Origin of the sequence: Aquibium carbonis, assembly GCF_003970795.1 — a bacterium.
GTDB lineage: Bacteria > Pseudomonadota > Alphaproteobacteria > Rhizobiales > Rhizobiaceae > Aquibium > Aquibium carbonis.
Genome location: NZ_RWKW01000051.1, coordinates 1 through 57,671 on the forward strand (window position 1 = coordinate 1; position 57,671 = coordinate 57,671).

48 protein-coding genes, 2 tRNA genes and 1 pseudogene (1 of these 51 running past the window's edge) are annotated in these 57,671 nt (G+C 67.4%); 31 read left to right on the forward strand and 20 right to left on the reverse strand.

The features are described 5' to 3' along the window. Positions 1–216, forward strand: a pseudogene (locus tag EJC49_RS25685) (DEAD/DEAH box helicase); the annotation flags it as partial. Positions 217–222: 6 nt separating this feature from the next. On the opposite strand, the gene EJC49_RS14065 reads toward EJC49_RS25685, so the two are convergent. Together EJC49_RS14065 and EJC49_RS14070 are read right to left on the reverse strand one after the other, a co-directional pair. Continuing rightward, positions 223–930, reverse strand: a complete 708-nt coding sequence (locus EJC49_RS14065; protein WP_126700574.1) for a BTB/POZ domain-containing protein — start codon at positions 928–930, stop codon at positions 223–225. A 1-nt stretch (position 931) separates the two neighbouring features. Then, complete coding sequence (locus EJC49_RS14070; protein ID WP_126700575.1) at positions 932–1,399, reverse strand: hypothetical protein; 468 nt, start codon at positions 1,397–1,399, stop codon at positions 932–934. Between the two features lie 174 nt (positions 1,400–1,573). Between EJC49_RS14070 and EJC49_RS14075 the strand changes: the two genes are divergently transcribed. After that, a complete protein-coding gene (locus tag EJC49_RS14075) occupies positions 1,574–2,809 on the forward strand; it encodes an MFS transporter (protein ID WP_425358817.1) in 1,236 nt (411 codons plus the stop codon). 289 nt (positions 2,810–3,098) lie between these two features. Here the strand turns inward: EJC49_RS14075 and EJC49_RS14080 are convergent, their stop codons facing one another. Both EJC49_RS14080 and EJC49_RS14085 read right to left on the reverse strand, forming a co-directional pair. Next, entirely contained in the window at positions 3,099–3,335 is a 237-nt protein-coding gene (locus EJC49_RS14080) for an Lrp/AsnC ligand binding domain-containing protein (RefSeq protein WP_126700576.1), read from the reverse strand. Positions 3,336–3,403: 68 nt separating this feature from the next. Then, positions 3,404–4,234, reverse strand: a complete 831-nt coding sequence (locus EJC49_RS14085) for an alpha/beta hydrolase (protein WP_126700577.1) — start codon at positions 4,232–4,234, stop codon at positions 3,404–3,406. Positions 4,235–4,675: 441 nt separating this feature from the next. Between EJC49_RS14085 and EJC49_RS14090 the strand changes: the two genes are divergently transcribed. From EJC49_RS14090 to EJC49_RS14180, 19 genes are all read left to right on the forward strand, one after another. After that, complete coding sequence (locus EJC49_RS14090; RefSeq protein ID WP_126700578.1) at positions 4,676–6,967, forward strand: bifunctional salicylyl-CoA 5-hydroxylase/oxidoreductase; 2,292 nt, start codon at positions 4,676–4,678, stop codon at positions 6,965–6,967. Between the two features lie 82 nt (positions 6,968–7,049). Next, on the forward strand, positions 7,050–7,802 hold the full coding sequence (locus EJC49_RS14095) for an SDR family NAD(P)-dependent oxidoreductase (protein WP_126700579.1): 753 nt from the start codon (positions 7,050–7,052) through the stop codon (positions 7,800–7,802). Positions 7,803–7,804: 2 nt separating this feature from the next. After that, positions 7,805–8,281, forward strand: a complete 477-nt coding sequence (locus EJC49_RS14100; RefSeq protein WP_126700580.1) for a MarR family winged helix-turn-helix transcriptional regulator — start codon at positions 7,805–7,807, stop codon at positions 8,279–8,281. Continuing rightward, positions 8,278–9,090 (forward strand): enoyl-CoA hydratase family protein, encoded by an 813-nt coding sequence (locus tag EJC49_RS14105; RefSeq protein WP_126700581.1) that lies wholly within the window; start codon positions 8,278–8,280, stop codon positions 9,088–9,090. Before EJC49_RS14100 ends, EJC49_RS14105 begins: the two co-directional genes overlap by 4 nt. A gap of 154 nt (positions 9,091–9,244) precedes the next feature. Continuing rightward, positions 9,245–10,399, forward strand: a complete 1,155-nt coding sequence (locus tag EJC49_RS14110; protein ID WP_126700582.1) for an acyl-CoA dehydrogenase family protein — start codon at positions 9,245–9,247, stop codon at positions 10,397–10,399. A 187-nt stretch (positions 10,400–10,586) separates the two neighbouring features. Continuing rightward, the gene (locus tag EJC49_RS14115) at positions 10,587–12,203 is read left to right on the forward strand and encodes an AMP-binding protein (protein ID WP_126700650.1); all 1,617 of its coding nucleotides are present in this window, start codon (positions 10,587–10,589) and stop codon (positions 12,201–12,203) included. A 382-nt stretch (positions 12,204–12,585) separates the two neighbouring features. Further along, positions 12,586–13,779, forward strand: a complete 1,194-nt coding sequence (kynU, locus tag EJC49_RS14120) for a kynureninase (RefSeq protein WP_126700583.1) — start codon at positions 12,586–12,588, stop codon at positions 13,777–13,779. After that, positions 13,776–14,612: a tryptophan 2,3-dioxygenase gene (kynA, locus tag EJC49_RS14125; protein ID WP_126700584.1), complete on the forward strand. Its 837-nt coding sequence runs from the start codon at positions 13,776–13,778 to the stop codon at positions 14,610–14,612. The genes kynU and kynA overlap by 4 nt, the downstream gene beginning before the upstream one ends. 95 nt (positions 14,613–14,707) lie before the next feature. Beyond that, on the forward strand, positions 14,708–15,844 hold the full coding sequence (locus EJC49_RS14130; RefSeq protein WP_126700585.1) for an ABC transporter substrate-binding protein: 1,137 nt from the start codon (positions 14,708–14,710) through the stop codon (positions 15,842–15,844). A 199-nt stretch (positions 15,845–16,043) separates the two neighbouring features. Next, the gene (locus EJC49_RS14135) at positions 16,044–16,964 is read left to right on the forward strand and encodes a branched-chain amino acid ABC transporter permease (RefSeq protein WP_126700586.1); all 921 of its coding nucleotides are present in this window, start codon (positions 16,044–16,046) and stop codon (positions 16,962–16,964) included. Positions 16,965–16,974: 10 nt separating this feature from the next. Then, positions 16,975–17,946 (forward strand): branched-chain amino acid ABC transporter permease, encoded by a 972-nt coding sequence (locus EJC49_RS14140; protein ID WP_126700587.1) that lies wholly within the window; start codon positions 16,975–16,977, stop codon positions 17,944–17,946. Next, complete coding sequence (locus EJC49_RS14145) at positions 17,939–18,688, forward strand: ABC transporter ATP-binding protein (RefSeq protein ID WP_126700588.1); 750 nt, start codon at positions 17,939–17,941, stop codon at positions 18,686–18,688. Before EJC49_RS14140 ends, EJC49_RS14145 begins: the two co-directional genes overlap by 8 nt. 2 nt (positions 18,689–18,690) lie before the next feature. Then, a complete protein-coding gene (locus EJC49_RS14150) occupies positions 18,691–19,374 on the forward strand; it encodes an ABC transporter ATP-binding protein (RefSeq protein ID WP_425358818.1) in 684 nt (227 codons plus the stop codon). 15 nt (positions 19,375–19,389) lie between these two features. Then, on the forward strand, positions 19,390–19,800 hold the full coding sequence (locus tag EJC49_RS14155) for a RidA family protein (RefSeq protein ID WP_126700590.1): 411 nt from the start codon (positions 19,390–19,392) through the stop codon (positions 19,798–19,800). Between the two features lie 242 nt (positions 19,801–20,042). Next, positions 20,043–20,945 carry a DMT family transporter gene (locus EJC49_RS14160; RefSeq protein WP_126700591.1) on the forward strand — a complete coding sequence of 301 codons (903 nt, stop codon included), beginning with the start codon at positions 20,043–20,045 and terminating at the stop codon, positions 20,943–20,945. A 129-nt stretch (positions 20,946–21,074) separates the two neighbouring features. Next, positions 21,075–21,857: an ABC transporter ATP-binding protein gene (locus EJC49_RS14165; RefSeq protein WP_126700592.1), complete on the forward strand. Its 783-nt coding sequence runs from the start codon at positions 21,075–21,077 to the stop codon at positions 21,855–21,857. After that, complete coding sequence (locus EJC49_RS14170; protein ID WP_126700593.1) at positions 21,857–22,576, forward strand: ABC transporter ATP-binding protein; 720 nt, start codon at positions 21,857–21,859, stop codon at positions 22,574–22,576. The genes EJC49_RS14165 and EJC49_RS14170 overlap by 1 nt, the downstream gene beginning before the upstream one ends. Further along, positions 22,569–23,600 (forward strand): branched-chain amino acid ABC transporter permease, encoded by a 1,032-nt coding sequence (locus EJC49_RS14175; RefSeq protein WP_245453400.1) that lies wholly within the window; start codon positions 22,569–22,571, stop codon positions 23,598–23,600. The genes EJC49_RS14170 and EJC49_RS14175 overlap by 8 nt, the downstream gene beginning before the upstream one ends. Next, positions 23,597–24,862: a branched-chain amino acid ABC transporter permease gene (locus EJC49_RS14180; RefSeq protein WP_245453401.1), complete on the forward strand. Its 1,266-nt coding sequence runs from the start codon at positions 23,597–23,599 to the stop codon at positions 24,860–24,862. Before EJC49_RS14175 ends, EJC49_RS14180 begins: the two co-directional genes overlap by 4 nt. 27 nt (positions 24,863–24,889) lie before the next feature. On the opposite strand, the gene EJC49_RS14185 is transcribed toward EJC49_RS14180, so the two are convergent. Further along, complete coding sequence (locus EJC49_RS14185) at positions 24,890–25,258, reverse strand: iron chaperone (protein ID WP_126700594.1); 369 nt, start codon at positions 25,256–25,258, stop codon at positions 24,890–24,892. Positions 25,259–25,415: 157 nt separating this feature from the next. Then, positions 25,416–26,627 (reverse strand): ABC transporter substrate-binding protein, encoded by a 1,212-nt coding sequence (locus tag EJC49_RS14190; RefSeq protein ID WP_126700595.1) that lies wholly within the window; start codon positions 26,625–26,627, stop codon positions 25,416–25,418. A gap of 272 nt (positions 26,628–26,899) precedes the next feature. On the opposite strand from EJC49_RS14190, the gene aztC reads away from it, so the two are divergent. After that, positions 26,900–27,931 (forward strand): zinc ABC transporter substrate-binding protein AztC, encoded by a 1,032-nt coding sequence (aztC, locus tag EJC49_RS14195; RefSeq protein ID WP_425358819.1) that lies wholly within the window; start codon positions 26,900–26,902, stop codon positions 27,929–27,931. 86 nt (positions 27,932–28,017) lie between these two features. Here aztC and EJC49_RS14200 read toward each other — a convergent pair whose 3' ends face one another. Continuing rightward, positions 28,018–28,479, reverse strand: a complete 462-nt coding sequence (locus EJC49_RS14200) for an Lrp/AsnC family transcriptional regulator (RefSeq protein WP_245453403.1) — start codon at positions 28,477–28,479, stop codon at positions 28,018–28,020. A 145-nt stretch (positions 28,480–28,624) separates the two neighbouring features. On the opposite strand from EJC49_RS14200, the gene EJC49_RS14205 reads away from it, so the two are divergent. From EJC49_RS14205 to EJC49_RS14230, 6 genes are all read left to right on the forward strand, one after another. After that, complete coding sequence (locus EJC49_RS14205; protein WP_126700597.1) at positions 28,625–32,050, forward strand: indolepyruvate ferredoxin oxidoreductase family protein; 3,426 nt, start codon at positions 28,625–28,627, stop codon at positions 32,048–32,050. Positions 32,051–32,420: 370 nt separating this feature from the next. Then, positions 32,421–33,398: a TRAP transporter substrate-binding protein gene (locus EJC49_RS14210; RefSeq protein WP_342635357.1), complete on the forward strand. Its 978-nt coding sequence runs from the start codon at positions 32,421–32,423 to the stop codon at positions 33,396–33,398. Positions 33,399–33,478: 80 nt separating this feature from the next. After that, positions 33,479–34,000 carry a TRAP transporter small permease gene (locus EJC49_RS14215; protein WP_126700598.1) on the forward strand — a complete coding sequence of 174 codons (522 nt, stop codon included), beginning with the start codon at positions 33,479–33,481 and terminating at the stop codon, positions 33,998–34,000. 5 nt (positions 34,001–34,005) lie between these two features. Continuing rightward, the gene (locus tag EJC49_RS14220; protein ID WP_126700599.1) at positions 34,006–35,319 is read left to right on the forward strand and encodes a TRAP transporter large permease; all 1,314 of its coding nucleotides are present in this window, start codon (positions 34,006–34,008) and stop codon (positions 35,317–35,319) included. A 14-nt stretch (positions 35,320–35,333) separates the two neighbouring features. Further along, entirely contained in the window at positions 35,334–36,074 is a 741-nt protein-coding gene (locus tag EJC49_RS14225) for a sulfite exporter TauE/SafE family protein (RefSeq protein ID WP_126700600.1), read from the forward strand. Continuing rightward, positions 36,071–37,009 carry a hypothetical protein gene (locus tag EJC49_RS14230; RefSeq protein ID WP_126700601.1) on the forward strand — a complete coding sequence of 313 codons (939 nt, stop codon included), beginning with the start codon at positions 36,071–36,073 and terminating at the stop codon, positions 37,007–37,009. Before EJC49_RS14225 ends, EJC49_RS14230 begins: the two co-directional genes overlap by 4 nt. Positions 37,010–37,019: 10 nt before the next feature. On the opposite strand, the gene EJC49_RS14235 is transcribed toward EJC49_RS14230, so the two are convergent. Then, entirely contained in the window at positions 37,020–38,597 is a 1,578-nt protein-coding gene (locus EJC49_RS14235; protein ID WP_126700602.1) for a CYTH and CHAD domain-containing protein, read from the reverse strand. A 290-nt stretch (positions 38,598–38,887) separates the two neighbouring features. Continuing rightward, a tRNA-Asp gene (locus tag EJC49_RS14240) sits at positions 38,888–38,964 on the reverse strand. A gap of 290 nt (positions 38,965–39,254) precedes the next feature. On the opposite strand from EJC49_RS14240, the gene EJC49_RS14245 reads away from it, so the two are divergent. Beyond that, positions 39,255–39,330: transfer RNA gene (locus EJC49_RS14245), tRNA-Val, on the forward strand. A 545-nt stretch (positions 39,331–39,875) separates the two neighbouring features. On the opposite strand, the gene EJC49_RS14250 is transcribed toward EJC49_RS14245, so the two are convergent. The 7 genes from EJC49_RS14250 to EJC49_RS14280 form a co-directional block, all read right to left on the reverse strand. Then, positions 39,876–41,156 (reverse strand): TRAP transporter large permease, encoded by a 1,281-nt coding sequence (locus tag EJC49_RS14250; protein ID WP_126700603.1) that lies wholly within the window; start codon positions 41,154–41,156, stop codon positions 39,876–39,878. After that, entirely contained in the window at positions 41,153–41,665 is a 513-nt protein-coding gene (locus EJC49_RS14255; protein ID WP_126700604.1) for a TRAP transporter small permease, read from the reverse strand. The genes EJC49_RS14250 and EJC49_RS14255 overlap by 4 nt, the downstream gene beginning before the upstream one ends. Before the next feature lie 68 nt (positions 41,666–41,733). Further along, positions 41,734–42,699: a TRAP transporter substrate-binding protein gene (locus tag EJC49_RS14260; protein WP_126700605.1), complete on the reverse strand. Its 966-nt coding sequence runs from the start codon at positions 42,697–42,699 to the stop codon at positions 41,734–41,736. A 545-nt stretch (positions 42,700–43,244) separates the two neighbouring features. After that, positions 43,245–44,420: a hypothetical protein gene (locus tag EJC49_RS14265; RefSeq protein ID WP_126700606.1), complete on the reverse strand. Its 1,176-nt coding sequence runs from the start codon at positions 44,418–44,420 to the stop codon at positions 43,245–43,247. After that, positions 44,420–47,164, reverse strand: coding sequence for a vWA domain-containing protein (locus tag EJC49_RS14270; RefSeq protein WP_126700607.1), 2,745 nt, complete (start codon positions 47,162–47,164; stop codon positions 44,420–44,422). Before EJC49_RS14270 ends, EJC49_RS14265 begins: the two co-directional genes overlap by 1 nt. Beyond that, a complete protein-coding gene (locus EJC49_RS14275) occupies positions 47,161–47,694 on the reverse strand; it encodes a hypothetical protein (protein ID WP_126700608.1) in 534 nt (177 codons plus the stop codon). Before EJC49_RS14275 ends, EJC49_RS14270 begins: the two co-directional genes overlap by 4 nt. Positions 47,695–47,955: 261 nt before the next feature. After that, positions 47,956–52,644, reverse strand: a complete 4,689-nt coding sequence (locus EJC49_RS14280) for a hypothetical protein (protein ID WP_126700609.1) — start codon at positions 52,642–52,644, stop codon at positions 47,956–47,958. Positions 52,645–52,800: 156 nt separating this feature from the next. Between EJC49_RS14280 and EJC49_RS14285 the strand changes: the two genes are divergently transcribed. After that, on the forward strand, positions 52,801–53,265 hold the full coding sequence (locus EJC49_RS14285) for a hypothetical protein (protein WP_126700610.1): 465 nt from the start codon (positions 52,801–52,803) through the stop codon (positions 53,263–53,265). Positions 53,266–53,284: 19 nt separating this feature from the next. On the opposite strand, the gene EJC49_RS14290 is transcribed toward EJC49_RS14285, so the two are convergent. From EJC49_RS14290 to EJC49_RS14305, 4 genes are all read right to left on the reverse strand, one after another. Further along, positions 53,285–53,854, reverse strand: coding sequence for a LemA family protein (locus EJC49_RS14290; RefSeq protein ID WP_126700611.1), 570 nt, complete (start codon positions 53,852–53,854; stop codon positions 53,285–53,287). A gap of 9 nt (positions 53,855–53,863) precedes the next feature. Further along, positions 53,864–54,835: a hypothetical protein gene (locus tag EJC49_RS14295; RefSeq protein ID WP_126700612.1), complete on the reverse strand. Its 972-nt coding sequence runs from the start codon at positions 54,833–54,835 to the stop codon at positions 53,864–53,866. Between the two features lie 2 nt (positions 54,836–54,837). Further along, complete coding sequence (locus tag EJC49_RS14300; RefSeq protein WP_126700613.1) at positions 54,838–55,275, reverse strand: hypothetical protein; 438 nt, start codon at positions 55,273–55,275, stop codon at positions 54,838–54,840. Positions 55,276–55,362: 87 nt separating this feature from the next. Further along, positions 55,363–55,986 (reverse strand): hypothetical protein, encoded by a 624-nt coding sequence (locus EJC49_RS14305; protein ID WP_126700614.1) that lies wholly within the window; start codon positions 55,984–55,986, stop codon positions 55,363–55,365. 193 nt (positions 55,987–56,179) lie between these two features. Between EJC49_RS14305 and EJC49_RS14310 the strand changes: the two genes are divergently transcribed. Continuing rightward, on the forward strand, positions 56,180–57,671 hold the 5' portion of the coding sequence (locus EJC49_RS14310; protein WP_126700615.1) for a serine aminopeptidase domain-containing protein. Its footprint extends 329 nt past the window's final position; 1,492 of the gene's 1,821 nt are visible here — the first part of the coding sequence; its start codon is at positions 56,180–56,182; the stop codon falls past the right edge of the window.

Sequence of the window (57,671 nt, forward strand, 5' to 3'; positions counted from 1 at the left end):
GAGGCGGACGCCGCACCGGTGGTGCGTCGCGAGCGCAAGGATGCGATCCGCTCCGACAATGCCGCGCGCCGCCCGGCCCCGCCGCGCCCCGTGCCGGCGCCCAGCCGCGCGCCCGCCAATTCGAACCGGCACCGGCGCAACGACGACATGAACGACGGTATCGTCGGCTTCGGCGACGACCTGCCGGACTTCATGAAGGTGGTGGTGAAGGTTTAGCGGCGCCTATCTGGGCGCCGACGCTGCCAGGTCCTGCACGGCGTCCGTCACAAACTTCACGTCGGAATAGACATTCCATTCCGGCGAGCCGGAAGCGATGACCTTCTCGCCCGCGGGCAGTCCCGGAACCATCGCCGACACCGCGAGCAGCAGGCGACCGTCGTCGGTCAGCGCGCCGGATTCGCTGTAGCCCCTGGAGATGCCCCAGGAGATCGCATCATATGCGATCCGGTTAGCCTGATCGAGGTTCTGCTCGCCCGGCAGATCGAAGTCGGGCAGCAGCACGACAGGCGCTCCCATCAGGTTCTCGTCCGTTCGGTTTCTCGCAAGAACATAGACGACATATGGCCGGTCCTGGTCCGACGCGGCGCCGAGCAGCGTCGACAGCTCCTCTTCGCTGGAAATGTCGTACAGGAACAGAATTCGCGAGTTCTCCGCCTGCGCCCCGCCGACGAGCGACCCGGTAAGCTGGCCGAGCGTGTTGCGGATGGTCGCCGGGCGCGCCGAGACGGAGGTGGACAGGGAGTAGCCGATCGGGTTGTTCCGTTCGTCAAGGAGAGGCAGAGCCGGCAGTACGCCATGCGTCACCGGAATCGACTTGAAATCGGCGCGATCGGGAGGGGCGATCGCAGCCGTCGACACCGGCCCTCCCTGCTGTGCGAGGGCCGAGGCCGACATGACCATGAAGATGGCGCCGACGAATGCCAGTTTCATCTCATCCTCCGAATCCGAGGGTTAGCAACAGAAGCTTCAAGATGGTGAAAACGAGAAACAGGATGGTGATCAGCGCATAGAGCGTGATGAACAGGAACGGTGGCAGCAGGAAGCCTCGCATGAAGTGCTCGGAGAAGGCCCCCGCCTTCTGCAGCGAGGCGCAGACATGCGAATAGATACCCAGCAGGCCGAGGATCGGAGCCCCAGTGACCACCGGCGACTTGCCGACGACGTCGGCAAAGGCAAGCATCGAGTTGGGCGAATAGGCCCAGGTCGGCAGGACGACCATCAATGTCAGGATGACGAGGCCGGCTCCCGATGCGGTGCATCGCTCCCAATACGGCAGCCGGGTCTCCCGTTCGACCGCCATCATGATGCGGTTCAGGGCGTTCCTGGCCCATTTGAAGACGAGCAGGAGAAACTTGAAGCGGCCTTCGGGCCCGTTCGCACCTCCGTCCCCCTGTGCCATGCATGACCCCCGCCGCATTCGCAAAGAATGCTACTTATACGCACATAATCATACACTGTCTATTATTAGTTGTATTCTTCCCTGGCCCAGCACCCTTGCGCCACTGGCGGGTAGAACGCGGGCTGCTCCTCCGCCATCGTCGATCCGGGGCGTTCAACGCTCCGGGAGGACTTCGTGACAAAAGCCGCTGCCCCCTCGCCCGGCCGCGCCTACGCGCCGGACGGGCCGTATTCCTGGTTCCGGCTCGGCATCGCCATGCTGCTCGGCACGATCGGCAGCGTCGGCATGTGGGCGATCGTGGTCATGCTGCCGGCCGCGCAGGCCGAGTTCGGCGTCGGCCGCGGCGAGGCATCGCTGCCCTACACGCTGACGATGGTGGGCTTTGCGGTCGGCAACGTCGTCATCGGCCGCTTCGTCGACCGGATGGGCGTGGCCGTGCCGGTGGCGGTCGCCGCCGTCATCTCGGCGGTGGGCTTTGCGGCGGCGGCCTATGCACCGAGCATCTGGATGCTGGCGGCGGCGCAACTCCTGATCGGCATCGGCACGGCGGCGACCTTCGGGCCGCTGATGGCCGACGTCTCGCGCTGGTTCGAGAAGCAGCGCGGCATCGCGGTGGCCGCCTCGGCGACGGGCAACTACCTCGCCGGCGCGATCTGGCCCTTCGTGGTGCAATACGGACTGGAGAACGGCGGCTGGCGGGTGACATCGCTGGGGATCGGCATCTTCTGCGTCGTCACGATCGTGCCGCTGTCGATGCTGCTGCGCGGCCAGGCGCCGGAACCCGCCGGCGGCGCGGGCTTCGTTCCCAAGCCGAAATTCACCATCGACCTGTCGAACCGCGCCCTGCTGACGCTCCTGATCATCGCCGGCTTCGGCTGCTGCATGGCGATGGCGATGCCGCAGGTGCACATCGTCGCCTATTGCGCGGATCTCGGCTTCGGCGTGGCGCGCGGCGCCGAGATGCTGTCGCTGATGCTGGCCGCCGGCATCGTCAGCCGGTTGCTGTCGGGCTATGTCGCCGACCGGATCGGCGGGGTGAAGACGCTGCTCATCGGCTCGGTGCTGCAAGGGCTGTCGCTGCTGCTCTACATCCCGTTCGACGGGCTGGCCTCGCTCTACGTCGTGTCCTTCGTCTTCGGCCTGTCGCAGGGCGGCATCGTGCCGTGCTACGCCATCATCGTGCGCGAATACCTGCCGCCGCGCGAGGCCGGCGAGCGGATCGGCATCGTCATCATGGCGACGATCGCCGGCATGGCCGTCGGCGGCTGGGCGTCGGGCGCGATCTACGACATGACCGGCTCCTATGCGGCGGCCTTCCTCAACGGCATCGCCTGGAACATGCTCAACGTCGCGGTGATGGTGGCGATCCTGATGCGCACGCGGACGCGGCGGGACTTGGCGCTGGCGTGAGCGGGGGTGGAGCGACGCTAAGCCCTTGAGGGGGAGATGGCCGGTAGGCCAGAGGGGGGCGCCGTAGATTGCACGCGGTGGTGGGTGACCCTGCAACGATCATCGAGCGGACATCAACGTCCCGTCAGCCAGTCGGAGAAGCCGCGCCCCTTCGCGCCCCCCTCTGCCTGCCGGCATCTCCCCCACGAGGGGGGAGATCATGCTCTCCGGCAGCTTCGCAAGGAGCGCGCCCCCTCCACCATGCTTCGCATGGTCCCCCTCCCCCGTGAACGGGGGAGGATCAAGAGCCTCAGAATGCCTTGAAGGTGAGCGTGGTCAAGGTGCGGAAGATGCCCGGCACGTTGGCGACGTTCTCGTCGATGAACTTGCCGATGTCGACGTCCTCGGGGATGTAGAGCTTCATCAGGAGATCGTAGTCGCCGCTGGTCGAATAGAGCTCGGAGGCGATCTCGCGCTCGAACAGCGCGTCGGCGACCTCGTAGGTCTTGCCCGGGATACACTGGACCTGGACGAATACGGCTCGCATGGGCACTCCATCTGATGCACGCGACGACCGCCCGGCCGTCGCGCTGGTTCGACCTTCGGCGGATCGCGTCAGCCTGTCAACAGCGTGCGGGTCAGCACGTGCGATGCATCCGCCAACCCGTCGATGACGTTGAAATGGTGGCGGTCGGGCTCCTCTACGCAGCATGTCTCGGCGCCGAGCCCGGTCCAGACATTGGCGAGCAGCGCGTTCTGGCGGATGAATTCGGCGCGTTCGCCCGCTCCGACCCAGCAGCAGATGCGCGTGCCCGGCGCCGGCGCGAGCAATGCCGGGCTCTCGGCCGCCGCTTCGGCGGCGTCGAGCCGCAGCGTCTCGTTCATGGCGGTGCGCATCAGCGGCCGAAGGTCGTGCACGCCCGAGATCGAGACCACGTTGCGGATGCGCTCGCGCAGGGCCGCCGGCAAGGGCGAGTTCTCGCAGACCATGCGCGAGGCGAGGTGCCCGCCGGCGGAATGGCCGGCCAGGAACATCGGTCCTCCGACGCCGGCCGCCGCGTGTTCGATCGCCTGGCCGACCTCGGCCGTGATGTCGCGGATGCGCACCTGCGGGCACAGCGTGTAGGACGGCATGGCGACCGCGAAACCGCTGTCGACCGCGCCGCGCGCCAGATGCGACCACAGCGCGCGCTCGAGGCGCATCCAGTAGCCGCCATGGACGAAGACGACGAGGCCGGTCGGCTCGACCTCCGGGAGAAAGAGATCGTAGGCGTTGCGCTCGCCCGGCCCATAGGCGACCCCCAGACGCGCGCGGCCGGCCGCCTCCAGTTCCTCGCGATAGGCGCGCGCCGGCTCCATCCACGCCGCCGGCCAGCGGTCGCCGCCCGGAATGTTGGGGCCATTGGCATAGGCGTCGTCCCAATCGGCGATGCGGCGGCTGATCATGATGCTCTCTCCCTGACGGCGGCGAACCGCCCTGTCCTTTGGCGCGATTGTAGCGGCTTGGCGAGCGCGGGGAACCGGCCCCGCGGATTTTTCGCGCGCCACGTTTCGACCGATCGCGTCGCTCCTTCCTTCGCTCACCCGACGGGCGAGAACGGCGGCGCAGCGGCACGGGCCGTCATCCTCGGCCTTGTACCGAGGATCCGCCCCGACCTCGGGTTTCACGCATATCCTGCCACGCGGCGGAGTGCCGGAACGCGCCGGACCCTCGACGGTCGGCAGATCCTCGGGACAAGCCCGAGGATGTCGGCGTCGAAGCCGCCGCAACTGTCGATGATCGGAGCCGCCACACTAATTCCTTCAATCTTGAAATTTCAAGCTTGAAATAAAAAACGACCGCTGTCATGCTGCCGTCACGTCACAGGCAATGGAGACGAAGGCGAGATGAAGATCGCGGTCCTCGGCGGCGGCCCAGCCGGTCTCTATTTCGCCATCTCGATGAAGCTGCGGGATGCCGCGCATGACGTCACCGTCATCGAGCGCAACAAGCCCGACGACACGTTCGGCTGGGGCGTGGTGCTCTCGGACGAGACGCTGGACAATCTGGCGAAGAACGATCCCGTCAGCGCCGAACGCATCCGCGCCCATTTCGCCTACTGGGACGACATCGCCGTGCTCTACCGGCGCACGCGGACGGTGTCCTCCGGCCATGGTTTCTGCGGCATCGGCCGCAAGCAGCTGCTCGTGCTTCTGCAGGAGCGCGCCCGCGAGCTCGGCGTCGATCTCGCCTTCGAGACCGAGGCGCGCGAACCGCAGCACTACATGGAGCGCTACGACCTGGTGGTGGCCTCGGACGGGCTGAACTCGAAGACCCGCACGGCCTTCGCCGACGTGTTCAAGCCCGACATCGAGATGCGGGCCTGCAAGTTCGTCTGGCTGGGCACGCACCAGAAATTCGACGACGCCTTCACCTTCATCTTCGAGGAGACGGACAAGGGCTGGGTGTGGGCGCATGCCTACCAGTTCGATCCCGACACCGCGACCTTCATCGTCGAGTGCAGCCAGGAGACCTGGGACCGTTTCGGCTTCGGCGCGATGTCGAAGGAGGAGTCCATCGCGACCTGCGAGGCGATCTTCAGGGACCATCTCGGCGGCCATGCGCTGATGTCCAACGCCAACCATGTGCGCGGCTCGGCCTGGATCAATTTCCCGCGCGTCTTGTGCGAGCGCTGGTCGCACGCAAACCTGGCGCTGATGGGCGACGCGGCGGCGAGCGCGCATTTCTCGATCGGCTCGGGCACCAAGCTGGCCGTCGAGAGCGCCATCGCGCTCGCCGACTACGTGACCTCGGAGGCAACGCTCGCCGCCGCCTTCGAGAAGTACGAGGCGGCGCGGCGCACCGAGGTGCTGAAGCTGCAATCGGCGGCGCGCAACTCGCTGGAATGGTTCGAGGACATCGAGCGCTACCTCAATCTCGATCCGGTGCAGTTCAACTATTCGCTGCTGACCCGCTCGCAGCGCATCAGCCACGAGAACCTCAGGCTGCGCGACAAGGACTGGCTGGGCGGCGCCGAGCGCTGGTTCCAGGTGCAGGCCGGAAGCCCGGCCAACACGGCGCGGGCGCCGATGTTTGCGCCGTTCAGGCTGCGCGACATGACGCTGGCGAATCGCGTCGTCGTCTCGCCGATGGCGCAGTACAAGGCCGTCGACGGCTGCCCGACCGACTGGCACTTCGCCCATTATGCCGAGCGCGCCAAGGGCGGCGCGGCGATGCTGACGATCGAGATGACCTGCGTGTCGCCGGACGGCCGCATCACGCCCGGCTGCCCCGGCTTCTACGCGCCGGAGCACGAGACGGCATGGAAGCGGCTGGTGGATTTCGTCCATGCCGAAACCGAGGCGAAGATCTGCGCCCAGATCGGCCATGCCGGCGCCAAGGGCTCGACGCAGGTGGGCTGGGAGGACGCCGACTGCCCGCTGCCCGAAGGCAACTGGCCGCTGCTGTCGGCCTCCGCCATCGCCTGGTCGGAGATCAACGCCGTGCCGAAGGCGATGGACCGCGCCGACATGGACATGGTGCGCGACCAGTTCGTGGCGTCGGCTGAGATGGCGCAGCGCTGCGGCTTCGACATGATCGAGCTGCACATGGCGCATGGCTATCTGCTGTCCTCCTTCATCACGCCGGTGACCAACCGCCGAACCGACGAATATGGCGGCAGCCTCGCAAACCGCATGCGCTATCCGCTGGAGGTGTTCCGCGCCGTGCGGGCCGCATGGCCGGACGAGAAGCCGATCTCGGTGCGCATCTCGGCTAATGACTGGGTCGGCGAGGACGGCGTCACGCCGCAGGAGGCGGTCGCCATCGCGCGGATGCTGAAGGATGCGGGCGTCGACATCTGCGACGTGTCGGCCGGGCAGACGTCGAAGCAGGCAAAGCCCGTCTATGGCCGCATGTTCCAGACGCCGTTTTCCGACCGCATCCGCAACGAGACCGGCATGGCGACCATGGCGGTGGGCAACATCTACGAGCCCGACCACGTCAACTCGATCCTGATGGCCGGCCGCGCCGATCTCGTCTGCCTCGCACGGCCGCATCTGGCCGACCCCTACTGGACGCTGCACGCGGCAGCGTCCCTCGGCGATCGCGGCGTGGCGTGGCCCAAGCCCTATCTGGCCGGCCGCGACCAGCTCTACCGGCTGGCGGAGCGGCAAGAGCAGATGACGGGGAAGGTGTGATGGTGGCGGTTCAAATGGGTAGCGCCCGGAGCATTTCCGGAAATTCTGGAACTCTGGCGCGCCCCCTCGAGAGGTCTCGCCCATGACCATCTCCCTCTCCCACGCACTCGTCACCGGGGGCGCGACCGGCATCGGCAAGGCAACCGCGCTGGCGCTGGCGGAAGCGGGCGTCGAGGTGACGATCTGCGGCCGCCGGGCGGAGCCGCTGGAAGCCGTGGCGGCGCTGAACCCGCGCATCCATGCCATGACGGCCGACGTGACCGACGAGGCCTCCGTGGAGGCGCTCTACACGCAAGCGCAGGCCGCGCGCGGGCCGATCGAGATCGTGGTGGCCAATGCCGGGATCGCGTCGAGCGCGCCGGCGCACAAGACGACGCTCGCCGACTGGAACCGGATCCTCGACGTCAACCTGACCGGCGCGTTCCTGACCGTGCGCCCGGCGCTGGCCGGCATGGCGGAGCGCAAGCGCGGGCGGCTGATCTTCATCGCTTCGGTGGCGGGTCTGCGCGGCTCGGCCTATGTGGCGCCCTATGTCGCGTCCAAGCATGGCGTGGTGGGCCTGATGCGGGCACTGGCGGCGGAACTGCTGAAGACCGGCGTGACCGTCAATGCGATCTGCCCCGGCTATGTCGAGACCGAGATGCTGGAGGAGTCGATCGCCCGGGTGATGGAGAAGACCGGGCGGAGCGAAGAGCAGGCGCGTGAGGGTTTCGCCGCCTTCAACCCGAACCACCGGCTGATCAAGCCCGAGGAGGTGGCGGGCGCGGTGCTGTGGCTGGCGAGCGACGCGGCGATCTCCGTCACCGGACAGCCGGTCGCGATCACGGGAGGCTGACGATGGCGGACGCACCCCTCGCTGCGCTCGACGCACCGCCGGCCTCCAAGGAGCGGCTGAGGCTGTGGATCCGGCTGCTGCGCGCCTCGCGCATCGTCGAGAACGAGCTGCAGGGACGGCTGAAGCGCGAATTCGAGACCACCCTGCCCCGCTTCGACGTGATGGCGGCGCTGAACCGCACGCCGGACGGCATGCTGATGAGCGACCTGTCGCGCACCCTGCTGGTGTCCAACGGCAACGTGACGGGCATCGTGGACCGTCTCGTCAATGACGGCTTCGTGGCGCGCACGCGTCGCGACGGCGACCGCCGCACCTCGATCGTGACGCTGACCGAGCAAGGCGCCGAAGCGTTTCGCAGCATGGCGGCCGCGCATGAAGGCTGGATCGACGAGCTTCTGGGCGGTGTCGGCGAACAGGACGCGCGACGCCTGTCGACGATGCTGAAGACGTTTCGCAGCAACTGGGAGGATGAACATTGACCGCGATGGCCGGGCTGACCCCGCAGCACTTCCTCTGGGAGGCGAAGGACGGCGTGGCGCAGGTGCGCCTCAACCGTCCCGACCGCAAGAACCCGCTGACCTTCGAGAGCTATGCCGAGTTGCGCGACACGTTCCGGGCGCTGGTCTATGCCGACGACATCGACGTGGTGGTGTTCCTGCCCAATGGCGGCAACTTCTCGTCGGGCGGCGACGTGCACGAGATCATCGGCCCGCTGACGAAGATGGACATGAAGGGCCTCATCGCCTTCACGCGCATGACGGGCGATTTCGTCAAGGCGATGATCCATTGCGGCAAGCCGATCATCTCGGCGGTGGACGGCGTGGCGGTGGGCGCCGGCGCCATCATCACCATGGCCTCGGACATCCGGCTCGCGACGCCCGAGGCCAAGACCGCCTTCCTGTTCACCCGCGTCGGGCTGGCCGGCTGCGACATGGGCGCCTGCGCGATCCTGCCGAGGCTGATCGGCCAGGGCCGGGCGGCCGAACTGCTCTACACCGGCCGCTCGATGACGGCCGCCGAGGGCGAGCGCTGGGGCTATTACAACCGCATCGTCTCGGCCGAGGCGCTGGAAGCCGAGGCGCTGTCGCTCGCAGCGTCGATCGCCGCCGGCCCCACCTTCGCGCACGGGATCACCAAGACGCAGCTGAACCAGGAATGGTCGATGGGGCTCGACCAGGCGATCGAGGCCGAAGCGCAGGCGCAGGCGATCTGCATGCAGACCGGCGACTTCCGCCGCGCCTACGAAGCCTTCGTGGCGAAGGCGAAGCCGGTGTTTCAGGGGGATTGAGAGATGGGAGGCTTTGGATTTCTACCTACTCGCGGACCTCGCGTTCCTTCGCGCCCCCCTCTGTCCTGCCGGGCGAGACGAGTGGCTCGCCCCGTCAGGCAGGACAAAGGGGGGCGCCGTAGAACGCCGACGTCAAACCCGGGAGCGACGCAGCATGCCTGACCGCTCCTTCCTGTCCTGGCCCTTCTTCGAGGCGCGCCACCGCGCCCATGCCGAACGGCTGGAGGCGTGGTGCGCGGAAAACCTGCCCGTCGATCACCACGACGTCGACGCCGCCTGCCGCCGTCTGGTGGCGGCGCTCGGCCGCGACGGCTGGCTGATGCCGACCGCCATCGATCCGGAGACGCCCGCGCCGCTCGACGTGCGCATGCTCTGCCTCACCCGCGAGACGCTGGCGCGCCATGACGGGCTCGCCGACTTCGCCTTCGCCATGCAGGGGCTCGGCACCGGCGCGATCAGCCTGTTCGGCACGGCGGAGCAGCAGCGCTGGCTGGAGAGGACCCGGCGCGGCGAGGCGATCTCGGCGTTTGCGCTGTCGGAGCCGCGGTCGGGCTCGGACGTCGCCAACATGGACATGACGGCGGCGCGCGACGGCGGCGACTACGTGCTGTCGGGCGAGAAGACCTGGATCTCCAATGGCGGGATCGCCGACGTCTACACCGTGTTTGCCCGCACCGGCGAGGCGCCGGGCGCGCGCGGCCTGTCCTGCTTCCTCGTGCCGGCCGAGACGCCGGGGCTCACCGTCGCCGAACGGCTGGAAGTGATCGCGCCGCATCCGCTGGCCAGGCTCTCCTTCGACGGCGTCCGCGTGCCGGCCTCGGCCCTGATCGGCAAGCCGGGCGACGGCTTCCGCATCGCCATGTCGGTGCTCGACGTGTTCCGCTCGACGGTCGGCGCGGCCGCACTCGGCTTCGCACGGCGTGCACTCGATGAATCGCTTTTGCGCGCCAACAGCCGGGAACTGTTTGGAAAACCGCTGTTCGACCTGCAGATGGTGCAAGGCCATCTGGCCGAGATGGCGCTCGACGTCGATGCCTCGGCGCTGCTGGTCTACCGCGCCGCCTGGACCAAGGATTCGGGCGCGCCGCGCGTGACGCGGGAGGCGGCGATGGCGAAGCTTCATGCCACCGACAGCGCGCAGTCGGTGATCGACAAGGCGGTGCAGATCCATGGCGGCGACGGCGTGCGCAAGGGGCACATCGTCGAAAGCCTCTACCGCGAGATCCGCGCGCTGCGGATCTACGAGGGGGCGTCCGACGTGCAGAAGGTGGTGATCGCAAGACAGGTGATGGGGAGCCAGGGCGCATGACGGCTTGTTCGAGAGACGGCGAGGCGAAGCATACCCCCACCCCTAACCCCTCCCCACAAGGGGGAGGGGGACATGGTCGCGTCCTTGGCAATGAGATGCTTCGCAGGCGAGAGGCGGGACGAGCGGGTTCCCCTCCCCCTTGTGGGGAGGGGTTAGGGGTGGGGGTATGCGCGGGAGCCCAGCCATGATCCTCGGACCCTCCGGCCACGCCGACACGTTTGCCCGCGACAATCTTCCGCCTGCCGACCAGTGGCCGGAGCTTCCCCAGGCCGGCTTTGGCTACCCCGAATGGCTGAACGCGGGCGTCGAACTGACCGACCGGATGGTGGAACGCGGCTTCGGCGACCACACCGCGCTGATCGGCAACGGGCGGCGGCGCACCTACAAGGAACTCTCGGACTGGACCAACCGGCTGGCGCACGCGCTGGTGGAGGATTACGGCGTCAGGCCCGGCAACCGGATCCTGATCCGCGGGCCGAACAACCCGGCGGTGGTGGCCTGCTGGCTGGCCGCCACCAAGGCCGGGGCGGTGGTGGTCAACACCATGCCGATGCTGCGGGCGGGCGAACTGGGCAAGATCGTCGACAAGGCCGAGATCGCGCTGGCGCTCTGCGACACGCGGGCGCTCGACGAGATGGTGGCCTGCGCCAAGCAGAGCCGATTCCTGAAGCAGGTGATCGGCTTCGACGGGACGGCCAACCATGATGCCGAACTCGACCGTGCGGCGCTGGACAAGCCGGTGCGGTTCGAGGCGGTGAAGACCGGCCGGGACGACGTCGCGCTGCTCGGCTTCACCTCCGGCACGACCGGCGTGCCGAAGGCGACGATGCATTTCCACCGCGACCTTCTGATCATCGCCGACGGCTACGCGAAAGAGGTGCTCGGCGTGACGCCGGACGACGTGTTCGTCGGCTCGCCGCCGCTCGCCTTCACCTTCGGGCTGGGCGGGCTCGCGATCTTCCCGCTGCGCTTCGGCGCGGCGGCCGCACTTCTGGAGAATGCCTCGCCGCCCAACATGGTCGAGATCATCGAGAAGTACCGCGCCACGATCAGCTTCACCGCGCCGACCGCCTATCGCGCCATGCTGGCGGCCATGGACGACGGCGCCGACCTCTCGTCGCTCAGGATCGCGGTGTCGGCCGGCGAGACGCTGCCCGGCCCGGTGTTCGAGGACTGGACGCGGAAGACCGGCAAGCCGATCCTCGACGGCATCGGCGCGACCGAGATGCTGCACATCTTCATCTCCAACCGGCTCGACGACCGGCATCCGGCGACGACCGGTCGGCCGGTGACGGGCTACGAGGCGAAGATCGTCGACAAGGACATGAACGAGGTGCCGCGCGGCACGATCGGCAAGCTTGCGGTGCGCGGGCCGACCGGCTGCCGCTACCTCGCCGACGATCGCCAGGGCGATTATGTGCGGGAGGGCTGGAACATCACCGGCGACGCCTTCTGCCAAGACGAGGACGGCCGGTTCCATTTCGCCGCGCGCGCCGACGACCTGATCGTCTCGGCCGGCTACAACATCGCCGGGCCGGAGGTGGAGGCGGCGCTGCTGTCGCATCCCGACGTCCTTGAATGCGCGGTGATCGGCGTCGCCGACGAGGCGCGCGGCCAGATCGTGCAGGCGCATGTGGTGCTCATCCAGGGCTGCGCGCCAGACGAGGGGACGGCCAAGCGGCTGCAGGACCACGTCAAGGCCACCATCGCCCCGTTCAAATATCCCCGCTCGGTGATCTTCACCACCGCTCTGCCGAAGACGCAGACCGGCAAGATCCAGCGCTTCAGGCTGCGGGAAGGATGACGGGCATGGCGGTGGAGCAGCAGACGAACGGCAGTTTCGAACCGGCACCGTCGAGAGCATCAGCGGGCGCTGGGTTGTTCCTGCAAGGCCGCGTACCCCCACCCCTCACCCCTCCCCACAAGGGGGAGGGGGACGTCGGCGTGGGCGCCCCATCGACATCACGGCTGGCAAGCGGCGACGGCGGCAAATCCCCCTCCCCCTTGTGGGGAGGGGTGAGGGGTGGGGGTACCGCCCTGCGCGAAGACATCCAGCGCCGCAGAGGCAATCTCCCGGGCACCGGCACCCACCCCCGACAAGGCGACCACCCATGGCGGGAGAACCCCCGCGCTCCCCTCCCCCGCCGCCCGGCCCATCCCCGAACGCGAACGGCGGCAGTGTACCCATGACCGATTTCACCGCGACCCGCGCCGCCTTCGACCTTCCCGACGGGATCGTCTATCTCGACGGCAACTCGCTCGGCCCCTTGCCGCGGGCCGCCCGCGAACGCGTGGCGCGCGAGGTCGAGGTCTCGTGGGGCCGGATGCTGATCCGCGGCTGGAACGAGGCCGGCTGGATGGACCTGCCCGAAGTCGTCGGCAAGAAGATCGGCCGGCTGGTCGGCGCGCCGACGGGCTCGGTGGTGGCGGGCGACTCGACATCGGTGAATCTGTTCAAGGCCTTGACGGCGGCTCTCGATCTGTCGGGCGAACGCAAGGTGGTGCTGTCGGACAGCGGCAACTTCCCGACCGACCTCTATGTGGCGCAGCAGGCGCTGGCGGCGCTCGGCCGCGGGCACGTGCTGAAGATCGTCGCGCCCGAGGAGGTGGACGGCGCGATCGACGAGACGGTGGCGGTGCTGATGCTGACGCAGGTCGACTATCGCAGCGGCCGGCTGCACGACATGGCCGCCCTCACCGCCAAGGCGCATGCGGCGGGCGTGATGACGGTCTGGGATCTCGCGCATTCGGCCGGCGCGCTGCCCGTCGACCTGTCGGGCACGGGCGCCGATTTCGCCATCGGCTGCGGCTACAAGTATCTCAACGGCGGCCCCGGCGCGCCGGCCTTCATCTACGTCCGTCCCGAGCATGCCGAACGGGTTTCGCCCGCGCTCGCCGGATGGATGGGCCATGCGGCGCCCTTCGCCTTCGACCTCGGATACGTGCCGGCCGACGGCGTCAACCGCATGCGGGTGGGGACGCCGCCGATCCTGTCGATGGCCTCGCTCGACGCGGCGCTCGACGTCTGGGACGGCGTCTCGATGGCGGACCTCCGGGCGCGCTCGATCGAGCTGTCGCAGACCTTCATCGCCGAGGTGGAGGCGCGCTGCCCGCAGCTGACGCTCGCCTCGCCGCGCGATCCCGCGCTGCGCGGCAGCCAGGTGTCGTTCGCCTTTGCCGAGGGCTATGCGGCCATGCAGGCGGCGATCGCCCACGGCGTGGTCGGCGACTTCCGCGCGCCCGACATCATGCGCTTCGGCTTCACGCCGCTCTATGTCGGCCTCGACGACGTGGTGCGCGCCGCCGAGGTCCTGGAGCGCGTGATGGGCGAGCGGCTGTGGGACCGTCCGGAATTCAAGCAGCGGGCCAAGGTCACGTGAGCGCGCCGCACGATCCCTCGACGGACGGCGCGGTGACCGATTTCGCGCGGCGGATGTCCTATTCGGACTATCTGAAGCTCGACGGCATCCTCGACGCGCAGGCGCCGCTGTCGTCCTCGCCCGACGAGATGCTGTTCATCATCCAGCACCAGACGTCGGAACTGTGGATGAAGCTCGCGATCCACGAACTGACGGCGGCGATGGCGGCCATCGCGCGCGACGATTTGCGCCCCGCCTTCAAGATGCTGACGCGGGTGGCGCGCATCTTCGAGCAGCTGAACGGTGCCTGGGACGTGCTGCGCACCATGACGCCCAGCGAATACACGCGCTTTCGCTCCGCGCTCGGCCAGTCGTCGGGGTTCCAGTCCTGGCAGTACCGGGCGATCGAGTTCCTGGCGGGCAACCGCAACCTCGCGATGCTGAAGCCGCACGGCCACGACGCGACGACGACGGCGGTGCTGGAGGGCATCCTCGCCCGGCCGAGCCTCTATGACGAGGCGATCCGGCTGCTCGTGCGCGAGGGCTTCGACCTGTCGGGCGAGGCGGAGCGCGCCGACCTGCGCGAGCAGCGCGTTGCGAGCGACGCCGTCATGGGCGCCTGGAAGGCGGTCTACCAGGATCCCGAGCGCCATTGGGCGCTCTACGAACTGGCCGAGAAGCTGGTCGACTTCGAGGATTATTTCCGCCGCTGGCGCTTCAACCACGTGACGACGGTGGAGCGGATCATCGGGCTGAAGCGCGGCACCGGCGGCACCGGCGGGGTTTCCTATCTCAGGCGGATGCTGGAGGTGGAACTGTTCCCGGAATTGTGGAAAGTCAGAACGGAACTTTGAGCGGCTATCAGCCGCCGAAGCAGGGAATGCCGGACAAACGTCGCGCAAGGCGGCACCCGGTCGAAAGCCAGAGGGCAAGAAAAGGGAGACTGAACATGAAGACCATCATTGCAGCGGGGATTGTGGGCCTCGCCATGAGCGTGAGCGGCCTGGCATTCGCCGAGCCGGTCAAGATCGGCATGATCACCACGCTGTCGGGCGGCGGCGCCGGCCTCGGCATCGACGTGCGCGACGCCTTCGCGCTCGCCATGAAGCAGGCGAACAATCCCGACGTGACGGTCGTCACCGAGGACGACGCGATGAAGCCGGAGATCGCCGTCCAGATCGCCGACAAGATGATCCAGAGCGACAAGGTCGACATCCTGACCGGCATCATCTGGTCGAACCTCGCCATGGCCGTCGTGCCGAGCGCGACCGGCCAGGGCATCATCTACATCTCGCCGAATGCCGGCCCCTCGCCGCTGGCCGGCGCCAACTGCAACGCCAACTATTTCAACGTCGCCTACCAGAACGACAATTTCCACGAGGCGATGGGCGAATATGCCAACAAGGACTACAAGAAGGTCTACATCCTGGCGCCGAACTATCCGGCCGGCAAGGATTCGCTGACCGGCTTCAAGCGCTTCTACAAGGGCGAGCTGGCCGGCGAGGTCTACACGCAGCTCGGCCAGACCGACTACGCGGCCGAAATCGCGCAGATCCGCGCCTCGGGCGCCGATTCGGTGTTCTTCTTCCTGCCGGGCGGCATGGGCATCGCCTTCACCAAGCAGTGGGCGCAGTCGGGCGTCGACCTGCCGCTGATGGGTCCGGCCTTCTCGTTCAGCCAGGACGTGCTGCCGGCGATCGGCGACGCGGCGCTCGGCGTCAAGAACTCGGCTTCCTGGTCGCCCGACCTCGACAACGAGGCCAACAAGGCCTTCGTCGAGGCCTTCCAGGCCGAATACGGCCGCCTGCCGTCGGTCTATGCCGCGCAGTCCTACGACACGGCCAACCTGATCCTCTCGGCCATGGGCAAGGCGGGCGTCTCCGACAAGGACGCCTTCAAGGCGGCGCTGAAGGAAGCGGACTTCGCCTCGGTACGCGGCTCGTTCAAATTCAACACCAACCAGCACCCGATCCAGAACATCTACGTGCGCGAGGTGGTGAAGGAGGGCGACGTGTTGACCAACAAGATCATCGACACCGCCTTCGAGAACCACGAGGACGCCTACGCCAAAGACTGCAAGATGTAGGAAGTAGAAGAGAAGCACCCCTCACCGGTTCGCTTCGCGAACCACCTCTCCCCCTGCCCGGGGGAGAGGATCAGCCAATCGCGAGAGCCGCGGTTCCTCGTCCCACGCAACCGGGGAGAGGTGCCGCGCCCCGCGGCCAACCGGCCGCAAGCGAGGCAGCGAGGGAACCGTTCGACCTCACGCACGCCCGGAAACAGACTTGCAAACCGCCCTCCTCATCGAGCAGATCCTCAACGGCCTCCAGTTTGGCGTCATGCTGTTCCTGATGGCGGCCGGGCTGACGCTGATCTTCGGCGTCATGGGACTGATCAACCTCGCCCATGGCTCGCTCTACATGGTGGGCGCGTTCGCCTGCGCGACGGTGGCGGCGGCGACCGGCTCGTTCTGGCTCGGCCTCGTCGCCAGCCTGGCGGCGGCGGCCGCGGCCGGGGCGCTGATGGAAATCACCGTCATCCGGCGGCTCTACGAACGCGATCATCTGGACCAGGTGCTCGCGACCTTCGCGCTGATCCTCGTCTTCTCGGAAGGCACGCGCTGGATCTTCGGCTCCATTCCGCTCTATCTCAACATCCCGCCGCTTCTGGCCGGCGCCATCCCCCTGCCGGGCGGCTCGGCCTATCCGCTCTACCGCGTGGCCATCATCGGCGTGGGGATTGCGGTCGCCATCGGGCTGCACCTCCTGATCACGCGAACCCGGCTCGGCATGCGCATCCGCGCCGGCGAAAGCGACCGCGAGATGATCGGCGCGCTCGGCGTCGACATCCGCACGCTCTACACGGTCGTCTTCGCGCTCGGCGCGGCGCTGGCCGGGCTCGCCGGCGCCATGGTCGGCGCGCTTCAATCGGTGCAGGTGGGGATGGGCGAGCCGGTGCTGATCCTCGCCTTCGTCGTCATCGTGATCGGCGGCATCGGCTCGATTCACGGCGCGCTGGTCGGCGCGCTGCTGGTCGGGCTGATCGACACGCTCGGGCGCTTCCTGCTGCCCGTCGCGCTCGCCACCTTCATGGGGCCGTCGGCTGCGGCCAGCATCGGCGCCTCGGTGGCCTCGATGCTCATCTACGTCTTCATGGCGCTGGTGCTGGCGATCCGCCCGCGCGGCCTGTTTGCCGCAGCCGGCTGAGGATGCACAAGTGACCCGCGAAACCCTCATCAGCCTCGCCATCGTGCTCGCCCTGCTCGCCATCCCGCTGTGGGCGACGGCCGCGGGCGAGACCTTCTACATCACGCTCGCGACCCGCATGGCGATCCTGGCGCTGGCGGCCGTCGGCCTCAACATCGCGCTCGGCCTCGGCGGGCTGGTCTCCTTCGGGCACGCCGCCTTCTTCGGCATCGGCGGCTATGCGGCCGGCATCCTGGCCAGCCATGCCTTCAACATGGAGCCGCTGCCCTTCGGGCTCCCGGGCACGAACGCCATGCCCGTGATCTGGATCGTGGCGATCGTCGCGTCGGGCCTGGTGGCGCTGGCCATCGGCGCGATCAGCCTGCGGACGGCCGGCGTCTACTTCATCATGATCACGCTCGCCTTCGCGCAGATGATCTTCTATTTCGCCATCTCCTGGCCGGCCTATGGCGGCGAGGACGGGCTGTCGATCTTCGTCCGCAACCAGTTTCCGGGCGTCAACACGCTGAACGGGCTCTCCTTCTTCTTCGTCTGCTTCACGCTCCTGATCGCGTCGCTGGGCCTGTTTTCGCTGCTGCGCGCCTCGCGCTTCGGCGCGGCCTTGCAGGCGGCGCGCCAGAACGAGCAGCGGCTGGCCACCGTCGGCATCGCGCCCTACCGCATCCGCCTCGCCGCCTTCGTCATCTCGGCCATGGTGACGGGCCTGGCCGGCGCGCTGTTTGCCGATCTCAACCGCTTCGTCAGCCCCTCGATGCTGTCGTGGCACATGTCGGGCGAACTGATCGTGCTGATCATCCTCGGCGGCGTCGGGCGGCTGGCCGGTCCCGTGGCGGGCGCGATGCTCTATGTCGCGTTCGAATATTTCCTCGGCGGCATCACCGAGCGCTGGCAATTGTTCCTCGGGCTGCTGCTGCTCGCCGTCGTGCTGTTCGCGCGCGGCGGCGTGGTGGGGCTTCTTGCCGGAAAGGCGCGCCATGGCTGAGCCGGTCCTCAAGCTTTCGAACCTGACCAAGACCTTCGGCGCCCTGAAGGCGACCGACGACGTCAGCCTCGACCTCAAGCCCGGCGAGATCCACGCGCTGATCGGCCCGAACGGCGCCGGCAAGTCGACGCTGATCCACCAGATCGCCGGCAGCCTGCGGCCCGACACCGGATCGATCCGCTTCCTCGGCCACGACGTCGGCGCGCTCGGCGTGCCCGAAAGGGCGCGGATGGGTCTTGGGCGGACGTTCCAGATCTCGTCGCTGACGCCGGAGTTTTCCGCGCTGCGCAACGTCATGCTGGCGGTGCAGGCGCGGCAGGGCACGAGCTTCCGCTTCTTCAGGCCGGTAATGCGCGACCGCACGCTGACCGAACCGGCGATGGCGATGCTGGAGCGTGTCGGGCTTGCCGGCCGGGCAGCGGTTCCCGCCGCCGAACTCTCGCATGGCGAGCGGCGGCAGCTCGAGATCGCCATCGCGCTGGCGCTGGGCTCGAAAGCCTTCCTGCTCGACGAGCCGATGGCCGGCATGGATCCGGAGGGCTCGAAGACGCTCACCGGCTTCCTCGACCAGTTGCGCGCGGAGGCGCCGATCCTGCTCGTCGAGCACGACATGGACGCCGTCTTCGCGCTCGCCGACCGCATCACCGTGCTGGTCTACGGCCGGGTGATCGCGACCGGCACGGTGGAGGACATCCGCAACGACGCGGACGTGCGCCGCGCCTATCTCGGAGAGGAGGCATGACGATGCTCCTCGAGGTGTCCGGCATCGAGACCTTCTATGGCGCCAGCCAGGCGCTGTTCGGCGTCGACCTCTCCGTCGCCGAAGGCGAGGTCGTGGCGCTGATGGGCCGCAACGGCATGGGCAAGACGACGACGATCCGCTCGATCTGCCGGCTCAATCCGCCGCGCAAGGGACGCATCGCCTTCGCCGGGCGCGACATCGCGGGCCTGCGCGCCTTCCGCGTCGCGCGGCTCGGCATCGGGCTGGTGCCGGAAGGCCGCCGCTGCTTCCCGAACCTGACCGTGCGCGAGAACCTGGTCGCGGCCGCACGAACCGGCCAATGGACGCTTTCGCGCATCGAGGCTTTGTTTCCCCGGCTGGCCGAGCGCCGCGACCAGTTCGCCTCGACGCTGTCGGGCGGCGAGCAGCAGATGCTGGCGATCGGCCGCGCGCTGATGACCAATCCGCGGCTCCTGATCCTCGACGAGGCGACGGAGGGGCTGGCGCCCGTCATCCGGCGCGACATCTGGACCTCGATCCGCACGCTGAAGGCCGAGGGCCAGTCGATCCTGGTCGTCGACAAGACGATGGCCGAGCTTCTGCCGGTCGCCGACCGCTGCACCATCATCGAGAAGGGCCGCACGGCCTGGACCGGCATTCCCGCCGAGCTGACCGACGCCATACGCGACCGGCTCCTCGGCGTCTGACTGGAGGAACCTTGAATGGCGAACACGCCCGAAAACCGGGAACTGCACCCGTCGACCTGGAAAGCCGCCAAGGGCTATGCCAACGGCATGCTGGCGGAGGGACGCACGATCTGGGTCGGGGGGCAGATCGGCTGGAACGGCGACCAGGTCTTCGAGACCGACGATTTCGTCGGACAGGTGCGCCAGGCGCTGGACAACATCGCCGCCGTGCTGGCCGAGGCGGGCGCGGAACCGCGCCACGTCGTGCGGCTGACCTGGTACATCACCGACAAGGCCGAATACCTCGCCCGCCTGCCGGAGATCGGCCAGGCCTACCGCGCCGTGATGGGCAAGCACTTTCCGGCGATGACCATGGTGCAGGTGGTGGCGCTGATCGAGGATCGCGCCAAGGTGGAGATCGAAGCGACGGCGGTGCTGCCGGGCTGAAAAGCGGCGTTGTCGCAATCGACGCGCCCCGGCATCCTTGCAAATTTAAAGCCAGCCTTTAAATTTGCAAGGATAGAGACACGGACGCCGCTGCCGGGGACGAGCAGAAGGACATGTTCGTATCGGCGGCTCCGTCGCAGTGTCCGGTGGATCGAGACAACGAAGTCCCGCCTCGTTCTGGCCCAACATCCGTTCACATGCACAGGCTTGCGGCACCGTGCGGGCTTTGCCACACACGCGCGATGAACAGTCAAGCCTCGATCCCCAAGGCCGCGCTCTGGATGGGCGGCTGGCTCGTCCTGATGCTGACCATGACGGTTGCGGGACGCGAAGCCACCCGCAACCTCGACCTGTTCCAGATCATGGTCATGCGCTCGGTGATCGGGCTTGTCATGCTGATGCCCCTGGTCATGCTGGCCGGCGGCTTTCGTTCCGTGCGCACGACGGCGATCGGGCAGCATGTCGGCCGCAACGTCGTGCATTATGGCGGCCAGTATCTGTGGCTCTACGCCCTGACGCTGATCCCGATCGCGCAGCTGATCTCGATCGAGTTCACGATGCCGATCTGGACGGCGATCCTGGCCGCGCTGTTCCTTGGCGAACGCATCGGCTGGCGCAAGGCCGTCTCCATCGCGCTGGGGCTGGCCGGCGTCGCGATCATCGTGCGGCCGGGCGCCGACACGATCAATGTCGGCCAAGTGCTGGCGCTGGCCTCGGCGGTGGCTTTCGCGATCTCGGTGATCATGGTCAAGGCGCTGACGCGGCGCGACAGCGTCACCGCCATCATCTTCTGGATGCTGGTCATCCAGACCGTGCTCGGGCTGGTTCCGGCGCTGCTGGTCTGGACGACGCCGACGGCCGTCGACTGGCCGTGGATCCTGCTGGTGTCGTTCTGCGGCACCTTCTCGCACTACTGCATGGCGCGCGCGATGGTGCATGCCGAAGCGACCATCGTCGTGCCGATGGACTTCCTGCGCGTGCCGCTCGCCGCCGTCCTCGGCTACCTCGTCTATGCCGAGGCGATCGACATGTTCACGGCGCTCGGCGGGGCGCTGATCCTGTTTGGCAACCTGTTGAACCTGCGGCGCGGCGGCACGGCGCGAATTCCCCCAAAGGAAAGCCACGCAGATGGGGAAAAGCCCTGAAAGGGGCGCCCCAGGCCGGCTTTTCCTTGTCAACGCCGTCCGGGCCGGTCTATCACCGGGCGACATCCGGGATGGCGAGAAATGGCGCGGGAAGCGCCCCGCCCGACCGAAGGGGAGCACGGCGGGAGCATGCCGACCATCATTGACGTCCAGGACGTGTCGAAGCGCTTCGGCAACGTGCTTGCGGTCGACCATTGCTCGCTGTCGGTCGAGAAGGGCTCGATCACAGGATTGATCGGTCCCAACGGCGCCGGCAAGACGACGCTCTTCAACATGGTGGCGGGTGCGTTTCCCCCCTCTTCCGGCCGCATCCTGCTCGACGGCGAGGACGTGACCGGGCTGAAGGCGCATGAACTGTTCGGGCGCGGCCTGCTGCGCACGTTCCAGATCGCGCAGGACTTTTCCAACATGACGGCGATCGAGAACCTGATGATGGTTCCGGCCGGCCAGGCGGGCGAGAACCTTTTCTCCGCCTGCTTTCGCCGCGGCGCGGTGTTGCGGGAGGAGGCGGAGGTGCGCCGCCGCGCCGAGGAGGTCATCGACGTCATCCGGCTCGAGCACGTGAAGAACGAGCGGGCGGGCAATCTCTCCGGCGGGCAAAAGAAGCTGCTCGAACTGGGCCGCGTGATGATGACGAAACCGCGCGTCGTGCTGCTCGACGAGATCGCGGCCGGCGTCAACCGCACGCTTCTCAACGACCTCGCCGCGGTGGTGCAGCGTCTCAACCGCGAGGAAGGCCTCACCTTCTTCGTCATCGAGCACGACATGGACCTGATCGCCCGGCTGTGCGACCCGGTGATCGTGATGGCAGCCGGCAGCGTGATGATGCAGGGGCCGATGTCGCAGATCCGCAACGATCCCGAGGTGATCGAGGCCTATTTCGGCGGTTCGCCGGCCGTGGAGGCGCATTGATGCCGCTGCTGGAGATGACGAACATCCATGGCGGCTACGGCGGCGCCAACATCCTCAACGGCGTGTCGATCGCCATCGAGGCCAACCAGATCGGCGTCATCGTCGGCCCCAACGGCGCCGGCAAGTCGACGACGCTGAAGGCGCTCTTCGGGCTGCTGACGGTCAGCGAAGGCAGCATCGTCTTCGACGGCAAGACGGTCACCAACATGGCGCCGGAAAAGCTGGTGCTGCAAGGCCTGTCCTACGTGCCGCAGGAGTTCAACGTCTTCCCGACCATGTCGGTGGAGGAAAACCTGGAGATGGGCGCCTATGTGCGCCGCGATTCCTTCCGCCACCTGATCGACCAGGTCTACGACTACTTTCCGCCGCTGAAGGACAAGCGCCGGCAGCCGGCCGGCGAACTGTCGGGCGGCCAGCGCCAGATGGTGGCGATCGGCCGCGCGCTGATGACGGAGCCGCGCCTGCTTCTCCTCGACGAGCCGACGGCTGGGCTTTCGCCGCGCTACATGGGCGAGATCTTCGACCGCATCATCGCGGTGAACAAGGCCGGCGTCGGCATCCTGATGGTCGAGCAGAATGCCCGCCAGGCGCTGGCGCTGGCGCATCGCGGCTTCGTGCTGGCCGGCGGCCAGAACCGCTTCACCGGGACAGGAGCCGAGCTGCTCGCCGATCCCGAGGTGGCGAAGAGCTTTCTGGGCGGAGGAGCCGACCATGCCTGAAGCCGGCCTGCTTGCCATCCTGCCGATGAACGAACTCGTGTTCTTCCTCAACAAGGTGGTCATCGCCGGGCTGATCATCGGTTCGGTCTATGCGCTCGGCGCCGTCGGCGTGACGCTGATCTTCGGCATCCTGCGCTTCGCCCATTTCCCGCATGGCGACATGATGACGGCCGGCGCCTTCGTGGCGCTCGTCCTCTTGTGGATGTTCCCGGGCGTGGGCGCGGCCGTCGGCCTGCCGACCGCCTTCGTGCTGATGCCGATCGCCATGGCGGTGACGGCCCTCCTTGCCGTCGGGCTCGACCGGATGTTCTACCGGCCGATGCGCAAGTCAGGCGTGAAGCCGGTCGTCATGGTGATGACCTCGATCGGCGTCATGCTGATGATGCAGGGGCTGCTGCGCCTGTTTGCCGGCACCGGCACGCGCCAGCTCTACGCCGACACCGACGACAAGGACATCTACCGCATCCCGCTCGGCGGACGCGACCTCGTCATCACCGAGCCGCAACTCATGCTCTTCGCCACGACGATCGTCGCCGTCGTGGCGCTGCACATGTTCCTCACCCGCTCGCGCATGGGCAAGGCGATGCGGGCCGTCTCCGACAATCCCGACCTCGCGCGGGTCTCGGGCATCTCGATCGACCATGTCGTGCGCACCACCTGGCTGATCGCAGGCGCGCTGGCCGCGGCCGGCGGAACGCTGCTGGCGCTCGACGTGACGCTGAAGCCCGACCTCTCCTACAACATCATCCTGCCGATCTTCGCGGCCGCCATCGTCGGCGGCGTCGGCCAACCCTACGGCGCGATCGCCGGCGGGCTGCTCGTCGGCTTCAGCGAGACGCTGGCCGTGTTCAACTGGTCGGTGCTGCTGCGCCCGATGAGGCCCTACCTGCCCGAATTCATCGAGATCCCGGCCAAGCTCGCCTTCGTGCCGACGGAGTACAAGATCGTCGTTCCCTTCTTCATCCTGATCGCGGTGCTGATCTGGCGCCCGACCGGCCTCTTCAAGGGGAGGGTCAACAATTGAACCCGTCGCTGCGCGAAGCCGGCCTTTTTGCCGGGCTCATCCTCCTCGTCGCCGGCATCTTCGCCTGGCTCGGCGCCGCCTATGGCGTGCGCATGCTGGTGGAAGCGTCCTGCTATGCCATCATCGCGCTCGGCCTCACCATCCAGTGGGGCTATGCCGGGCTGTTCAACGTCGGCCTGATGGGCTTCGTGGCGATCGCAGCCTTCACCACGGTTCTCATTTCCTACCCGGTGAACGACGTCTTCTGGAGCGGCGACGGGCCGTGGATGCTGGGCCAGGCCGCGCTGACGCTCGCGATCGGCGTGGCCATCACCCTCCTCCTGTCGCGCTCGACGCGCATCGGCGTCCCGAAGGGCCTGCGGACGGCGCTGACGCTGGTGGCCGCCGCGATCACCTATCTCGCCGTGCAGGGCCAGCTCGACCCGGCCGCCACGCTGATCGAGCGCGAGGCGGGCTTCATCGGCGGCTTCGGCCTGCCGGTCTGGATGGGCTGGGCGGCGGGCGGCGTCGTTGCCGGGCTGCTCGGCTGGGCCATGGGGCGCATCACGCTCGGGCTCAGGGCCGACTACATGGCCATCGCCACGCTCGGCATCGCCGAGATCGTCAAGGCCTTCCTCAAGAACGCCGACTGGCTGACGCGCGGCACGCTGACCGTCTCGCCCCTGCCCTGGCCGGTGCCGACGCCGCAGGAGCTGGGCTTCGTCGCCTCGCGCTCGGCCTACCTGGCCGTGACGGCGGTGATGATCGTCGTGCTCTACGTGCTCCTGGAACGCGCCTGGCACTCGCCCTGGGGCCGCATGATGCGCGCCATCCGCGACAACGAGGTCTCGGCGGCCGCGATGGGCAAGGACATCAACCGGCGGCGGCTGGAGATGTTCGTCGTCGGCAATTTCATCATCGGCCTCGGCGGCGCCGCGCTCATCACCTTCACGACGATCTTCGATCCCTCGTCCTTCGCGCCGCTCAACCACACCTTCCTGATCTGGGTGATGGTCATCCTCGGCGGCGCCGGCAACAATCTGGGCGCGATCTTCGGCGCCCTGCTGGTCTACGTCATCTGGATCATGTCGGAGCCGGTGGCGATCTTCCTGTTCACCAATGCCGAGCAACTGGGCGAGCGCCTGTTCGGATGGGAGGCGCCCGCCGATCTCTACACCCGCGCGTTGCAGATGCGGGTCTTCGTGATCGGGCTGACCATCACGCTGGTGCTGCGCTTCGCGCCGAAGGGCCTGCTGCCGGAGAAGGTGGTCAAGTACGACTGACGAGACCGACGCGGGATACGGTCGGGCTCAGGCCGGGTCGCGCTCCTGGCGCAGGCGGGCGACCTGCGCAGTGACGATCAGTTCGATGACGTCGTAGGGAACCTCCGTCTCCAGCGGGAAGCGGACGGTGTCCTTCCAGTCGCGCCACGGCGCGATCTTCTCCTCGTAATCGGGCGAACCGCGATAGACCGGATAGAGGCCGACATGCCTCTTCCACGCGGCATAGTAGACGATGCTGGCGCCGTCGAGCAGCGCGGTCGGCATGCCGTAGCGGATCGCCTCCTGCGCGCCCGGCGCAACGCTTGCGATCAGTTCCCTGATCCGGACCATGATGGTGCGCGGGAGTTCCGGAAGCGCTTCAAGGTAGGTGTCTACGGATTCGAACGTCTCTGCCATGGCCTGCCCCGATCACGGTTGGCGGATCATAAGCAGGACTCCACCGGCGCGTCCATCGGCAGATTGCAACCGGGGGATGACGCATCGGCATGAAAAGGCCGGAGCATCGGCAAGGATGCTCCGGCCCCGATCGATCGGCGATCGGCCTGGCGGCGGGCTACTTGACCTCGCCGACTTCCTTGAAGCCCGAGCCCTCGACGACCATCTCGATGATGACGCCGGGCACGTCGCCGGCCTCGTCGAACTCGAGCGCGCCGGAGGCGCCTTCGTAGTTGATGTCCGCACCTTCGGCGATCAGCTTCTTCGCTTTTTCCCACTCGCCCGGATAGATCGGCTCGCCGGGCGCGCTGGCGACCTCGCGCAGGGCCGCGCTGAGGCCGGCACGATCGGCCGAACCGTTCTTCTGGATCGCAAGCGCCAGAAGGAAGGCGGCGTCGTAGGACTGCGGGCCGAAGGAGGCGTTGGGATCGATGCCGCCGGCCTGGGCGAGATCGGCGTAGAGCGCCGTTCCGGGCGTCTCGGAGCGTCCGATCTTGGTGCCGATGAAGCCGTCGAGCTTGCCCTCGCCGATGGCGGTGACGAGGCTGTCGCCGACCATGCCGTCGCCGCCCGCGAAGTTGGCGAAGTCGCCGCTTTCCAGCGCCTGGCGGACGATGGTCTGGCCGGACCCGTCGACATAGGCGAGCACCACCAGCATGTCGGCGCCCGACGATGCGAGCGAGCCGATCTCGGCGCGATAGTCGGCCTTGCCGTCCTCATGCGCCTCGTTTGCCGCAACCGTGCCGCCCAGCGCCTCGAAGGACGACTTCAGCGCGTCGGCATAGCCCTTGCCGTAATCGTTGTTGACGTAGGTGACCGCGATGGTGTCGTGGCCCTTCGCCTTGAGGATCTTGGCCAGCACCTCGCCCGAATAGGCGTCGGACGGCGTGGTGCGGAACAGGAGGTCGTTGTCGTCGACCGACGTGACGGCCGGCGAGGTGGCCGAGGGCGACACGATGACGACGCCGCCGGGGATGGCGGCGCTGTTGGCGGCCGCGATCGTCTCGCCCGAGCAGAGCGGACCGACCAGCGCGGTCACCTTCTCGGCGTTGACCATCCGGTCGGCGGCGTTCGAGGCGGCCGTGGCGTCGATGCAGGTGGAGTCGGCCGACACGATCGACAGTTGACCGCCGAGGATGCCGCCCTGGGCATTGACGTGGTCGACGGCCAGCTTCGCCGCGTCGAAGATCGGCGGCACGAGGCTTTCGATCGGACCAGTGAAGCCGCCGAGGAAGCCGAGCTTGACGTCCTCGGCCTGAGCCGCGCCGGCCGCAACGAGCGCCGTCGTCGCGACGGTGGCCGCGATCAGGCTGCGAAACGCGTTACGCATGAAATGTCTCTCCCATCATGTCCGTGATTGTCTGTCCGGTTGCCGGACTGCCGTTCCCGCGCGCCGGACCTGCGGCGAAAACCGTGGCGCGATATTGGGTTGGCGCTTGTCGTTTGTAAAGCGCCACACACCGCAAGCCGATCGCCATCGAGGGCGGGCCGAAGGCGCAAGGACACCGCTTCGCACTTGACGTATGTAATAACATTACGTTAGTTCAGGCGGTTCGGTCCAAGCCCTGCCGTCGTGGCTGGACCCCGTCGAACAAGGAGCACATCATGCGTTCATTCGCGCTTGCCCTCGCGGGCTCGGTTTTTCTCGCCCCGGCCATGCTGTCCGCCGCCGCGGCGGAACCGCTGAAAGTGGTCGCCAGCTTTTCCATCATCGGCGATTTCGCCCAGAACGTCGGCGGCGACCGGATCGAGCTGATCACGCTGGTCGGCCCCAATGGCGACGCGCATGTCTACGAGCCGCGGCCGGCCGATGCGGCGGCGGTGTCGAGGGCCGACGTGGTGCTGGTCAACGGGCTGCATTTCGAAGGTTTTCTGACGCGCCTGACCGAAGCGAGCGGCAAGGACGTGCCGGTGGTGGAGCTGACGCGCGGCGTGACGCCGATTTCCATGTCCGGGGACGCCCATCACGAGGACGAAGCCAAGGCCGACGACGACCACGACCATGGCCACGATCATGCCGAAGACGACCACGGTCACGACCATGGCAAGGAGGCATCGCACGACCATGACCATGCGTCCGGGCATGGGCATCATCACCATGGCGACCTCGATCCGCACGCCTTCCAGTCGGTGCCGAACGCGAAGATCTACGTGCGCAACATCGCCGACGCCTTCTGCGAACTCGATTCCGAGGGATGCGAAAGCTACCGGCAGAACGCCGCCGCCTACACGGCCGAACTGGACGCGCTCGATGCGGAGCTGCGGGCGACGGTCGCGTCGATCCCCGACGACAAGCGCACGCTGATCAGCTCGCACGACGCCTTCGGCTACCTTGCCGCCACCTATGGCCTGACCTTCCTCGCGCCCGAAGGCATCTCCACCGAATCCGAGGCGTCTGCCACGGACGTGGCGGCGCTGATCCGCCAGATCCGCGAAGACAAGGCATCGGCCGTCTTCGTCGAGAACATCACCAACACGCGGCTCATCGAGCAGATCGCCAGCGAGACCAACCTGACGATCGGCGGGACGCTCTACTCCGACGCGCTGTCGGACCCCGACGGGCCGGCCGGCACCTATATCGAGCTCATGCGCCACAACATCGAGACCATCGCAGCGGCCATTTCCGGCAGCTGATCCCTTTCCGCAGCCTTGGGGGCGGCTCGCCTGCGCGGCCGCCCCGCTTTTCTTGACGGTCGCGCTGTGCGTCCGGATAAGCCCCGTCAGAGCGCGATCGCCGTTTCCTGCTTGATCTCCTTGAGCACGAGATTGGTGCGCACGTTGGCGATGCCCGGCAGGCGGAAGAGAAAGCGCTCCAGGAACTCGTTGTAGGCGGCGAGATCCGTGCACACCACGCGCAAATGATAGTCCGCCTCGCCGGTGGTGGCGTGGCAGTCGAGCACCTCCGGGCGGCGGCGAACCTCCGAAATGAATGTCTCGACATGGCGTTCGTCGTGGCGCGACAAGGTCACGTGGACGATGGCGTGGAACGTCATGCCGACCGCCGGCGGATCCACGATCGCGCAATAGCGGCGGATGATCCCCGCATCCTCCAGCGCCCGGACCCGGCGCCAGCAGGCGGATGCCGACATGCCGGCGCGCTGGGCCAGGTCCTGGTTGGACAGGCGGCTGTCGGCCTGCAGCGCATTCAGGATGCGACGATCCTGCTCTTCCAGCTTTTCCACCCAGATGTCTCCCTGTGGTAAATCCTGCCGCCTTGCAGCCTTCCAGCGGACTATGTCTCCCGATTGCGGTCGATCCTGCGCCATTCTGGTGAAACATTCCACCGCTTGGCGGGTAGAATGTCGCGCTTACCCAATGGGAGGTCCCATGACGGCACACGACCCCATCCGCGATCTGTCCCGCTACCGCCTGCAGGACCGCTACACGCAGCCGGCCGGGCGCGTGTTCATGACCGGCACGCAGGCGCTGGTGCGCATCGTGCTCGACCAGGCGCGGCGCGACCGGGCGGCGGGCCTGAACACCGCCGGCTTCGTGTCGGGCTATCGCGGATCGCCGCTCGGCGGCCTCGATCTCGAACTCTGGCGCTCGAAGAAACTGATCGCGGACAGCCGCATCGAGTTCCTGCCGGCCGTCAACGAGGATCTGGCGGCCACCGCGGTGCTCGGATCGCAGCAGGTCGAGACCAACCCCGACCGCACCGTCGAGGGCGTCTTCGCGCTCTGGTACGGCAAGGGGCCGGGCGTCGACCGGGCCGGCGACGCGCTGAAGCACGGCAATGCCTATGGCTCCTCGCCGCATGGCGGCGTGCTGGTGGTGGCCGGCGACGACCATGGCTGCGTTTCCTCCTCCATGCCGCACCAGTCCGACGTCGCCTTCATGGCCTGGTTCATGCCGACGCTGAACCCGGCGAGCGTTGCCGAATATCTCGCCTTCGGCGAATGGGGCTACGCGCTGTCGCGCTTTTCGGGCATGTGGGTCGGCTTCAAGGCGATTTCGGAGACGGTGGAATCGGCCGCCTCCGTCGCGCTATCGCCCGACCGCGCCTTCGTCGCTCCGGATTTCACGCCGCCGGCCGGCGGGCTGCACTACCGGTGGCCCGACCTGCCCGGCCCGCAGATCGAGGAACGCATGGAGGCCAAGAAGCAGGCCGTCCACGCCTTCGCCGAGGCCAATCCGATCGATCGCCACATTTACGACGTGAAGGGCGCCCGCTTCGGCATCGTCACCACCGGCAAGGGCCATCTCGACCTGATGGAGGCGTTGCGCCTGCTCGGCATCGGCGAGGCGGAATGCCGCGAACTCGGCATCGACATCTACAAGGTCGGCATGGTGTGGCCGCTGGCGCGCCGCGACGCGCTCGACTTCGTGCGCGGCAAGGAGGAGGTGCTGGTCGTCGAGGAAAAGCGCGGCATCATCGAAAGCCAGTTCAAGGAGTATTTCTACGACTGGCCGGGCCACAAGCCGCGCGCCATGGTGGGCAAGCGCGACGAAGCCGGCGAGCGGCTGGTGCCGTGGACGGGCGAACTGTCGCCGCGCCTGCTCGTTCCGATCGTGGCGAAGCGGCTCGAAGGGCTGTTCCCGGGCCGGGGATTTGCCGAACGCGCCGCCGTCATCACCGGCGAAACCGCGCCCGCGATCTCGGTGCCCGGCGCGACGCGCACGCCCTATTTCTGCTCCGGCTGTCCGCACAACACCTCCACGAAGGTGCCGGAAGGCTCGAAGGCGCTGGCCGGCATCGGCTGCCACTTCATGGCAAGCTGGATGGACCGCGAGACCAGTTCGCTGATCCAGATGGGCGGCGAGGGCGTGAACTGGGCCGCGTCCTCGCGCTTTACCGGTAAGGGCCACGTCTTCCAGAACCTCGGCGAAGGCACCTGGTATCATTCCGGCTCGATGGCGATCCGCCAGGCGGTCGCGGCCGGGGCCAACATCACCTACAAGATCCTCTACAACGACGCGGTGGCCATGACCGGCGGCCAGCCGGTGGACGGCCCGGTCTCGGTGCAGGCGATCGCGCAGTCGGTCCGGGCCGAGGGCGTGGAACGCATCGCGCTGGTCTCGGACGCGCCGGACAAGTTCCAGCCGGGCGACTTTCCGTCGGGCACGACCATCCACCATCGCCGCGACCTCGACGCCGTGCAGCGCGAGCTGCGGGACATCGAAGGCGTCACCGCGCTGATCTACGAACAGACCTGCGCCACCGAGAAGCGGCGGCGACGCAAGCGCGGCACCATGGAGGACCCGAAGACCTTCGCGGTGATCAACGAACTGGTCTGCGAGGGCTGCGGCGACTGCTCGGTGGAATCGAACTGCCTGTCGGTGGAGCCGGTCGAGACCGAATTCGGCCGCAAGCGGCGCATCAACCAGTCGTCCTGCAACAAGGACATGTCGTGCCTCAACGGCTTCTGCCCGAGCTTCGTGACGGTGGAAGGGGCGACGCGTCGGAAGACGACCGGCGTCGAGATCGACCTCGCGGCATTGTCGGCCGACCTGCCCTCGCCCGACCTGCCGGCGCTCGAGCAGCCCTACGACCTTTTGATCACCGGCGTCGGCGGCACCGGCGTCGTGACGGTCGGGCAACTGGTCACCATGGCCGCGCATCTGGAGGCGAAGGGCGCCACGGTGCTCGACTTCACCGGCTTCGCGCAGAAATTCGGGCCGGTGCTCTCCTTCGTGCGGCTGGCGCGCACGCCGCAGGCCATCAACCAGGTCCGTGTCGACGCCTGCTCGGCCGACGCGCTGATCGGCTGCGACATCGTCGTGTCGTCCTCGCCGAAGGCGTCGGCGACCTACCGGCCGGGCATGAAGGCGGCGGTGAACCTGGCGAAGATGCCGACCGGCGACATCGTGCGTCGCCGCGACGCCGACCTCGCCATCGACCAGCGGCTGTCGGCGATCGCAAGCATCGTCGGACGCGACGCGCTTGCCGCGATCGACGCCAACCACCTGTCGGAAAGGCTCTTCGGCGACAGCGTCTTCGCCAATGTGCTGATGCTCGGCTTCGCCTGGCAGCAGAGGCTGGTGCCGGTTTCGCTGGACGCTTTGCGGCAGGCGATCGAGCTCAACGGCGTCGCCGTCGAGGCCAATCACCGCGCCTTCCTGATCGGCCGGATCGCGCAGGCCATGCCGGAACGGCTGGAGGGATTGCTGGCGCCGAAGACGCCCGCGAAGGAAACGCTCGACCAGACGATCGCGCGGCGCGAGGCGTTTCTCGTCGACTACCAGGACGCCCGCTACGCGGCGCGCTATCGCCGGACGGTCGACCGCGTGCGAAGGCTCGAGCGCGAAATCGGCGGCGAGCGGCTGACCACCGCGGTGGCGAGGTCGCTGTTCAAGCTGATGGCCTACAAGGACGAGTACGAGGTGGCGCGGCTGCACACGCAGACGGGCTTCGCCGACCGGCTGAAGCAGGACTTCGAGGGCGATTTCCGGATCGTGCATCACCTGGCGCCGCCCATGCTTGCCGCGGGCCACGACGCGCGCGGGCGGCCGCTGAAGCGCGCCTTCGGACCCTGGATCCGGGTGCCACTCAACGCGCTCGCGCGGCTGAAGCGGCTGCGCGGGACGGTGCTCGATCCCTTCGGCTACACGGCCGAGCGGCGCATGGAGCGGGGCCTGGTGGCCTGGTACGAAGCCAAGGTCGACGCGGCCGTGGGCCGCCTGACCCGCGACAACCAGGCAAGCCTTGCCGAGGCGCTGGCGCTGCCGATGCAGATCCGCGGCTACGGGCCGGTCAAGGAGGAAGCGGCGGCGCGGATCAAGGCGCAGATGGAGCGCCTGCTTCCTGGCTGAGGGCCGGTCCGGCTCCAACGGAGAGTCCGCGTTGCCGCGTAAGCCTCTGTTTTCGAACGGCTTTGCGGCGGCACTCCGTGCAGACGCTGGATCCGGCGGGCCGATGCCGCACGCAGCCGGCGCATGCCGAGGTTTCGCAGATAAAACGTTGACAATTTGTCATCGTGTGACAGGATCGTGATCAAGAACGCCTGACGCAGGGGAGCGAACGGGCCAGACGACCGCTCTCGTCCGCAAGGTCGCGCGCGGTTCGTTTCGGGCGGGGTCGCAACATAGACCTTGCGCCGGGCGCTCCTTCGGGCTTCCAATGAGAACAAGCGAAAGACCACCGGGAACGTCATCCAACGACCAGAACAATGGGAGAAAGACCATGATGAAGAGCTTCAAGACGCTTCTTGCCGCCACCGCGCTGACGGGCATGGCCGCAAGCGCCGCCACGGCCGAGACCTGGGACATGCCGATGGCCTATCCGGCCACGAACTTCCATTCCGAGAACGCCTCGCAGTTTGCGGCCTGCGTGAAGGAGGCCACCGGCGGGGCGCTCGACATCGTCACCCATGCGGGCGGGTCGCTTTTCTCGGGCAGCGACATCAAGCGCGCGGTGCAGACCGGCCAGGCGCCGATCGGCGAGCGGCTGATCTCGGCACACGCCAACGAGAACCCGCTGTTCGGGGTCGATTCCATCCCGTTCCTCGCCACCTCCTTCGCCGATTCCGACAAGCTGTGGGCAGCTGCACGCCCGCAGCTGGAAAAGGTCCTGGCCGACCAGAACCTGGTCTACATCTACGCCGTGCCGTGGCCGCCGCAGGGCTTCTACTTCAAGAAGGACGTGAACTCGGTCGCCGACATGGCCGGCATCAAGTTCCGGGCCTACAATGCCGCCACCGCGCGCATTGCCGAGCTGGCCGGCATGGCGCCGGTGCAGATCGAGGCCGCCGAACTCAGCCAGGCGCTGGCCACGGGCGTCGCCGAGGCCTTCATCTCGTCGGGCGCGACCGGCGTCGATTCGAAGGTTTGGGAAAGCCTGACGCATTTCTACGACGTGCAGGCCTGGCTGCCGCGCAACGTGGTCTTCGCCAACAAGGATGCGTTCGACGCGCTCGACGACGCGGCGAAGAAGGCCCTGACGGACTGCGGCGACACGGCGGCGGCAAGCGGTGCGGCCAAGTCGGAAGAACTGACCGCCGGCTACCTGAAGACGCTGGCCGACAACGGCATGACGGTCAGCGGCCCCAGCGAGCAGCTCGAGGCCGACCTCGCCGCCTTCGGCACGACGATGTCGGACGAGTGGGTGAGTTCGGCCGGCGAGGACGGCAAGGCGATCATCGACGCCTACAGGGGCCAGTAGCCTCCCGCACATGCTCATGACGCGCTCCGGCCCGGCGTGAAAGCCGCGCCGGAACGCCCATCCACTTGCGGGGACCCATCATGGCTTCAGCAATCCGGCGCGCGCTCGACGCGGTCTACGACCTTGCCGCCATGCTCGCGGCGCTCTGCCTCGTGCTCATCCTGGCGGTCATCGTGCTCCAGATGGCCTCGCGCTGGACCGGCATCCCCTTCCCCGGCTCGTCCGAATATGCCGGCTACCTGATGGCCACCGCGTCCTTCCTCGCCTTCGCGCATGCGCTGAACCGGGGCGCGCACATCCGCGTCAGCCTGTTCCTGACCGCGCTCGGGCCGCGGCGCTTCTGGGGCGAGCTCTGGGGCCTGGCGATCGGCACCGCGGCGAGCGGCTATCTGGCATGGTACGCCGTGCGGACGGTCCAGCTGTCGATCAAGTTCAACGACGTCAGCCAGGGCCAGGACGCGACCCCGATCTGGATCCCGCAGGTGCCGATGGCGGCGGGCGCGGTGCTGCTGGCGGTCTGCTTCGCCGACAACCTGATCACCCTGATCGCGACGCGCCGGGACAACATCCGCGCCTCGGCGATCGAAGACGCGGCGGAGTAGGCGCCTTGGAACAGCTCCTGCCCATCGCGATCTTCCTCTTCGTCCTTTTCCTCCTGCTTGGAACCGGCGTGTGGGTGGGTCTCGCCTTGCTCGGCGTCGCCTTCGTAGGCATGGAGCTGTTCACGACGCGGCCGGCTGGCGACGCGATGATGACCGTCATCTGGCGTTCGGCCTCGTCATGGACCCTGACGGCGCTGCCGCTGTTCATCTGGATGGGCGAGATCCTGTTTCGCACGCGCCTGTCGGAGGACATGTTCAAGGGGCTGTCGCCCTGGATGGCGAAGCTGCCGGGCGGCCTCCTGCACACCAACATCGTCGGCTGCACGGTGTTTGCCGCCGTCTCCGGCTCGTCGGCCGCGACGCTGACGACCGTGGGCAAGATGTCGATCCCGGAACTGCGCAAGCGCAACTATCCCGAAAAGCACGTCATCGGCACGCTGGCCGGCGCGGCCACGCTCGGCCTGATGATCCCGCCCTCGCTGACGCTCATCGTCTATGGCGTGACGATCAACGAATCCATCACCAAGCTCTTCATCGCAGGCATCGTTCCGGGGCTCGTGCTGGCAGGCATGTTCATGCTCTATGTCGTTGCGGTGTCGCGCTTTTCGCCGGGCTACCGCCCCGATCCGGAGCCGCCGATGAGCTTTTCGCAGCGGGTTGCGAATTCGCGCTTCCTCATCCCCGTGCTGCTGCTGATCATGGCCGTCATCGGATCGATGTATCTGGGCCTGGCGACAGCCACGGAGGCCGCCGCCATCGGCGTCATCGGCGCGCTCGCGCTGGCCGCCGCGCAAGGGTCGCTGACCTGGACGAACTTCGTCGAAAGCCTGCTCGGGGCCACGCGCACCTCGGCCATGATCGCGCTCATCCTGGCCGGCGCGGCCTTCCTGTCGCTGTCGATGGGCTTCACCGGGCTGCCGCGGCACCTGGCCGAGTGGATCGCCGCGATGCAGCTGTCGCGCTTCGAGCTCCTGATGATGCTGCTCGTCTTCTACATCATCATCGGCTGCTTCCTGGACGGCATCTCCTCGGTCGTTCTCACCATCGCCGTCGTCGAACCGATGATCCGGGCGGCGGGCATCGACATCATCTGGTTCGGCATCTTCATCGTGGTGGTGGTGGAGATGGCGCAGATCACGCCGCCCATCGGCTTCAACCTGTTCGTGCTGCAGGGCATGACGCGCCACGAGATGAGCTTCATCGCGCGGGCCGCCTTCCCGATGTTCCTGATCATGGTGGTGATGGTGTTCGTGCTGATCGCCTTCCCCCAGCTGGCCACCTGGCTGCCCGACAACATGCGCCCCAGCGCGGCGGGCTGACGGGCGCGGACGACATGGACCTCGTGGCCTTTACGGGACTTGGCGCGCCATGGCTCGTGGTCGTCGGCCTGATCATCGTCCTGGCCGCGATCGTGCAGCTCGGGCTGGGCATGGGCTTCGGGCTGACGGCGGCGCCGCTGCTGGCCCTGATCGACCCCGCGCTGGTGCCCGGACCGACGCTCATCCTCGGCATGCTGAGCTCGACATGGGGCGCGATCGGCGAGCGCCAGGCGATCGCCTGGAACGAGGTCGGCATCGGCTCGATCGGCCGGGCGGCAGGCGTCGTCATCGCGACGGGCGTCCTGACCGTGCTGGCGGGCGGGCGGGGCTTTTCCATCGCCTTCGGCCTGATGGTGGGTCTTGCGGTGGCGATGTCGATCTACGGCCGGCGGATCCCCTTCACCCGGCGCAACCTCATCGGCATGTCGACGCTGTCGGGGCTGATGGCCACCATCACCTCGGTCGGCGCGCCGCCGCTCGCGCTGATGTACCAGGACCGGCCCTCCGCCGAGGCTCGCCCCACGCTCGCCGCCTTCTTCGCGCTCGGCTGCCTGTTCTCGCTGGCCGGGCTGGCCGCGAGCGGTCACGCGGGGAGCCGCGACCTGGTGCTGGCCGGGCTGATGCTGCCGCCGATGCTTGCCGGCATCGTCGTCGCCCGGGGCCTGCGTGGACGCTTCGACCGCCGCTATCGGCCAGCCCTGCTCACCGTGGCCGGGGTCGCCGCGGCGCTGCTCGTGCTGCGGGGGCTGGCGTGAACAGGCTCGCGGCGCTGCTTTCGCTCGCCGGACGGCATGGCCGCGCCGTGCTGGTGGTCGGCCTTCTCGCCGGCATCGCCCTGCCCGGTCTCGCCCTCGCCATGAAGCCGTGGATCGCCGAGCTGGTGGCGGGGCTGCTCTTCATCGCCGCGCTCAGGGTGGGGCCACGCCAGGCCTTCGGCGCGCTGGCCGACATCCGGGCCTCGCTCGGCGTCGCGCTGGTCTACCAGGTGGCGCTGCCGGTGGTGCTGCTGGTCGCCTTCGGCCTTCTGGGCTGGCACGGCGCGCTGGCCACCGGGCTGGTGCTGATGGCGGCGGCGGCGCCGATCTCGGGCAGCCCCAACCTGACGGTGATGACGGGAAACGATCCGGCGCCGGCGCTGCGGCTGATGGTGCTCGGCACCGCGATCCTGCCCCTGACGGTCATCCCGGTGTTCTGGCTGGCGCCGGTGCTCGGCGAACCCGGCGCCGTGGTCGGCTCGGCCGCGCGGCTGCTCGTCATCATCGGCGGCGCGGCGGGCGCCGCCTTCCTGATCCGCGGCCTGCTGGTGAAGAACCCCGCGCCCGCCACGATCGCGGCCTTCGACGGCTTGTCGGCGATCGCCATGGCCATCGTGGTGGTGGGGCTGATGTCGGCCGTTGGCCCCGCCATCCGCGAACGGCCGGCCGATCTGGCGCTGGCGCTCGGCGCCGCCGTCGCCGGCAATTTCGGGCTCCAGATCGCGGCGGCGACGGTCTTGAAGCGAATCGCGGCGCAGCCGGCCGTCGCCGCGCTCGGCATCATCGCCGGGAACCGCAACATCGCGCTGTTCCTCACCGCCCTGCCCGCTGCCGTGACCGATCCGCTGCTGCTGTTCATCGGCTGCTACCAGGTGCCGATGTACCTGACGCCGATCCTGCTGCGCCGGCTCTATCCGCCGCCGCGGGCGGAGTGACCGTCCTGCCTCAATCGGGCCAGGGCATCTTCGCCGACGAAAAGGCTTTCCAGCGTAGCCGCAGGTCGGCCTCCATCGCCGCGAGATCGCGCGCCTGCCAGCCGCGGATCTCGCCACAGGCGCGGTGCACGCTGGGAGGCGCCTCGGGGCCGGCCAGCCGGTCGAGCAGCTGGTCCGTGGTGGCGATGTCGTTGTAGCGGCCAAGCCCGTCCTGAATGCGCGAGAGCGCCTTGGCGAAGCCGGCCGCCTTCTTGTCGCGCGCGCAGAGCGGCAGCAGGAAGTCGCTGAGATAGCGCAGCTTCTTGACCGCGAGACGGACCTCGTGGCGGCCCTCCGCATCGAGCCTGGCGAAGCGGCGGCCCCGCTTGAGCGCCTTGCGCACCTGCCGGTCGAGAACCGTGCCGGCGAAACCGGCGGCGGGCGCCCCCAGCACCGCCAGGGCGTCGGCGTCCGCCTCCCCGCGCCAGCCATGGCCTTCGATCCAGCGGGCGAGCGCCAGCGGCAGACGAAGCGCGCGCCTGTCGGCGAGCGCCGCGCGGGCCCGGGCATAGGCGGCCTCGTGCAGCGGCTGGACGGCAGCCCGGACGGCTGCAAAGCCGGACGGATCGGCGCAGGCCTCTTCCACCGGCGGAATGGTCTCGGCCAGGAACACGTCGAAGCCGCGCGCATCGCCCTGTTCGCCGGCCAGCCACCGGGCGTCCTGCGCGAAGCCGGTCGCGGCGGCGCTGCCCGTCGCGTCGGCGATCACCTTCAGGATCGACCGCAGGCGCCGCAGCGCGACACGGGTCTGGTGAATGCCCTCCGGATGACGCCCGTCCATGGCCGCCGGCCGGTTGTCCAGAAAGTGCCGCAGCGATTCCGACAGCATGACGGCGAAGGCGTCGTCGAGCGCGACGCTGCGCGACACCGCGGGCCGGAGCGGCTTTCGCCAGGCGGGCGGGCGGTCGAAGGCGAGATCGAAGCCGCGGGCGGCCTTGGAATAGAGGCTCATCTCGGCGGGGCCGTGTTCGAGCATGTCGAGGGCCACGTCGTAGAGCGCGCCCACCTCGCCCGAGACGAGCTCGAGCTCGATCTCGCTCAGCGCCACCACGCGGCCGCCCGCCTCGACCGTCCCCGAATCGATGGCCAGCTCGATGCAGGCGTTCGGGAGGTCGAGCTTGCGGGCGCGGCGACGCACCGTCGTGGTCACGACCGGCTCGAGCGGCGCATCGGCGACGAGGGCGCGGAAGGCCTTCGGCACGCCGTCGGGAAGGACGCCGAGATCGGGCGCGTCGCCGAGGATCCCGACCTCCCACTCGCCACGCCCGACGAGCCCGTCGCCGGCGCCGCCCCCGGCCGACTTCACCGTCATGATGCGGCTGCGGCCGACGCTGCGCACGCGCAGCGCGAAGCCGGCGGCCGTCAGCGCGCGGTCGGGCGTGTCGAAATAGACGGAGCCGAGGTTGCGCACGGTGCCCATGTTGCGCGCATGCGCCACGACCATCCCCGCCTTGGCGAGATCGTCGATGGCGGCCGGCGGCGCCACGAGCTTGAGCTCGATCTCGCGCGCGGCGGCAGGCGCCGCTGGCTTGCGTCGCGGGGCTGCCATGCGCGGCGACGCCGTGTCGGAAATCCCGTCCAAACTTCACCGATCCGTTGCCGTTGCACCGGCCGGAAGCGTCGGGGATTTCGCATGGCGGGTCAAGGGCGCGCGGACAAGCGACCGTGGCGCGACGACGTCTGCGGGCTTCCGGACGGTCATGGGCTTCCGGAAAGTCATCCGCCCTCGGGAGGTCATGCGCTCTCGGGAGGCGGGACTTGCGGCAGCGCAGCACCGGCGGCACGGCCGCCTGGCGGATCATGATCCGCTGGCGTGAAAAACCATTTCGGGACAGAAAATGGCGCGAGTGACGGGGCTCGAACCCGCGACCTCCGGCGTGACAGGCCGGCACTCTAACCGACTGAGCTACACCCGCGCATCCGACATCGGCGCCTCGGCGCCCGTTGTCGTGGCGGGTGATTACGGGGTTCGGCTGGGTGTGTCAAGCGCATTCGGGAGGCTCGTCGAACTTGTTGTCCGGCTGTCCGAAACCCGTGCGCGGACCAGCGCGGAAACAGGGCGTTCGCCGGCGCGACCGCCACCCGCGCGGACGCGCTTGCGGCCTTGCCCAACCATGTGGATGCGGAGACGCGGTCTCCCGGGAGATGAAATCCGGTCCGGCGCGGCTTGCGCGGACGGCGCAATGCGCTTAAATCGCACCGGGTAGGGCGATTAGCTCAGTTGGTAGAGCGCTTCGTTTACACCGAAGATGTCGGGAGTTCGAGTCTCTCATCGCCCACCATGTTTTCAAAGACTTGGGTCTCTTTCGGCGGACCGGCGCCGCCGAAACCGCCGCCGGATCGGGGTGGCGGGCTTGCCACGATGGTGTGAGATTTCCGGGCTTTCGGCCCATTGGTTCGCCCATTTCCGTTGGGATCTGCAGTCGGGCGCAGCGGCAGAGGCCGGTCGGGCCGTCTGGCGCGTGCGGCGCGAAGCGGCAGAAGCCGGGCGAGGCGGCGATCATCGAAGCGGCCCTCACCCGGGGTCAGCGCCTTTGGCGCCGGTTCTTCGATCGAGACCGGCGCCCACGGATCACCGAGCACGCCGTTGAACGCCTTTGCGTCGACGCCCGCCGCGAGCGAGCCTGTCCGTTCGCCGCGAAGGCCGTGCGCCGTCTCGCGACGGCGAAACCGCCGGCACAGTTCCTGGACCGACAGCGATGATCCTTCCTTCCAAGGGTGACGCTACAGGAGGACCGGTCCGCCGCGCGTGAGCACGGCCTCGCCAGATCGATGGCGGAGAAGCCGTTCGACGTCTCGCCGCCACCAGGCGCAGGGATCCGGAGCGTCACCGCCCCAGGATCATCTCCACCGGCCAAAGGGTGATCGCCGGCACGTAGGTGATCACCATGAGCGCCGCCAGCACCGTCAGGACGAACCAGATCAGCTGTGGAATGATCCTGGCCACCGGGATGTTTGCGACCGCGCATGCGGCGAACAGGTTCACACCCAAAGGCGGCGTGATCATGCCAACGGCGAGGTTCACCACGATAATCAGGCCGAAATGCACCGGATCGACCCCATAGGCCACCGCGATCGGTGCGAGGATCGGCGCCAGCACCAGGATGGCGGCCGCGGTCTCGATGAACATGCCGACGATGAGAAGCAGCACATTGACCGCGAGCAGGAACACGACACGGCTTTCGAACATCTCCTTGAACCAGGCCGCGATGTCGTTGGGCAGACCGGACCGGGCAATCAGGAAGGAAAACAGCGCAGCCGCCGAGATGATGATCATGATCGCGCTGGTCGATATGACCGTGCGCTTCAGGATGTCCGACAGGTCGGACAGCTTGAGCTCCCGATAGACAAGAAGCCCCACGACCAGCGCCGAGGCAACGGCGGCGGCCGACGCTTCGGTCGGCGTGAAAATTCCGGTGTAGATGCCGCCGAGAATGACGAAGGGCACGACCAGCGCCGGCAACGCCGCCACGAATGCCTTGCCGACGGGCAATCGACCCTCGCCGTCATTCTGGCCGATGCCCCGCATGTGACAGATAACCAGCACCAGAGCCATCAGCGACCCGGCGACCAGGACACCCGGGCCGAGCCCGGCGACAAACAATTGTCCGATCGACGTGTCGGTGGCCACGCCATAGAGGATCAACGGAATGGACGGCGGTATCAGCACGCCGAGTTCTGCCGAACTGGCCTGGATCGAAGCGGCGAGCGGTACGGGATAGCCGTGCCGCGCCATGGCGGGAATGAGGATCGCGCCGATCGCGAAGGTGGTGGCGACACTCGAGCCGGAGACGGAGGCGAACATCATGCATGTTAGCACGCAGGTGCATGCCAGCCCGCCCTGAACGCCCCCGACCAGCGACTTTGCCAGTTCCACCAGACGAAGCGAAATGCCGCCTGCCGACATCAGATTGCCGGCGAGGATGAAGAGCGGAATCGCCATCAAGGGGAAGCTGTCCAGCCCCGTGAACATGCGCTGGGCGACCAGAAGCAGCGGCAGACGCCCGTGCACCTCGATACCGATGATCGAGGCAAGCCCGATGGCTACGGCGATCGGCACGCCAAGCAGGAACAGGATCGTCAGCGAAAGTCCCAGCGCCATGTTCATGACGCCACCTCGCTTGGGTGCCCCTGCCCTTCATCGGCGTCGCCAAGAAGGCTGCGCACAATGCAGGCCAAAAGCGCAATGATCGTGAAGACCGCGCCGACGGGCAACGCGGCATAGGCCCAGGCGATCGAGACATCGAGTGCGGCGAGCTTCTGATTGACGACCCGAAGCGTCATCGCCCAGCCCTGCCAGAACAGAAACGCAAAGAAAACGACAGACAGAACGTTCGCGCCGACATGCAACGACAGGCCCACGCGCGGCGGCAGCATGTGGCGGATGATGTCGACCGAGATCATCGAGCCGTACCGGAACGCAGGCGCAGCGCCAAGGAACACGGACCAGATCATCGCGGAGCGGGTGATCACCTCGGACCATGTCGACGGCTCGCCGAAAGCGAAGCGTGTGATCACCTGGAACAGCGCAAGCGCCGTCGCGGTGACGAGAAAAGCCATCGACAGCCGCATCGCAAGGCCAGTCGTCAGGTCTTCGAGCTTGAGAAAGAGCCACATGCCGCCAACTTCCGCCTGTGAAAAGGCCGGCGCTGGTGTCGCGCCGACCCATACTGTTCGGGAAGTGGCTACTCTACGGCCTGGATGCGCTCGACCATTTCGGTGCCGTACTGGTCGGTGTAGACCGCGTAGGACGAACGGGCGAGTTCGGCGAACGGCGCCTTGTCGATGTCGGTGATGACCTCCATGCCGTTCTGCCGCAACAGTTCCACGCCTGTTTCCTCGAGGCGGTTGACCTCGTCGCGGGTCGCCTGCACCGAGGCGGCCGCCGCTTCATAGAACCAGCCACGTTCCTCGTCGCTCAAACCGTCCATGACGCTCGGCGACGCAAGCACCAGAGCCGGCGAATAGACGTGCCCGGTCAGCGAGACATATTTCTGCACTTCCCAGAACTTGGTGGCCGTGATGACCGTAATCGGGTTTTCCTGGCCGTCGATCACGCCCTGCTGCAGGGCGGCGAAGAGTTCGGGGAACGCCATCGGCGTCGGCGCGGCACCCATGCCGCTGAAGGCCTCCATGTGCACCCTGTTTTCCATGGTGCGCAGCTTGAGACCCTTCAGGTCGTCCGGTGTGCGAATGGGGCGCTCGGAATTGGTGACATGGCGAAAGCCGTTCTCCGACCAGGCCAGGCCGACGAGCTGGTTCTCGTCGATCTTGGCGAGAAGCTCCTTGCCGATGTCGCCGTCCAGCACCTTGCGTGCATGGTCGTAGTCGCGGAACAGGAACGGCAGGTCGAGGGCGTAGACCTCGGGCACGAAGTTGCCCATCGGTCCAGACGAGGTGATGACGATATCGACCGACCCGATCTGCAGCCCCTCGATCATGTCCCGCTCGCCACCAAGCTGGCCAGAAGGCGAAATTTCGCCGGTGAAGGCGCCGCCCGACAGGTCTTCGAGAACTTCGAGAAATTTCTGCGCCCCGACGCCGTAGTGCGACGTGGTCGTTGTCGCCAGGCCCAGGACGAGTTTCTGCTGGGCCTCGGCGGACGTCACCATGAGCGCTGCGGCAAACAGGCCCGAAATCAAAAGCTTCATTTGGTTCTCCTCCCAAAAATTCACGCAGTTCATTGTCATTTTCGTTCGAACGGCAAGCTGCGTCCCCGCCGGTGGACCGTCTCAATACTTCAGAGTCATCGGAAACAAGAATGTACAAGGCTGGGATCACCGCGTGGGATGCCGGCTCGCAAACAAGCTTCCGATCAGTTCCGAAGAACGGCGTGGCCGACAATCGGGCAACGCCGAACAGATCATTGTCCGGATAAAATTGACCTCCCGAGCGGGAAGCTTGCACCTCGAGATTGCTATGTCAAATTGGGAGCGAGCCGCGCTTTGTCACTCTTCACCGACCCTTCCGTGTCGAAAGGGTGGCGGCCGCCGGGAGATGCGCATGCGGGAGGGTTTTACCCCCGGCTCCGCAGGCCGACGACACGCTGGTCAAGGCGCGATCAGAAGGAGGCTTCACTCGCCTGTCATTTCGGTCGCGGGCTTCCGCGATACGCCCCTCGACGCCGCATGCGAGAGCGTTTTTCCGTGGCCTGCGATAGCAGCCTTGTGCCTTGGAGCATGGGACGCGACACGCTTTAGCTTCCGATCGCCTCGAGATAGCGGCCGGGAACGAACCCGGTGATGTCATCGTGACTAATCTCGCACCACGACGCGTCGAGCACCCGTCTTTTCCCGGCGTCGGTCAGTTCTTCGTACCGGTAGGCTTCCATGTATGGCTCGCAGCCGAGCACCAGGATGTCCGTGGCATCGCCCGGGATCGAGCCGACGCTGGCCGCATCGCGATTTCCAGCGCTCCGCGCCGCAAGCCGCTTTCCCGCGGGCACGCCGATCAGCCGGTAGGCGGGGCCGGATACGCCGACACCCGGCAGATCGTCCTCGTATGGCTCGTCCGCGGCGAGATCGTCCAGCGGCGTCGCGGCGCCGCCCACCCGTTCGAGAGTGACCGGGTCCGAGAACCCCTCGCCCGCAAGCGTTGCTTCCATACGCCCGGAAGCGAGGCCGGCAAGCCGGATCGCCAGCCTGTACTCACCGTCGAACTCGCTGCTGCGGATGAACACGACGAGTTCGTCGCGCGTGAAACGCAGCGTGCCGATCTCGCCCTCGTGCGCGACGTTGCCGCCCATGCTCAGCCACACCCCGAGGGTCCCGTGGACTTCGCCGAGCGACCGGCTGGAGCGTCTGATGTCGAGCGTGCCGTGCTGGCGACCGGACCCGATGAGGTTCCACATGCCGACGAGCTGGGAATCAACCGGACCGGCTCCGCTCATGCCGGCGTGGTCGATGAAGGTTTCGAAGGCGGCGGTCGGCGCCTCGTACATCGGGATCGGCCAGTAGACCGGTGCATCCACCGCTTGCGTCAGGCGCGGCCTCCGAGACGACGTCAGGCGCGCGTTCCAGTCGCCCTGTCGAAGGGTGGTGTCGTCGTTCCAGCCCCAGCGCCCGGTCCAGGCCCTGCCGTCCTTCGTCAGTTCGAACTGAAAAAGACCCCAGTCGCCGTCATGGCGATTGAACGCGCCGCGCAACGTTCTGCCGTCGGGCGAGACGCGTGCCTCGATCATGCCGGTCGTGTCATAATCGCCGTAGACACGATCATCGCCCTGCAGAAGACGAAGTTCGCCGAAATCGGTGTTCCAGCGTCCTTCCCACGGTCCTGCCGCGGAAGCCGCGGCAACCAGTGCGAGGATGAAAGTGGCCATCGCCAGCGCGGTCGCAGCGAGGCGGAAGGCAAAGCCGGTGAAATTGCGGATCATCACGGTCGCCCTGCCCGTTCCAGCCCCGGCCCGCCATCGGGCCGCGTCAATATGTGGTCGAGCCAATGGCGACCGTCAGGCGCGGGCAGATCGCCGGCGAAGGCCGCACGGGGGTCGCGGCACTGCTGCATCGAAAAGCAGTCCCCCGAGACGCACAGCTCGATCATGTCGCCCGGCTTCGAGGCAAGTTGGATCGGCGCCGGGACGGGCGCGCCGTCGGGATACGCGCCCTGCCTGGCGTCGCACGCGGCGACCTGCGCGGTTCCGCGGCACATCATGTGCATGGAGGCAACGGGCGGGGTCGTCGTGCCCTCCCGCGTCTCCGCCGAAATGTTCTCGCGGAACCCCTGGGCGAAGCCGCCCGCGTAGAGGACGAGGCCGTTGTAGTAGCAAGCGTCGAGGAGATCGTCGCCCTGCTTCGGTTCTCCGCTGGAACCAAGGCGCCCATACAGTCCGGCGATTGCGCCGAAATCGCCGCCTGGCTCGGGTGCCGGGGACGGCGGCCTTGCCTCGACCGCCCTGGACCCCAGGTATTCGCCGCTGTCCGAGTAGCTCAGTTCGGGGCCTCCGTCCGCGCGTGACATGATGTGGTCGATCGCCCTTCGGCCATCGGGCAGCGTTTCGGTAGCCGACATCTCGCCACCCTGCCGCACGCAGGCATAGAGCATGCCTTCCTGGTTGCCGCGGGTTCGGTTGACGAGACGGACATGGCCGTCGGCAGCCGGCGTGACGGAGAACTCCCTTGTCTGGACGCTGTCGGGCGCTTCGGGTTGCCACATCCGGCAGCTTGCGCCCCCATCGATCGCCTTACACTGGCCGATGATGCTGGTTCGGTAGGGAATGCCGGTTGCGTCTGCGACGGGCGAACGGACCTTCGATTGAACGTAGCCGTCGGGGTAGGCGACGAATGGCGACATCGCGCATATGGCGACCGCCTCGCTGATGTCGGCACCGTTCGCAAGGTCGAAACCGGCACGCTCGACCAGGCCGTAGATGCCAGGCGGAAGCGGCGCGGATGTTCCCGTATCCTCGTTGGCGTAGGGGTTGGGCTGGCCGTCTATCGACACCTCGTCGGACCCCGGTTGCAAGCCGGCAGAGAACTCCACTTTCTCGACGATGCAGGCGTTGCGGCCATGCTCCGTGCCGCCAAAGCCGAGGCATCCGGTTCGGCCTCCATCGGACATCCTGGCAATGTCGGCGTCACTCAGACGCTGACCTTCCGTCGGGCTGAGCGTGATCTCCTCGCCGGGGCGGGCGACGGTCACGACGAGCTGGGCGCGCTTGCCGCCGCTGCCCTCGTGTCCCGTTTCCAGCCGCCACGAGCCGACCGGCAGGTACCAGGGCAGTTTCTCGTTGTTCATCACATCCCGGCCCGAAGCGAAGAACGCGGAGCCGGCCGGCTTGTCGGACGCGCGCGTGTAGGGGCGCGCGGCGGGAAACCCGCCTGCGTCCCGGAACTCGACCCAGACCCGGGCAAGCTCGAAATCGAAATCGATCTCCTTGGTCTCGCCCGGCGCGATGCTGATCAGCTTCTCGCGGGTGATCGACCGCGCGAAGGTGCCCCGGAGCACGTAGTCGCCCGGGCCGATCGCTATGTCGAGGTCTGCCCGATAGGCAAAGCCGATCCTGGCGCCCTCGTCGGCAACGCCGCCGGAAACGGGCACCAGCTCGTAGACGCCATAGCCGGTGCCCCTCTTGTTTGCCGTGCGCACACCCTTGCCGTGCTCGATCCGCTGGCCCGCATGAACCAGCGTGTTGACCTTGAGCCGCGCGGCGATGGCCCGGTCGACGACCAGAGTGTCGCCTCCTTCGGGCACCTCGATCTCGAAGCGTGCGCGCAAGGTGGCGCGGTCCTTTTCGCGGATGACTATCACATCGTAGACGCCGGGATCGAACATGCCTTCGGCAGTGTAGTCACGCTCGTGCCTCCAGCCGAGCCATTCGTCATATGCGGCCTCGCCGCGCGGCTCGATCACGATGTGAAGCTCGTTCACCTGAAGCTTCGGTCCGTCGGCCGCGTCTCGAAAGGTGAACTCGACGCGGCGCCTTGCCGGCGGGGCCGGCTCCTCCTCCACGAAGTCCTCCTCCTCTTCGACGAAGTCGTTTTCGTCCGCCATGATCGTGTCGCGCAACGCATCGACGAGCTGGTCGGCATCGCCGGCGGGGACGTAGCGTCCGCCGGTGTTTTCGGCGAGGCATGCCACCTGCCGCCCCTCGTCGCCCGTCAGGCCGAAGCCGACCACATGAGCGGTGAAGTCGATGCCGGCGGCTTCCAGCTCACGCCCGAGCGCGCATGGGTCGGCGTCGCAGGTCTCGATCCCGTCGGTGATCAGCACCACGGTTGCCGCGCGTTCCGTATAGAGCATCTCCTCGGCCGCCTTGCGCACGGCATCCGAAAGCGGCGTCATGCCACGCGGGCTGATGCGGTTGGCCGCGTCGATCATGCGCGGCACCGTCTGGCCGGCCGGTCCCATCGGCACCAGCGTTTCGATGTCGGAGCACTGGCCGCGCACACGATGGCCGTAGGCGATCATGCCGATGTTCATGCTCGGGGAGACCTCGGACAGCACGGAGGACAGTGTCTCGCGCGCGATATCGATCTTGGTGCGGCCGTCTATCTGGCCCCACATCGAACCGGATCCGTCGAGCACGATCAGCGTATCGGGCGCTGTCTGGGCGATGGCGGGCGACACCGTGAAGGACGCAGCCACAAAGCCGAGGGCGGTGACGAGATGGCGGATCATTGGCCGAACGCCTTCCGGTAGCTGTCGAGCGGAAACGTCGCGAACAATGCCTTGGTGGCCGGGTAGTCGATGGAGCCACCGCCCGAGAAATCCGTCGCGGTGAACTGGACGGCGGCGCTGCCGATCAGGCAGTTGATCATGTTCTGGTCGACGACGCCGACGCATTCGGCGTCAGCCAGAACTTCCGTGTCGGCTGCCCACCCGCCCGGCAGATTTCCGGAGGCGGCCATCGAAAGAATGTTGGCGATCAACCCGGTTGTGGCTTCGCGCTCGCTCACGAGCAGCGAGATCGTGACATTCGGGTAATCGGGCAACGCGATGTCGAACGTCGCCTGGAAGGGTCGTCCGGCATCGTTCGACGCCACCTCCGCCCGCAAGTTGAACGGATTGGTGATCGCTTCAAGGATTGCGGCGGGCACGAGATCGCGGAGCGCAAGCTCCGGGGCTTTCGCAATCGGATCGGTCAGCTGGGCGTCCTCGGCAAGCGCCGGTGCATGCAGGAAGACCACAGCCGAGAAGAGAGGGAACAATCGAAATTTCATCATGAGCCTCGCAGGGTTTGGCGCCACGCTAGCGGCCGCTCCGTCCCCTTGCGTCACTCATATGAGTGACGACGAAGCGGGGTTGGGAGGGAAAAGCTCTCGGGGCAACGTTCCTGGAGACCATCGCCATGATGAGAGGGACCGCTGCCGGATGCCGAGCTCCAGGAGCACGGCTTCGGCGGTCGACCGGTTCCGGGGCATTCTCCTAGACCGATGGCGGCATCATCGCCGGTACGACGGCGAGCCGTCTCATCGCGCTTCGCCCGACAGCCGCATCCGGAACGGCCCGGCGACGCCGCCCGTTCGGTGGTTCCAGACGAGGAAGCTGCCGGCCGGCACGACGTATCCGGTGACGGCGGCGACAATATCGGGGGTCGTCACGACCGCGCGCCAGGGATGGGTCTCGGTCGGCTCGGGCTCGCGCAGCATCGCGCCGACCGTCCGGCCGGCGATCTGGCGGTCGTCCGCGCCGAGGCCCACGCCGTCGAGACGCCGGTCGAGGATGACGGACACGAACTCGTCCTCGCCATGCGCGAAACTCGGGTCGCCCATGGTCGCGAAGGCCATTTCCGTCGCGACCTCAACCAAGACGCAATCGCGGCCCGAAAGGATCGAACCGGGCGGCACGAAATGGCGCATCAGCTCGCGCATCGCCGCCCAGGCACGGAAACTCTCATCGCGCGTCAGGCGACGGCGGTCCATGCAGGCAGTCCGGTCCCCCGGCCGCGCGTGGTCGCCGCCGAGAAGCCCTTCGGGCGGCGTGACGAAGGCGACGACGCCGGCAAGTTCGCCGATCTGCTGAAGCTCGCCCGTCATCGGCACCGCGTAGGTGTAGGGCGCGCCGGACAGCCAGTTGGCCAGCTCGATCTCCGGCTCGGGCCGCGCGTCATAGGCGACGGCCCGGTCGGCGCGGGCCGGCGACGGGACAGGCTCGGCCGGCAGAAAGTCCGAGGCGAAGGAGAAGCCGCCGTCCGGCAAATCGGGGTCCAGCCCGAGATCGCGCAGCTCCGCCAGCATGCGGGCGCAGTCGGCCGGCGAGGGATCGCGGGTGGAGCCCATGCCAAAACCCTGGTCGATCGCGTAGCCGCGCAGGAACTGAACCATCTCCGTGCCGCCTTTCGCCAGGAGCTTCGAAGTGAACGCGGTGTAGGCGCGGCAGGCACGGCTTTCGGCCGGATCGCGACCGGGCCGGCGAAGTTGACCATCGACATCGATCAGCACCCGGACGACGCCCCAGCCGCCATCGTCAAGCGCCGGATCGACGCCGTAGTCCCACAGATGGAGCATCGCGTCGTAGCAGAGGTCCGGACGCCGCTGCCCCGAAAGCGAGAGGCCGACCTCAACGAACAGGCCGTCGATGAACCCGCCCATGCCCATGCCGCCCGAGAATGTCAGCGTGGCCGCGAAGGCGTCGAGCGTGGCGCACGGGTCCGGCGCGTCCGGCGCGGACCAGTTGCCGCCATTGTCGACGAAGGTGTTGAAGACGTTCACCGAATTGTCGACCAGGTAGACATTGCCCTGCCTTGGGCCGCCACCCGTTTGGCCCGACTGGCCGTTGTTGCGCGTGTCGGGCACGAGCACGATGGCGTTGAGCCGGTCGAGGGCGCGCTGGCACTTGGCCTCGGTCTGCTCGCCGCCGAAGGCAAGCCCGACATCGGCATAGATCGAGCGAATGGCCTGGACCAGTTCCGATCCGGCCTCTGCATTCATCTCGGCGGTGCGGCGCTCGAGCGACTCGCAGACGGCGTTCGGTTCCGGCTTCGGCGGCACGGGGATATTGACCGGATCGGTGTTGGCGACGTCCCGGTTGTCCGCTGCGGGCTTCGGATCGGGGCCAGGCACTGGGTCAGGCATGGGGCCAGAGCTCGTAGTGCGCGCTCCCAGCCAGATATCATGCCCGGGACTGTGCGTGGGAAATCTCTCGATCTCGAGAAAGCGGTTCCCATCCCTGGACAGGAAAAGCATCCTCTCGGTTTCCAGAACGACGGCACCGGGGGGGGTGTAGGAATACGCTTTCGCCTCCCCGCCGACAAAGTCGCGGAACGACTGGCCCGCGAGTTCGGGAAACACGTCGGGGATCGTCTGATGACGGACGGTGAAGTCGTCCGGGGCGTAGGCGCCGAGCACGCTGTCCAGCGTGCCGCGACCGACATCGACATGGCGTTCATCCGTGTTGACCACTTTGCCGGCCCGCACGGGGCGCATCTCGATCCGGTCGCCGAAGACAGTCAGCCTGGCGACCAGGTCATCCATGACGCCAAAGGCCTTCCCGTAGCTCGCGACTTGTCTGTAATTCCGGACCTTGAAGTCGCCGGTGCTCCCGGCCGCCTCCTGAGGCTTCGGATCCGGCGCGTCGGTCCTTGTCCGCTCGAAGGCCGCCACGACCACGTTTCTCGGCGGCTGCCCGATCGTGGCGAAATCCATCATGCTTCCGGCGAGCCGCGGTCCATCGGTGAACAGCAGCGCTCTGTCGCCCGCGACCAACAGCACGGTTTCATCGCCAAGAACATTCTGCTCGTCCACCCACCCCAGCCTCGTGCCGCCGCCGCCGGCCAGAAGCGCTTCCGGCGTGCCGATCCACTCCATGAGGGAAGCCGCGCCCGTTCCCGGCATCGGTTTTTCGAGATGGGAGCGGAACTGTTCGATATCGGCATTGAGCGTCGCGAAGGTCGAAACGAAAGGTCCGTTCGTCTCGACAGCCGAATACTGGCCGCTCTGGCCGGACATCTCGAAGCCGGACAGGGTCGGCCTGAGCGCAGCTGCGGTCTGCCAGATGCCCATCGCCGGCAGTGATTCATGCGGCTGGCCGACCATCCGCCACGTGCCGACGACCGGACCCGCAGCCACCGGATCCTGCGGCTTCGGGCCCGCGCTGCCGCTGCCCATGCCGCCGTCATCCTTTGCCGGATCGAGGCCGGCCTCGGCCATGTCGTCGAGCATCTGCTTGCACTGGTCATCGAGGGGGTGGCCGGACGCGCCGATCTTCTGGTTCGCGAGGATCGCGTCGAGCCTGGCCGTCAGCGCAGGCAGGTTCTTCTGCCGGCGCAACGAATCGTCCCTGGCCCACGCCTCGCAAGCGCCGGGCGCGGGATCGTCCGGCCGCGCGACATAGGCCCGGTCGTCCAGGGAAGGCGCCAGCAAGGTCTCGCTGGCGCCGAGTTTCTCGAACAGATAGGTGTTGTCGGGCTGCGCGCCGAAGGCTGCGGCGGCCGTCATCTGCACCATCAGAGTTCCGGTCCCGGACGGGCGCAGGCGCATGCGCAGGTCGGAATAGGCCGGAAAATCCTTGCCGAAGGCCCGCAGGCCCTCCAGCGCATCATAGGGCCACCGGTCGTCGCCCGTCGGGTCGAGCCGAACCGCATTCGCGAGGGGACCGTCGTCCCGGCCGAGTTCGCAAAGCGCCTGGGTGCGCGGGAACGTCTCGCAGGTGCCGTCCGTGTTCCAGACCTTGATCGCGCCCGAGATCGGACCGAGATCATCGCCGGCAAGCTCCAGCAGGATGACATTGCCGCGCCGGTTCGGTCCCGATGACCAGACCCATGATCCTGCAAGCGGGGACTCCACGGCTGGTTTCGCCTCGGCGCCGTCGAACGAAGGCACCGGGCGAAGCGGCGTCGCGCGCCGCACCAGGCGGATCGGCTGTCCGTCGAAGACGTCGTCGGTCGGGTGCGCCGCCGACAGTGACAGCTCGTCCACGGCGACCCGCCTGATGCGCATGTTGGCGTCGATGCCGAAGTCCTTCGTCTTGACGCTCTCGCCGCGCCCGGCGACGAAACCTGCCCGGCCGTCCCACGACCCCTCGAAACTCAACGCGAAGGGCTGGCGCTTCTCGACGACCTCGTGGAACCAGATGAAGGCGCGGGACGGATTGCGAGGAAAGCTCCCCTTGGCCTGATCGTCGAAGGCGTGGAAGGTCGCCGTCGCCTCGCCCTCCCCGTTCATCTCGATGTCGGCTTCGATGACCAGCGGCCCGACGTTTCCGATCCACTGGCCGTTCATCATGTCGGGCGCGCTTCGCGTCGGCGCGACCTGGCGGAGGGGCCGGTCGGCCCGCGCGAAGGTGACGTAGACCGGCGGCACGCCGCCCAGCCCCGCCCCGGTGAAGACGATCTGCAGGTTCCCGGACGGCGTCGGCTTCAACTCGGCGCCGGCGCCGATGCGGTCGGGGAACTCGCCTTCGCGCGTCAGCACCGTCGTCCAGAATGCGTGCGGCTGGTCGGGCTGGCGGGCCGCGGTGGCGCTCATCGAGAACGCACGCTCCGAGCCGGCGATCCGGTGCCATTCGTCGAGAGGCCGGCTTGACGGGACAGGCAGGGCCCGGTCGGCAAAGGCCGACACGGTCACCGCCACCCGGTCGTCATCGACCGCCTCGATGCGGGTTTCGAGCGTCAGCCCGCCATCGGCGCCGATCCAGTTGCCAACGAGCGCCTGCGGAGCGGTGCGCACGTCGCGCTTGCGCGCGACCAGGGTCATGGTGTCCGTCGCACCATCAAACCGCTCCAGCGTGATCAGAAGCTTGGCGAGCGGAGCCGCCGTTCCCTCTTCCAACGTCAACTCAAGCGTCGCCCCGGAATTGATGTCCGCGCCGGTGAGGACCGGCTGACCGCGCGCCGTGCTCATATTGGCGTCAAGCGCAAACGGCCCGTCCTTGCTCAGCCGCTCGCAGACATAGAGATGGAACCGGTCGCCCGGTCTGGCTCGCCCGCAGTCCGCGTCGAACGTGCCCGTGGGCGTGATCTCTCCCGATAGCGTCCGCATCCCGCCAGGGGAGCCCGACTGAACCTGAACGTCGAAGGTGAAGGTGAAGCCCGGGCCGTTGAAGGTCTGCCAGCGGCCAAGCATTTCGGCTGCGGCCGGCCCGTTCATGGCCACGAGCGACAGGGAAAGGGCCAGGATGAGCGCGGCGGCTCTCGTCAGGCACGCAATCGAAGCAAGCATCGTCGGTCCTCCGGCAACAGGGAATCTCCGGCCTTGCCGGATCGTGAAACCCATGTCGCGCGATCGCCTGCCGCCGCGCGTCACTCAAATGAGTGACGCGCGCAAGTCCCCCGAAAGGCCATGAAGGCGTCATGACACCAACCTGGGAGCGACATCATGAAATCCTGGAAAAAGAAGGCGCTGGCCGTCGCGGGACTGCTCGGGCTCGCGCCCGCCATCGCGGCGTGCAGCGGAAGCGAAGCCGCCTCCGACCCGAACAGCCTGACGATCAAGGTTTCGACCGAGCTGTCCGGCGCGGCTTGCCGCCCCGTCGCCGACTACTCGATCGGCAAGGATCACGCGCTGCGACTCGTGAACTATCGGGTCACGATGACCGGCCCCGGCGAACAGGACACGACGCGGATCCCGACCGGCGAGGTGCTGCACCTGTCCGGCGCTGTGAAGAAGGCGCGCGGCATCTCGCTCCACAACCACGACGCCAAATGCGCCGAGATGACCGTCGTTTGGGACCAGTTCGAGTGCGAGAACGAGGACCGGCAGAAAATGGCGTGTCCGTCGATCGTGCTGACCGGCGGCAGCGAGTTCAAGAGCGTGGAGGTCGTGCCGCCTCAACCGGAATGACCGGAGGGCCGCAGCGCCGTCAAAGCTCGATCCGGGGCCGCTCGTAGGTGACGGCACGCTCTGCCTCAGTCATCTCGAACGGCTTTGCCTGTCGGAAACGATGGAGCGCAGCGACGATGTTGCCGGGAAACGTCACGATGCGTGCGTTCAGGTTCTGGACATTTCCGTTGTAGAGCCGCCGGGATGCAGCGATCTGATCTTCCGTTTCCTCAAGCTGCTTCTGGAACGTCGCGACGTTTGCCGTGGCGGTGATGTCCGGATTGTCCTCGGCATAGGCGATCAGCCCCCGGAGCGAACCGGCGAGCGCCGCTTCGGCCTGCGCCATCGTCTCGGGGTCGTGGCCCGCCATGGCCTTCACGGCTTCCATCCGCGCATCGAGGATGCGGTCGAAGATCGCGTTCTCGTGCCTGAGCGCCGATTTCACCGCCGTCACCAGGCCGGGCACCAAGTCATGACGCCGCTTGAGCTGCACCTCGATGCCTGCCCAGCCCTGGTCGACCTGCGTCACGGCGCGACCGAGGCCGTTGTGGACAAGGATGTAGGCGCCGAGCAGCACGACGAGCAGCAGGATCAGGACGAGACCGGTCAAATCGACCTCCTATTCGACGAAACGCTTGAACGACACGGCCGCTTCGGCGAACTGCTCGACCAGCGCACCGAAACGGGCGGCGACGACCTCATCCTCGTCGCTCATGATGCGGTCATTGCCGGCGAAGTAGACGGTCGCTCCATCGATTATGAGTTGCGCCTGATAGCGGTCGTGCAGGTCGATCAGCATCGACTGCGTCGCCGGCGTCAGAGCGCGCAGCAGCGCCAACTGGCCGCCGTCGCCGACACGATCATCCGCGATCGAGATGTTGAACCGGTCGTTGAACTCGACGGATTCCGTCTTGATGTCGCGCCATCCGTCCCGGTCGAAGGCTTCGGCCAGAAGGTGCGCGCGGATGCCGGTGTCGCGCTCGAGATCGTAGGCGACGACCATGTTGAACAGCTTGCCCTGAAGGCCGCGGCCGCCGAAGCCGTCCTTCCTGATGGTCTCCACGGCGATCGTCGCGTCGACCTCGTACTGCTGGAGGCCCAGCCAGAACGGTATTTTGGCTTCCGTGTCGCCCCAGTACATCGCCTGGAGCTGCAAGGGGATGAGCTGGCCGGCGCGCGGCCTGCACAGGTCCGGGATCGTCTGGTAGACGCGTGCGGCGAAAGGATCGACCGGTCTTCGGCGACGCGTGCCCTTCCGGGGTCTCATCTGCGGTTCGATCAGCCGGAAGCCCCAATCGTTCTTCTCAGCGAGCCGGAAGAACAGCCGGTCACGCCTGGCCGCCGTCCTGGCGAGCAAGTCGCCGCCGAACAGGCCGACGACGGAAACCACGAGAGCCGGAACGCCGAACCATGCCGCCGGCCGCCAGAAGAACGCGATCACGATCGCGATGGAGGCGGCGATGGCCAGCAGGCCGAACACCGTGTTGACCCAGCCGGGCAGCTTGACGCCCTCGCCCGGCTCGGCGACATGCTGTCTCTCGAAGGGAAGCGTTCCGGCGAACGGATCCCAGACCTTGCGACCGACCGCCATGATCACCGCGCCTCGAAGACGAGGACGACTTTGCGATAGCCGCCGACCGAGCAGCCGCTCCGCCGGACGGGCGCGCGCCCTTCCATCGTGATGACACCTGAATCGTCCATCCATCCAACGACACCGAAGGACGCCGGCTGACATCCCCGCCGGAAGACATGCGCCCGGCCATCGATCCTGGCGCCTCCCGCTAGGTCGTGGATCCGGCCGCGGAACAGCACGGTGCCCGGGCGAACCCCCTGATCGGCGATCCCGCTGCGCGGCCGATCGTATTCGATCACCATCCGGCCGTCGCAGACGTGCACGTCCATCGGCGAGCCGTTGTGATCGTAGCTGGCGCTGTCGCAAGCGGCATGGGCGGCGGAGCCCGACGCCAGCAATGCCAGCATGCACGCAACGAACAGCCCGAAAACGCCCGCGCGGTTCTTCCAGCCCATCATCACCCACCTCCATCGCCCACCGGTTGGGGCCAATCTGCGTTCGGTGCGACGGGTCCTGCGTCACACATTTGAGTGACAGGCACGGTTCTACTGTTCCGAGAAGGCCTGGAGGACCGCCTCGTAGTGGATGAGTCGCGGCTGCTCGTCAGAGCCGAACTCCTGGAACTGGCCGGAATAGGACAGTTTGAGGGCGCTGCGCGAAAGCTGCTCGACGCCGAAATGCGGCGATCCGACCGGATAGTAGCCGACGCCCTCAACCTCGACGCTCCCGGGCATCGGGCCGGTGATGTAGTAGTTGGTCTCGTCGTTCTGTGGCTCGTCGCCACGCGGGAGAAGCATGCCGGTCGTGCTGAACACCGGCTGCCCGCCAAGGGCCGACGCGCTGAGCCCGGTCAGCGCATACTTGCAGCCGGCGCCTGCGATCATCGCGGCCATTCCGATCATCCGGTCCTGAGACAAGGAATAGCTGACGTCGCCGGCGACCTGGATCGTCAGCCGACCCGGCACCTGAAAGAGCTCGATGCCCGGCGCGGACATCACGTGCTTCACGGCCATGCCTCGCTCGAAGAAGGTGACGCAGGCACGGACGGGCGAAGCCTGCTCCGGCCTGGCCGGGGATGCGGGAAGCGCGGCGAAGGCGCTCGCCAGCGCGATCAGGGGGAGTGCCTTCTTCCGGCGCGCCGTTCCGGGCGCCTGCCTGCAACTGGACATTCCGTTCCCGTTCCTTTTCGATCCGGACCTCGATGGACGACGCGACCCGATCCCGTCGCGGGAACAGTTACGCGCACAACCCGACGTCCTGCGTCACCCATTTGGGGGACCTGTCATCTCCCGATAAAAAAGCCCGTTCATTTGCAGTTCAGCTTCGCGCGTCAGATAGTATCGTCAAGACTTGGGGAGAACGATGCGAACGCTTGAAGCATCATCGCGGTATCTGGTCGGCAGCGGCAACGAATTGCTGCTGTTCCGCTCGTGGCGTGCCGGTTCGCGCGCCCCCGTCGCCTATATCGGCCACAGCCAGCCGACGCATTCCGGCAACGTGGTCGCGCTCGCCGAATCGCTTTGCCGCCTCGGCTTGAATGTCCATGCGGGCGACCTGCGCGGCCACGGGGCCTCGGTGTCCGCGCGCCAGCCGCTCGGGCATCTCGACCGCGACGACGGATGGGAACGCCTGATCGGGGACATGCGCCAGTTCCTCTCGGTCTCCTTCGAAGGCGTGCCGTGGGAAGACCGGCTGATCGTGGCGCCCAACATCAGCGGTCTCCTGACCCTCGAACTGCTCAAGACCGAGCCCGACCTCGCCCGCAACATCGTGCTGATATCGCCTCCCCCGAACCAGAGGGCGCTCTGGATGCTCGCGCGGTCCTTCGCCAAGGCGCGCTCGCTGATCCGCGATCCCGACCTGCCGGACGAGCATACGCTGCATCACCTCTACACCTTCCTCGGAGCACAGCTCGAGGACCGAAAGCACCTGGCCGACGTCGTATCCGCCGATCGCGGCATCGTCGATTCGCTCATCAGAGACCCGGCTGCATGGCCGACGCCGACGCTCTCGTACTGGCTCTCGATCTTCAGAGGGTTTCAGCAGGCGTGGGACTGGCCGCGGGCGGACCGCATCCGTGACGGCACGCGCATCCTGCTGATGTATGGCGCGGAAGACCCGATGATGGGGAATGGCGGCTTCGTGACACCGATGCGCGACTGGTTTCGCGCGCGCGGCGCGGGCGATGTGCAGTCCTATCGTGTCGAAGGCGCGCGGTCGGCCGTTTTCCTCGACGAGCGGCGCTTGAACGTGTCCGAGGCGATCATGGCGTGGTTCCGGGACGGCGCCTTGCCGAAGCAGATCGGCGAAAGGGAAACCGCCAATCTGGAAGACATTTCATCCCGCCTCCTGTCCAAACTCGGCAATCCGGATCTCGAGGCAGAGCTCAGCGCCGATGCGCTGGTCGAGCTTTGCTACAACGCGATCCAGGACGAAGAGCGCTGGACGGAGATGATCTACCGTATCGCACTCGCCATCGCGCGCAGCGAGCGCGGCAATGCCCAGCAGATCGAGATGCTGGTTACGACCCTGATGCCGCACTGGGATCGCGCCTACGAGCTCAACCGCCAGATCATGACCAACGCCGCGCTCGGCGTGGTGCTGCAGGACGTCATCGAACGTTTCGGTATCGGGATCGGGCTGATGACGAACGATTTCGGCATCGTCCACTGCAACGCGGCCTTCAGGGAGGCGCTCGGCCGCTGCGCGCCCGGCGGCCATGTCGGCGACGACATCCAGTCCGTCGAGGGCGCGCTGCGCGCCATCGCCTCGCCGCAGTTCAGGAGCGACGTCGAGCGGGGGCGCGGCGAGACGGTGCTCGTCGTCGACGGCGAGCCCGTCGGCATCCATTTCC

Excerpts from the sequence above, each read along its gene's own strand:
- EJC49_RS14090 (WP_126700578.1), top strand. The coding sequence starts at position 4,676 with ATGAAGATCGCGGTCCTCGGCGGCGGCCCAGCCGGTCTCTATTTCGCC.
- EJC49_RS14160 (WP_126700591.1), top strand. The coding sequence starts at position 20,043 with ATGAACAGTCAAGCCTCGATCCCCAAGGCCGCGCTCTGGATGGGCGGC.
- EJC49_RS14250 (WP_126700603.1), bottom strand. The coding sequence starts at position 41,156 with ATGAACATGGCGCTGGGACTTTCGCTGACGATCCTGTTCCTGCTTGGC.
- EJC49_RS14150 (WP_425358818.1), top strand. The coding sequence starts at position 18,691 with ATGCTCCTCGAGGTGTCCGGCATCGAGACCTTCTATGGCGCCAGCCAG.
- EJC49_RS14295 (WP_126700612.1), bottom strand. The coding sequence starts at position 54,835 with ATGGCGGTCGGTCGCAAGGTCTGGGATCCGTTCGCCGGAACGCTTCCC.
- EJC49_RS14255 (WP_126700604.1), bottom strand. The coding sequence starts at position 41,665 with ATGTGGCTCTTTCTCAAGCTCGAAGACCTGACGACTGGCCTTGCGATG.
- EJC49_RS14165 (WP_126700592.1), top strand. The coding sequence starts at position 21,075 with ATGCCGACCATCATTGACGTCCAGGACGTGTCGAAGCGCTTCGGCAAC.
- EJC49_RS14095 (WP_126700579.1), top strand. The coding sequence starts at position 7,050 with ATGACCATCTCCCTCTCCCACGCACTCGTCACCGGGGGCGCGACCGGC.
- EJC49_RS14100 (WP_126700580.1), top strand. The coding sequence starts at position 7,805 with ATGGCGGACGCACCCCTCGCTGCGCTCGACGCACCGCCGGCCTCCAAG.
- EJC49_RS14270 (WP_126700607.1), bottom strand. The coding sequence starts at position 47,164 with ATGATCCGCCATCTCGTCACCGCCCTCGGCTTTGTGGCTGCGTCCTTC.
- EJC49_RS14145 (WP_126700588.1), top strand. The coding sequence starts at position 17,939 with ATGGCTGAGCCGGTCCTCAAGCTTTCGAACCTGACCAAGACCTTCGGC.
- EJC49_RS14260 (WP_126700605.1), bottom strand. The coding sequence starts at position 42,699 with ATGAAGCTTTTGATTTCGGGCCTGTTTGCCGCAGCGCTCATGGTGACG.
- EJC49_RS14130 (WP_126700585.1), top strand. The coding sequence starts at position 14,708 with ATGAAGACCATCATTGCAGCGGGGATTGTGGGCCTCGCCATGAGCGTG.
- EJC49_RS14305 (WP_126700614.1), bottom strand. The coding sequence starts at position 55,986 with ATGTCCAGTTGCAGGCAGGCGCCCGGAACGGCGCGCCGGAAGAAGGCA.
- EJC49_RS14285 (WP_126700610.1), top strand. The coding sequence starts at position 52,801 with ATGAAATCCTGGAAAAAGAAGGCGCTGGCCGTCGCGGGACTGCTCGGG.
- EJC49_RS14170 (WP_126700593.1), top strand. The coding sequence starts at position 21,857 with ATGCCGCTGCTGGAGATGACGAACATCCATGGCGGCTACGGCGGCGCC.
- EJC49_RS14110 (WP_126700582.1), top strand. The coding sequence starts at position 9,245 with ATGCCTGACCGCTCCTTCCTGTCCTGGCCCTTCTTCGAGGCGCGCCAC.
- EJC49_RS14280 (WP_126700609.1), bottom strand. The coding sequence starts at position 52,644 with ATGCTTGCTTCGATTGCGTGCCTGACGAGAGCCGCCGCGCTCATCCTG.
- EJC49_RS14175 (WP_245453400.1), top strand. The coding sequence starts at position 22,569 with ATGCCTGAAGCCGGCCTGCTTGCCATCCTGCCGATGAACGAACTCGTG.
- kynU (WP_126700583.1), top strand. The coding sequence starts at position 12,586 with ATGACCGATTTCACCGCGACCCGCGCCGCCTTCGACCTTCCCGACGGG.
- EJC49_RS14080 (WP_126700576.1), bottom strand. The coding sequence starts at position 3,335 with ATGCGAGCCGTATTCGTCCAGGTCCAGTGTATCCCGGGCAAGACCTAC.
- EJC49_RS14155 (WP_126700590.1), top strand. The coding sequence starts at position 19,390 with ATGGCGAACACGCCCGAAAACCGGGAACTGCACCCGTCGACCTGGAAA.
- EJC49_RS14225 (WP_126700600.1), top strand. The coding sequence starts at position 35,334 with ATGGACCTCGTGGCCTTTACGGGACTTGGCGCGCCATGGCTCGTGGTC.
- EJC49_RS14070 (WP_126700575.1), bottom strand. The coding sequence starts at position 1,399 with ATGGCACAGGGGGACGGAGGTGCGAACGGGCCCGAAGGCCGCTTCAAG.
- EJC49_RS14215 (WP_126700598.1), top strand. The coding sequence starts at position 33,479 with ATGGCTTCAGCAATCCGGCGCGCGCTCGACGCGGTCTACGACCTTGCC.
- EJC49_RS14065 (WP_126700574.1), bottom strand. The coding sequence starts at position 930 with ATGAAACTGGCATTCGTCGGCGCCATCTTCATGGTCATGTCGGCCTCG.
- EJC49_RS14265 (WP_126700606.1), bottom strand. The coding sequence starts at position 44,420 with ATGATCCGCAATTTCACCGGCTTTGCCTTCCGCCTCGCTGCGACCGCG.
- EJC49_RS14185 (WP_126700594.1), bottom strand. The coding sequence starts at position 25,258 with ATGGCAGAGACGTTCGAATCCGTAGACACCTACCTTGAAGCGCTTCCG.
- EJC49_RS14085 (WP_126700577.1), bottom strand. The coding sequence starts at position 4,234 with ATGATCAGCCGCCGCATCGCCGATTGGGACGACGCCTATGCCAATGGC.
- EJC49_RS14190 (WP_126700595.1), bottom strand. The coding sequence starts at position 26,627 with ATGCGTAACGCGTTTCGCAGCCTGATCGCGGCCACCGTCGCGACGACG.
- EJC49_RS14300 (WP_126700613.1), bottom strand. The coding sequence starts at position 55,275 with ATGATGGGCTGGAAGAACCGCGCGGGCGTTTTCGGGCTGTTCGTTGCG.
- EJC49_RS14210 (WP_342635357.1), top strand. The coding sequence starts at position 32,421 with ATGATGAAGAGCTTCAAGACGCTTCTTGCCGCCACCGCGCTGACGGGC.
- EJC49_RS14205 (WP_126700597.1), top strand. The coding sequence starts at position 28,625 with ATGACGGCACACGACCCCATCCGCGATCTGTCCCGCTACCGCCTGCAG.
- EJC49_RS14235 (WP_126700602.1), bottom strand. The coding sequence starts at position 38,597 with ATGGCAGCCCCGCGACGCAAGCCAGCGGCGCCTGCCGCCGCGCGCGAG.